Raw genomic sequence first — 57,671 nt, forward strand, 5'->3', positions numbered from 1 at the left:
TCATTTTGCCCTAGGCTTTCGTCGGCAGCGTCAGCTGTGTATAAGGGACGGTTTCAGGAGGAGGTGGCGGTTGATCGGTCATGGACGCCTTCCAGTTTTTCGTTAGCTGGGAACGAGCGTGCTTAATCTACCTGAGAATTTGCTCTACGCAGCGCCTTCGGCAAGGTTCGCCACGGGTGTCTTGCGCAGGCGTTTTAGCTGTAAATGCGGTGATCTGAGCGGCTAGCGCCGGGGCGTGCCGTCGGACAGGAATCCCAGGAGGTCATGGCGGGTCAGCACACCGACCGGCTTGCCTTCCTCCACCACCATGACCGCATCGCAGTCGCGCAGTGCTTTTGCCGCCTGGCTCACCATCTCGCCTGCACCGATCAACGGCAGCGGCGGCAACATGTGCTGAGAAACCGCATCGGCCAGCTTGGCCCGGCCCTCGAACACGGCGGACAGCAGTTCACGCTCGGAGACGCTGCCCGCCACCTCGCCGGCCATCACCGGCGGCTCGGCTCCGACGACCGGCATCTGCGACACCCCGTACTCACGCAGGATGCCGATCGCGTCGCGCACTGTCTCCGACGGGTGCGTGTGCACCAAGTCAGGCAGCGCACCGGACTTGCCCCGCAACACGTCTCCGACGGTCGCCTGCTCCAGCGACCCGTCGAGCCTGCTGCGCAGAAAGCCGTACGAGGACATCCACGCATCGTTGAAAACCTTTGACATGTAACCGCGTCCGCCGTCTGGCAGTAGCACGACGACAAGCGAATCCGGTCCGGCCTTCTGGGCGACCTCGATCGCGGCGACCACGGCCATTCCGCATGACCCGCCGACCAGCAGGGCCTCTTCGCGGGCGAGCCTTCGTGTCATGTCGAAGGAGTCGGCGTCGGAGACGGCGATGATCTCGTCGGGCACGGTCGGGTCGTACGCCGACGGCCAGAAGTCTTCGCCGACGCCTTCGACGAGGTAAGGCCTGCCCGTGCCACCCGAATACACCGAGCCTTCCGGATCGGCACCGACGATGCGCACCTTGCCGCCGGACACCTCTTTGAGATACCGGCCCGCCCCGGTGATGGTGCCGCCGGTGCCAACCCCTGCGACGAAATGGGTGACCGTGCCGTCGGTGTCATTCCAGACCTCGGGACCCGTCGTCTCGTAATGGCTGGCTGGGCCCATCGGGTTGGAGTACTGGTCGGGTTTCCACGCGCCGTCGATCTCCTCGACAAGACGGTTGGAGACGCTGTAGTAGCTGTCGGGGTGATCGGGCGGCACCGCCGTCGGGCACACCACGACCTCAGCTCCGTAGGCGCGCAACACATTCTGCTTGTCCTCGCTGACCTTGTCGGGGCAGACGAAGACACACTTGTAGCCGCGCTGCTGCGCGACCAGAGCCAGACCGACGCCGGTGTTTCCGGATGTGGGTTCGACTATCGTGCCGCCGGGCTTCAGTTCGCCGCTGGCCTCGGCCGCGTCGATCATCTTCACCGCGATGCGGTCCTTGGCGCTGCCGCCCGGGTTGAGGTACTCGATCTTGGCGACCACCCTGCCCGCGCCATTTGCGACAACGGAGTTCAGTTCAACCAGAGGGGTGTTGCCGATGAGCTCACTGACGTGCCGGGCGATCCGCATACGTCCATGGTCTCAGGCCGCCAGAACGCTTACCAGGTCGCCTCTCGGATGTAGTCGCCGATCTGCCGCAGCGACCTGGCGCCCTCCTTCAGCGCGGGCGCGGCGATCTGGAATACATGCATCTGCCCCGGCCATACCCGGACCTCCACCGGCACGCCCGCAGCCGCCAGCATGCGCGCGGCCTTGCGGGCGTCGTTGAGCAGAACCTCGGACCCCGACACGTGGATCAGGGTGCGCGGAAGTCCCGGCTCGATGTGGTCGAGAGGCTCGAAGACCTCTTCGACCCTGCCGTCGACGGCGTTGCGCTCAGCGGCGGCCTCCACCAGCTCCACGAGGGCGTGGAACGCTTTCGGTGGGAACATGGCGTCGGACCGGATGTTCGGATGGTTGGCGCGCCCCTCGTTGTCGATCTCGAACAGCGGCGACAGGGTCACGATGGCCGCGGGGGATTCACCGGCCAGTCCCTCCTGCTGCAGCCGCTCGGCGAGGGCCAGCGAGAGGTAGCCGCCCGCGGAGTCGCCCGCGAGCACGATCTGTTCGGGGTCATAGCCCCTGAGGCGCAGCCACTTGTAGGCGTCGTAGCAGTCGTCGAGCGCCTGGCCGACGGAGTGCTTCGGGATCATCCGGTAGTTCACGACCAACACCGGGCTGTCGGCGAACTTGGACAGCGTCTCGACCAGCCGTCCGTGGCTGTTCACCCCGCAGGTCAAAAAGGCGCCGCCGTGCATGTAGAGCACGACGCGGCGGTTGCCGTCGGCGGGCAGCACACCGGCGGCGCGGACCAGCTGGGCGCTGCAGTTGGGCAGCGAAATCGTGGCCCGGACCGTGCCGGGGGCGGGCTTGAGCACTCGACACACGACGTCCACAACACCGAACGGCCATGGCAGGCGAGGAGCGTAACTTCCGATTGCCAGAGTTGGCTTGATGGTGAGCATTGCGGCCAGTGCGAGCAGCCGTCCCTGCAGGCTTGGGCCGTCCTCGACGACCTCGAGTGGGCCACCGGCGCTGACAGGAAATTTACGCGGTTTATGCCCTCTAGCTGCGCCGATAGCAGCGCGAGGCGTACTGGGGACTTTGCTTGGTGCCGTCATCGCCACCACTTCCTACGACGCTGTAGTGCCCGGGGTGGCTCGTTGCTCGGCCAGTCCGGATAACTTAGCTTGACATCGATAATCGGTACAACAATCAAAGAAACTGATTCGATACCGGACTTGATACCGCACCGTGACCGGCCTGTATGCCTCGCCACGCGGAGAACACCTCATTTCGCCATAAAATGGCGTCGTGAGGATTCGTGCATCGCGTCGGTCCACAGTCGCCATTGCGGCCGCGGCCACGCTCGCATCGACGGGCTCCGCCTATGTCGGCGCCCGCACCTACCTGAGCGGCCAGGCCGAGGCGGCCCGACGCGTCATTCCGAAGTCATGGGACATCCCACCCCGCGCCGACGGCGTGTACTCGCCCGGCGGGGGGCCGGTCGAGCGCTGGCATCGCGGGGTGCCGTTCGACCTGCACTTGATGGTGTTCGGCGATTCGACGGCGACCGGCTACGGCGCCCGCAGCGCCGAAGAGGTGCCCGGGGTGATCGTCGCCCGCAGTCTGGCCGAGGCCTCCGGCAAGCGAATCCGGTTGAGCACCAAGGCCATCGTCGGCGCCACGTCGAAGGGTCTGTCGGGCCAGATCGACGCCATGTTCGTGGCGGGCCCGCCGCCGGACGCGGCGGTCATAATGATCGGCGCAAACGACGTCACCAAGTTGCACGGAATCGGACCGTCGGCGCGGCGGCTGGGTGCGGCAGTCCGCCGACTGCGGGCCAGCGGCGCCATCGTCGTGGTCGGTACATGTCCGGACTTCGGAGTCATCACCGCCATTCCGCAGCCACTGCGTTCTGTTGCCCGCACCATCGGGCTGCGGCTGGCCCGCGCGCAGGCTGCGACGGTGCGGACGTCAGGCGGCGTTCCGGTTCCGCTTGCCGACCTGATGACGTCCGACTTCCGGCAGGCGCCGGAACGGTACTTCTCCGACGACATGTTCCATCCGTCGGGGGCCGGATACGAACTCGCCGCACAGCAGCTGCTACCCGCGCTGTGTAATGCGTTGGGCGACTTCACTACAACGGTCGAACCTGAATCGCCGTTCGAGACCAGGGCCGCCGACGTCAACACTCTGCTGTCGCGGCTCGGCGGAGTCAGCCGACTGTGGAAGCGATCGACTGGGGTCCCTGCACCGATCGTGGTGCCCGCCAGCTAGGTTTTCCCGGTAAGCCACTACTGAGGAGCTGTCATGTCAGAAGCCGTCATTGTCGCTACCGCACGCTCGCCGATCGGCCGGGCGGGCAAGGGGTCGCTGGTCGACATGCGGCCCGACGACCTCGCCGCACAGATGGTGCGCGCCGCGCTGGACAAGGTGCCTTCGCTCGATCCGAAGGACATCGACGACCTGATGATGGGCTGCGGGCAGCCCGGCGGCGAGGCGGGCTTCAACATCGGCAGGGCCGTCGCCGTCGAGCTCGGATACGACTTCCTGCCAGGCACGACGGTGAACCGGTACTGCTCGTCGTCGTTGCAGACCACGCGGATGGCGTTCCACGCGATCAAGGCCGGCGAGGGCAGCGCGTTCATCTCCGCAGGTGTGGAGACGGTTTCGCGGTTCCCGAAGGGCACCTCCGACGGCTGGCCCGACTCGCACAACCCACTGTTCGCCGACGCTGAGGAACGGTCGGTGGCTGCCTCGGCGGGCGCGGACGAGTGGCATGACCCGCGGGCGGACGGCGTGCTTCCCGACGTCTACATCGCGATGGGTCAGACCGCCGAGAACGTCGCGCTGTACACCGGCATCAGCCGCGAGGAGCAGGACCACTGGGGCGTGCGCAGCCAGAACCGCGCCGAGGAGGCCATCAACAGCGGGTTCTTCGCGCGCGAGATCTCGCCGGTGACCCTGCCGGACGGATCTACGGTCAGCGCCGACGACGGGCCGCGGGCAGGCACCACATACGAGAAGATCAGCCAGCTCAAGCCGGTGTTCCGGCCGAACGGCACGGTCACCGCGGGTAACGCATGCCCGCTGAATGACGGTGCGGCAGCGGTGATCGTGACGAGCGACGAGAAGGCCAAGGAGCTCGGCCTCACTCCGCTGGCCCGCATCGTCGCCACCGGCGTGAGCGGTCTGTCACCGGAGATCATGGGGCTCGGGCCGATCGAGGCGACGCGCAAGGCACTCGCCAACGCGGGCATGACGATCGACGACATCGACCTCTACGAGATCAATGAGGCGTTCGCGGTCCAGGTGCTCGGGTCGGCACGCGAATTGGGCATGGATCTCGACAGGCTCAACATCTCCGGCGGCGCGATCGCGTTGGGGCACCCGTTCGGCATGACGGGTGCGCGCATCACGGCCACGCTGCTGAACAACCTGACGACGCAGGACAAGACGTTCGGCCTGGAGACGATGTGTGTCGGTGGCGGCCAGGGCATGGCCATGATCATCGAGCGGCTGTCCTAGCGGCCGTTGCCGGCGTTGACTCTGCGTCTATGGCGGAAAAGGCCGAGAAGGGATGGCCCGCAACGCAGAGTCAACGCGCTCGCGAGTCCCATGCGCGCCTGACGCGGCGAAGAACCTCGGCCGGATGATTGCGTGCGGCCACTCGCACCACCAATCAACCCACCTCGCGGATGTCCTCGGCACGCTCGATTTCATAAGCGAATCGCGTGCGATCAGTTCGATGATGGTCGCCCTCATATTCGACAGCCAACATCAGATCTCGCCCTCGGTGACTCCGCGCCTGCGTCGACGAGGTCGAGCGCCTGCTCAAGCTGTCGGAGACCTCTGGTATGCGGATGGCATGCCGCCACTTTGCCGACATCCCGGATCTCGAAATGGGCGGCTCTCGCCAACGCATCGAGGCGAGCCACTGCCCCGTCGAGCCGCCCGCGACGGCCCAGATCGAACACTGTTCGCTGTGGTGTTGTCACGACCAGGCCGTCCAACCGCTGAATCTCGTCCTCCAGCAATAGTTCTTTGCGCGTGATCACCCCGTCGGGAGGTCGTGCATTGGCCCAGTTTTAGAAGCGCCGCAGCTCATAACGGCTGAGCCAGCCGGCGCCACCGCGTGGTTTCCGATGAATGGCGCCAAATCGTCTCCCATGGCGGCAGGTTGACACCCTGCGCCGACGCACCGGTCTTCACTTTGCGTCCATGGCGCAGAACTGTGGATGACCGAGCACTGTGCGCAGACTCAACAGCGCAAACAGAAAGCCCCCGGCGTGCCGGGGGCTTTCCTAGTGTTGAGCGTCAATCGCTTTGCAAGATGCTGAGCAGACGCAGGATCTCGATGTAGAGCCAGACCAGTGTGACGGTCAGCCCCAGCGCGACACCCCATGCCGCCTTCTCCGGCGCGCCTGCGCGGATCATCTGGTCGGCGGCGTCGAAATCGAGCAGGAAGCTGAACGCCGCGAGGCCGATGCACACCAGCGAGAAGATGATCGCGATCGGGCCGTTGCCACGAAGGCCGAGGCCCTCACCGCCGCCGACACCGAACATCGCCAACACGAAGTTGCCGAGCGCGAGTACAACGACACCGAAGATGCCCGCGATGATCATGCGGGTGAACTTCGGCGTGACGCGGATGGCGCCGGTCTTGTACACGACGAGCATGCCGACGAATACGCCGATGGTGGCGAGGATCGCCTGCCCGATGAGGGCACCGGCGCTGGCGCCGGACACATACATGTTCGCGAGCAGGAACGAGATCGCCCCGAGGAACAGGCCCTCGAGCGCGGCGTAGCTCAGCACGATGGCCGGGTTGTCCTGCTTACGGCCGAACGTGGCGATCAACACCAACGCGAGGCCACCCAGGCCGCCGACCAACACGAACGGCATGGCCAGCGCGAGGTTGCCCGCGACCAGGAAGTACGAGACGACCGCGACGGCGCTCAGCACCGCGAGCGTGACACCGGTCTTGGTGACGACGTCGTCGATGGTCATCGGACGCGAAACCCCGGTCTGCCGCTGGTCGGGGTACTGCGTCACATACGGATCGGCATGTACTGCCGCGGCGCCGGCGGCGGCGCCGGTACCGAACTGCGCATATCCACCTTGCCCCTTGGGCAGGGACCGAAATACCGGGTTGCTGCTCTCGCGCACCGTCGGATCCTCTCCTGTGCTGTCGTTCGCCTACTGACGAATATCTATTCAACGCTCGGTCACCAGTGCGGGTTCCCGAAAAAACCTGCCAGGTCTTTCACAGGAAACCTTACCCGCGGTGCAGCACAGACGGGTCAGGATCTACATTGCATTCCGTGGGCGAAAACAAGGATGTCCTAGTAACCGTCGACGGCGGATTTGGCCTGATCAGGCTGAATCGACCCAAGGCCATCAACTCGTTGACCCATCCCATGGTCTCAGCGATTTCTCAGGCGCTGACCGAATGGCGGGACGACGACGCCGTTACAGCCGTCGTGCTGTCCGGCGAGGGCGAGCGGGGACTGTGCGCGGGCGGCGACATCGTCGAGGTCTACAACAGCGCCCGCGGCGATCACGGCGTCGCCAGCTCGTTCTGGCACGACGAGTACTTGATGAACGCCCAGATCGCCCGCTACCCCAAGCCGTACGTGTCGCTGATGGACGGCATCGTGATGGGCGGCGGCGTCGGCGTCAGCGCGCACGGCAGCGTCCGCGTCGTCACCGACACCACCAAGATGGCCATGCCTGAAGTGGGCATCGGGTTCATTCCCGACGTCGGCGGCACGTACATCTTGTCGCGCGCACCCGGCCTGCTCGGCCTTCACGCAGCGCTGACGGGCGCGCCGTTCGCCGCGGGTGATGCGATCGCCATGGGTTTCGCCGACCACTACGTCCCGCACGACGAACTCGGCAAGTTCTCCGACGCTATCGTCGCCGACGGCATCGACGCCGCCCTCGCGTCATACGCGACGGAATCGCCGACGAGTGAGTTACTGGCGCAGCGGCAATGGATCGACGAGTGCTATGCGGGTGAGACCGTCGCAGACATCGTCGCTGCGCTGCGCGGACACGACGCGGGTCCAGCCGACGACGCGGCCAACCTGATCATGACGCGCTCCCCCATTTCGCTATCGGTCGCGCTTGAAGCGGTGCGCCGCGCCGGCAAGCTTGACACGCTGGAAGACGTGCTGCGCCAGGAGTATCGGACGACGTGCCAGTCGCTGAGTTCGCACGATCTCGTCGAAGGAATCCGCGCGCAGGTCATCGACAAGGACCGCAACCCGAAGTGGTCGCCGCCGTCACTGGCAGCGGTCACAAGGGCCGATATCGACGCGTACTTCGCGCCACGCAACCCCGACCTGACCTTCCCCGAGGAGAGGCAATGACCGAGAAGAGCTACCAGACCATCCTCGTCGACCGCGACGCGCGCGTCGGCACCATCACGCTGAACCGGCCAAAGGCGCTCAACGCACTCAACAGCCAGGTGATGGACGAAGTCACCACCGCGGCAGCGGAATTCGACAGTGATTCGGGGATCGGCGCGATCGTCATCACCGGCAACGAGAAGGCGTTCGCCGCAGGCGCCGACATCAAGGAGATGTCCGAGCTGTCTTTCGGCGACGTGTTCGGCCAGGACTTCTTCGCGCCATGGGCGAAGCTGGCGGCGGTGCGCACGCCGCTGATCGCCGCCGTCGCGGGTTACGCGCTCGGCGGCGGTTGCGAGCTGGCGATGATGTGCGACGTCCTGATCGCCGCCGACACCGCCAAATTCGGCCAGCCGGAGATCAAGCTCGGGGTGCTGCCTGGCATGGGCGGCTCACAACGGCTGACCCGCGCCATCGGCAAGGCCAAGGCGATGGATCTTGTCCTGACCGGGCGCACCATCGACGCCGAGGAAGCCGACCGCAGCGGCCTGGTATCGCGCGTGGTGCCCGCCGACGAGTTGATCCGTGAGGCAAAGGCCGTGGCCACCACCATCTCTGAGATGTCGCTGTCGGCGTCGAGGATGGCCAAGGAGGCCGTCAACCGGGCCTTCGAATCTTCGTTGGCTGAGGGCTTGCTGTACGAACGCAGGCTGTTCCACTCGGCGTTCGCAACGGCCGACCAGACCGAGGGGATGAACGCCTTCAGCGAGAAACGCCCACCGAACTTCACTCACAGCTAATCTGCCCTGGTGACAGACACCGCGGAGGCGACGGAAGAAGCAGCACCGCAACAAGAACCGCCGGCGAAGAAGCCGACCTGGTGGCAGCGGCACTACACGTTCACCGGGACAGTCCTGGCTCTGGTGTTCCTGTGGTTGTCGCTGACGCCGTCGCTGCTGCCCCGCGGACCACTGTTCCAGGGCCTGGTCAGCGGCGCGGCGGGCGCGATCGGCTACGGCATCGGCGTGCTGGCCGTGTGGCTGGTGCAGTACATGCGCTCGAAGGACGCCAGCCCCCACGCACCCGGCTGGGCGTGGCTAGCCGTGGTCGTCGTCGGTGTGATCGGCCAGATTCTGATGATCATCTACTTCCACGTCTGGCAGGACGAGGTGCGCGATCTCAACGGTGTGCCACGGATGTCGTTCTGGGACCACCCACTGACCGCGGTGCTCTCGATTGTCGTGCTTTTCATCTTCGTCGAGATCGGCCAGCTGATCGGTCGGCTCGTGCGCTTTCTGACCCGGCAATTGAATCGCTTTGCACCACCGCGGGTTTCGGCAGTCGTGTCGGTCGTTCTTCTGCTCGCGCTGTCGATCGCATTGCTCAACGGGGTCGTCGTACACGCGGGAATGGGTTTCCTCAACAAGACTTTCGCCGCGGTCAACGACGAGACCGATCCCGACTTTCCCGCACCCGACTCGACGCTGCGCTCTGGCGGGCCGGAGTCGTTGGCCAGCTGGGAGTCGCTGGGCCATCAGGGCCGGGTGTTCGTTTCGGCAGGCCCGACGGTCGAGGAACTCTCGAAGTTCAACGGCAAGCCCGCGATCGAACCGATCAGGGCCTACGCGGGCCTGCATTCCGCCGACGGCATCAAGGCCACCGCGGCGCTGGCCGCCCAGGAACTCCTGCGCACGCGCGGCCTGGATCGCGACGTGGTCGCCGTCGCGACCACAACCGGTACGGGCTGGATCAATGAGGCCGAGGCGGCCGCGCTGGAGTACATGTACAACGGCAACACCGCGATCGTGAGCATGCAGTATTCGTTCCTGCCGAGTTGGCTGTCGTTCCTCGTCGACAAAGAGAACGCGCGGCAGGCCGGCCAGGCGCTGTTCGAGGCCGTCGACGCGCTGATCCGCGAGATGCCGGAGGGCCAGCGGCCCAAACTTGTCGTGTTCGGCGAAAGCCTCGGCTCGTTCGGCGGCGAGGCGCCGTTCCTGTCGCTGAACAATCTCATCGCCCGCACCGACGGCGCCCTCTACTCGGGTCCGACGTTCAACAACACGATCTGGGCCGATCTCACCCGCAACCGCGACAACGGCTCGCCGGAATGGCTGCCGATCTTCGACAAGGGCGAGAACGTCCGCTTCGTCGCGCGCCCGGACAACCTGGGCCGCCCCGACGACCCGTGGAGTGAACCGCGGGTGGTCTACCTCCAGCACGCGTCGGACCCGATCGCGTGGTGGAATCCCGATCTGCTCTTCCAGGAGCCGGACTGGCTGAAAGAGCCCCGCGGCTACGATCTGTCCGGCCGCATGCAGTGGATCCCGGTGGTGACGTTCCTGCAGGTGTCGGCGGACATGGCCGTCGCGGTGGACGTCCCCGACGGGCACGGCCACGTCTACGTCAAGGATGTCGCCAACGGCTGGGCGGCGGTGCTGCAACCACCTGGGTGGACACCGGGGAAGACCGAGCGCCTCCGCCCGCTGCTGAGCAACGACGAGAACGCTTAAACGAGAACCCCTTCGGCCGCCAATGCGTGGTAGCCACCGACCACGTCGGTCGCCTTGTGCAGTCCGAGGTCGACGAGCGACGCCGCGGCAAGGCTGGAGGTGTAGCCCTCCGAGCACAGCACCACCCATTCCACGTCGTCGTCGACGGCCTCCGGAATTCTGGCGTCACTGGTCGGATCGCAGCGCCACTCCAAGACGTTGCGTTCGATCACCAGTGCTGCCGCGACGCTGCCCTCGCGGTCCCGCTGCGCCTGGGGGCGGATGTCGACGAGCACCGCGCCGCGTTCCAGCGCGCCAGGCACGGCGTTTGCGGGTAACCGCTGCAACCGGGCGCGTGCGGCGTCGAGCACCTTGTCGATACGGCTGGCCATCAGTGACTATCCCTCCGGGCCGTCGGTGAGTTCGGTTCGGTTGCGACGCAGGGTGTTCCGATTCGTCACCTCGTAGTATGACATCGCCGTCAGCGGCGGAGCGTACGCGTGCACGCTCAGCGTGGGGGCGGCGACCGTAAGGCTGTGTGTCGGCGCCCACACGACGTCGTGTACCCACCCGAGCGGAAACGCTGCCTGATCGCCCGCGTTGAGCCGACGACGTCGCAACGCCTCACCGTCCCAACGGAATTCGTCGAGTGCACCGGACACCAGCGTAAGCGCACCGAGCGAACCGCCGTGGTCGTGCAGCTCGGTGGCGTGGTCTTTGACCCAGCTGATCAGCCAGATGTCCAGGTCGTCGTCGCCGTGGATGCGGGTGTACCAGCGGTCATCGGTCGGCACCCCGCCGGGCGGTAGAAGGTGGTCGTAACGGCCGCTGAGCACGCCGTCGGCGGCCTGATCGACCGCGTTCAGCAGATCGGGGACGCGCAGGCGGGTAGGGGCGGAGACGGTGGAAACCATGAGGACTCCAGAAGTGACAGACGGGTCAGGGGGCGGCGGCTTACGCCGGACAACACCACCCAGACCAGATCCCTGCCATCACGCTGGCGAGTGTTGCATAGATTGGCAGCATGCGCTCCTTCCCCCTATGGGCCGCAGCCGCGGCGGCGATCGTGGCGATGACAGGTTGTTCGTCGGAGGGCGAGGGCGGTCCGTCGTCGGCAGCACCCGCAACGACGACGGCGTCCAGCTCCGAAACCCACACCCCGGCACCCGGCGCCACCGAGGTCTCACCGGGCGGCGTGACCACGGCGATCGGCGCCGCCGCCGAGTCGACGGAAGAGGAGTATTCGCAGGCCTGCCAGGCCGCTAAGGCCTGGATCGACCAGCAGGGCGGCGACCGGAAGTCGCAGATCGAACCGTTCTTGAAGACGATCCAGGACCCCAACACCCCGCCGGGGCCCGCCACCTACAACACCCCGTGGGCACAGCTCTCCCCGGCCAGGCAGGCCGCCGTCATCGTCGCCGTCCAGGCGGGCGCCGACTCGCTCTGCTGAATTCGAATCACGGCTGCGAGAAAGTCGGCTAGGACGGGCCGGCAGCGGGTCGGTCAGCCCCCGGCGTCCCATGTGTGGCGCCCGAGACTGCGCAAGGCCGCGAATTCTGGTGGCGGATTCAAGCTGTCGCTGCAACGTAAGCGGACGGGTCTGAGAGTAGTCGGTCGAGTTCTTCGACGAACGTCATGGGAGCACGCACGCGCTGCACCGGGGCGCTAACAGGTTCCAGGTCACAAGCCGGGGTTCTGGGCACGAAACCCGACTGTTGGACCCACGCCACGGCGGCGTTTTCCGACACGCCGGCAATCACAGCAGCTTGAGCCGTCGATGACCCGGAATACATCGCCGCCCAGAACGCCTCCCGCATCGCGGCTGAAAACCGGATCCCGCAATGGGCCGGTTGGCCGCAATCCCTGCCGCCTTGGCCCAACCCTGACCCGTCGAGCGATGCACTCCAGCCACCGTGGCCGCCGCCGACTGCGACAATCCCGACCTCAACGCCTCCAGGAAGACCTCACGAGCCAACCCCGGAACCTCTTTGCTGCCACGCGAGCGAAACCCATCGAACAACACCCCTAAACCAATCAGGTGTTGCAGCGACCGATTGAGTCTGCCGGTCAAATCGCGATCCGTCAGCAGGCTCGGGGCGGTTGACGACAGGGTACGGCGCAGAATGGCGGTATGGCTGGCAATCGGGTCGCGCTGGCGCTCGGCAGCGGGGGCGCACGGGGATACGCCCACATCGGGGTGATCGCGGAGCTGCATGACCGGGGCTATGAGATCGTCGGGATCGCCGGGTCGTCCATGGGCGCGCTCGTCGGCGGCCTGCAGGCGGCGGGCAAGCTCGACGAATTCGCCGAGTGGGCAATGTCGTTGACGCAGCGCGCGGTGCTGCGGCTGCTGGATCCGTCGATCACGGCGGCCGGGGTGCTGCGCGCGGCGAAGATCCTCGACGCGGTGCGCGACATCCTCGGCGAGGTCACCATTGAGCAGCTTCCGATCCCCTACACCGCCGTGACCACCGACCTGATCGCAGGCAAGTCGGTGTGGCTGCAGAGGGGTCCGGTCGACGAGGCGATCAGGGCGTCCATCGCCATACCCGGCGTCATCACCCCGCACATCCTCGACGGCCGCCTGCTCGCCGACGGCGGCATCCTCGACCCGCTGCCGATGGCGCCGATCGCGGCCGTCAACGCCGACCTCACCATCGCCGTCAGCCTCAGCGGCAGCGAGGCGGGCGGCCGCTACGAGCCGACGGACGCCGAACCGCGGGCGACGACGGAATGGCTGAACAGGATGTGGCGCAGCACCTCTTCGCTGCTCGACACCAACGCCGCCCGGTCGGTGCTCGACACGCAGACAGGGCGCGCCATGTTGAGCAGGTTCAGCAGTGCCGCCGACGAGGACGACCCCGATGCGGTGCCCGACGGCGGACCAGTACCCAAGATGGGCAGCTTCGAGGTGATGAATCGCACCATCGACATCGCCCAGGCCGCTCTGGCGCGTCACACATTGGCCGCCTACCCGCCCGACCTCCTGATCGAGGTGCCCCGAACCGCTTGCCGCAGCCTGGAATTCCATCGCGCTGCGGAAGTCATCGACATCGGCCGCGAACTGGCCGCGCAGGCCATCAAGGCGCTGGAGTGCTGAGAACGCGCTTCAGCCCAGGCCTGGGAGAGGGCCTGGGCTGAAGCTTCGAAATGGCTTGTGCGGTTATTTGTTTCCGCACGCACAACCGCCGAACTCGAGCAACGGGTCCACATCGGTGCCGCCGATCTTGGTCCCGGTCGTGGTGTCGGCGGGCTTGGTGTCCGCCGGCTTGGTGTCGGCAGGCTTGGTGTCCGCCGGCTTGGTGTCCGCAGGCTTGGTGTCTGCGGGCTTGGTGTCCGCAGGCTTGGTGTCGGCAGGCTTGGTGTCGGCAGGCTTGGTGTCCGCCGGCTTGGTGTCCGCCGGCTTGGTGTCCGCCGGCTTGGTGTCCGCCGGCTTGGTGTCCGCCGGCTTGGTGTCCGCCGGCTTGGTGTCGGCGGGTTTGGTCGTGTTCGCCGGGGTCTGGCTTTGCGCCGGAGCCTGGCCCTGAACCGGGGCCGGTCCGGCGATCTGACGGGGAGCGGAGGGTGTGAAAACCCGCACCGACGGTGCCGGGTTGTTGACGACGACCGGGGAGGCCGGGTCGTCGTTGGTGTTCAGCCCGGGGATGTTGATCTCAGAGGGGATGTTGAACACCGTCGAGGGCTGTGAGGCCGCGGTCTGCTCGGGCTGGCTCGAGTTCATCAGGTAGATGCCGCCGAAGGCTGCGGCGCCGACGACCGCAATGCCCGCGACCATCAGCAGGCCCTTGCTCGCCGCGGCGGACTGTGCGACCGGCGCGGCCATCGGCATCGGCTGCTGCATCGGGGCGTAGCCGTTGTAGTAGTTCTGATTGCTGTTCTGGGGGTAGTAGCCGTTCATGATTTCTCCTGTGGTCTGAAGCTGCCTTTGTGCCGCTTTCACAGGTAGGAGCGTTGGGCCCAGATCAGTCGCACAATTTTTCAGAAGAAATTCGACGAAAATTTTCGCCAACCTGTTTGCGCAGGTCAGCGCCGTTCAGACGTGATCAGCCCGCCAGGAACTCGGCGATTTCACCGGCGATCCGGCGGCCCTGCGCACGCCCGGCGCGTGCCGACGGTTCCCGGCATGCGGGGTCAAGAGGGTTGGGGCCGAACGCCGCCAACGAGTCGTCGTCGGCGAACACCCCCATACAGCGGCCGCTGAAGGCGTCGACCTCGACGGCCGGGTCGGGACCGAACGGTGACGGCGCTCCCTTACCCGACGGCACAAGCACGACGGCCGCGTCGCAGTCTGCGGCCAGTTTCAAGTTCATCGTGCTGCCGACACCACCATCCATGTATCGCCGTTCGCCGATGGTGACGGGTGGCCATGCGCCAGGCACCGCGCAGCTCGCGGCGACAGCGTCGATCAGCTCGACGCCCGATTTCCTGTCGAAGGCGACCAGCTCGCCTGTCCCGATGTCGATCGCGGTGATGCGCATATCGCGGTCCGGCCAGTCGTGTGACGGCAACCGCTGGGCGATCACATCGCGTCGGACCGCCTCCGAAACGGTGGGCGTGGTGTTCGCGACGGCGCCGATGCGCTGCAGCTTCTGCTCCTTGCTGGCATCTGGGTCCGACAGCGCATTGAGGAACAGCTCGGTGATGTCGTCGATGTCGACGCTGGGGCTGATCTCCTTGGACGTGCCTTTGATCTGCCGCTCGTACAGCTCGTCGAGGCTCAGACCGCTGCCGAGCTGCGCGGCGACCGCCGACCCGGCAGAGGTGCCGATGAGAACGTCGGAATCCAGCAGGGCGCGCGCCGTCGCGGCCGCTTCGTCTTCGATGCCCCGCAGAATGCCGATCTCCCAGGCGATACCTGCCAGTCCCCCGCCTGCCAGCACCAGACCACGTTTCGATGTCACGCACGAAAGTCTGCCAGGCTGGCGATAATCAACCTGAACGCCAACCCTGGAGGAGCACACGTCGATGAAGACGAAGGCCGCCGTGCTGTGGGGACTACACCAGAAGTGGGAGGTCGAGGAGATCGACCTGGACGGCCCCGGGCACGCCGAGGTGATGGTCAAGATGGCCGCAAGCGGCATGTGTCACTCCGACGAACATCTCGTCACCGGCGACCTGAAAATGACGATGCCGGTGGTCGGCGGACACGAAGGCGCGGGCGTCGTGGTGGAGGTGGGCGAAGGCGTCGCCGACGTGGCCGAAGGCGATCCGGTGGTGCTGAGCTTCATCCCCGCATGCGGTCGGTGCGGGCCGTGTGTGCGCGGCATCAGCAACCTGTGCGAACTCGGGATGCATCTGCTGCGGGGCCCGCAGCTTGACGGCACCCACCGCTTCCACGCCCGCGGCCACGACGTCGGCCAAATGTGCTTGCTCGGAACGTTTTCCGAGTACACCGTGGTGCCGACGGCGTCGGTGGTCAAGGTCGACGAAAGCGTCCCGCTTGACAAGGCGGCACTGGTCGGATGCGGTGTCACCACCGGATACGGCAGCACGGTCAACACCGGCGAGGCCACTGCCGGCGACACGGTGGTGGTGATGGGCGTCGGCGGCGTCGGCATCAACGCGGTTCAGGCGGCCCGCATCGTCGGGGCCCGGCACGTGGTTGCACTCGACCCGGTCGAGTACAAGCGCACTCGAGCAACCGAATTCGGTGCCACCCACACCGCGGCGACCCTCGAGGAGGCCGCCTCGCTGGTGATCGGGCTGACCCACGGCCAGAAGGCCGACGTCTGCGTCGTCACCACCGATGTCGCCGAAGGCGCCTACGTCGCACAGGCGCTGAGCCTGGTCGGCAAGCGCGGCCGCGTGGTGATGACGGCGATGGCGCACCCGGACGAGAAACAGGTGAACCTGTCGCTGGTCGACCTGACGCTATTCGAAAAGCAGGTTCGCGGTTCACTTTTCGGTTCGTCGAATCCACGTGTCGATATCTTCAAGATGCTCGACCTTTATGACTCCGGTCAGCTCAAGCTCGACGAGTTGATCACCCGGGAATACGAACTGTCCGACATCAATGCCGGATACGACGACCTGCGCAATGGCCGTAATCTGCGCGGGCTGATCCGGTTCTGATGGTCCACGCTCGCATCACCGTCGTCGTGGTGGCCGCATTGCTGGTCTGCGCGCCGACGGCCGTCGCCGAACCGCCAGCGCCTCCGTCGCCGATCGTCCCGGCCCCGGTTCAGCCGGCCAACATCGGCGACCTGAAGACCGAGGCGACGCGGTATTACGACAACGGCGCCTATCTGACCGATCTGCAGCTGGCCGCGTGGCCCGCCATCCCGTGGATCGACGAGCGGGCCGCGGCCGTCAACCGGCCCGCGGTGGTCTTCGACATCGACGAGACCGTGCTGTCGAACTGGGAAGCCATCAAGGCCAACGACTTCGGCCGGGTCTACGGTGGCCCGTGCAACGCGCTGCCCCACGGTCCCTGCGGTTTGCAGGCATGGGATCTGAGCGCGCGGTCCGCCGTTATCCCGCCGACGATGGACGTCTACAACACCGCGAAGGACCGCGGCGCAGCGATCTTCTTCATCACCGGCCGCCAGGAGTCACAGCGGGCGGCGACCGAACGCAACCTCGCCGACGTCGGATACACCGGCTACTCCCGGCTGATCATGGAACCCGATGGTGCCCATTATGTTTCGGCTGCCGATTTCAAGGCCCCGCAACGGCAGGCCATCGAGGGTGAGGGCTACACCATCATCGTCAACATGGGCGACCAGCCGTCGGATCTCGACGGCGGGTTCGCCGAACGCACGTTCCTGCTGCCGAACCCGTTCTACCGCATCCCGTGACGATTCAGTGCACGAGCTGCCTGGACAGCTCATCCAGCGACTGGCGGGCGTAGCCCTTCCACAGCTTGCCGAATATCGGCAGCAAGGGCGCGGTGAGCCCGCTGCGCGGGTGGATGGTCCACCGCCACGTCACGTTGGTGCCTGCGCCGATCGGCTCGAAGATCCACTCACCGTCGACGTGGGCGACCAGCGGCGACAGCGGGCCCTTGACGTCGGTCAGCGTGTAGCCGAATGAATGGGGCGGATCGAACTGGGTGAGCTGCTCGTGCATGCTGCCGCCGCCGACCAGCACAACGGTGCGGGACTGCCCGACGGCGTCCCAATCACCGGTCTGGTCCCGGGTTTCCTTGATCGGCGGGATCGGGCCGTACCAACGTCGGAACAGGGACGGCAACGGCATCGGGACCATGTCGCGGAAGACATCGTCGCGGCCCATTGAGATGGTGCGGGACTGCTCGACAACCAACGGCTCAGCCATCACACGAGACTAGCTCGGCAACTCCACCTCGCAGCGGTCTCGGAACTCCAGCGAAGGCGCGCGTATCGCCCTGACCTCCGCTTCCACCTGCGGGTTGGCGTCGAGGTACTCCTGCAAGTGCTGACGCTGCTGGTCTCGAGGAAGGCCCTTGAGGTCGGTGAAGAAGACGTTCACGTCCGGGTGGGTGAAGAGATAGGCCGACATGGCGGCGGACACGCCGGTCAGCACACCGGCCAGGTCCGCGGCGGTGCAGTTCGGGGGTGGGGGATCGTCCGCGGCTGCCGGTGCCGCGGTCGCCACCAGAATCGCGGCGACAAGCGCCGAAACTCCGCACATCAAGCGTCGTTGCTTAATCACCATTCGTTGTGCTCCTTACGGGAACTAGCTGGGTCTGACGTGACGCGCGCTGCTCAGATGCAACCGCTGACGCTGATCCGGCGCCCGAAGTTGGCGCACACGTTGACATTCGGCGGCGGAGGCGGTGGCGGAGGAGGCGGTGGGGCCATGTCATAGTCCTCGGGCAACGGCGCATAGACCGCGGGCGGCGGCACGTAGGGCGCGACCGCGTCGGCGATGCTCCCGCACCCGCTCACCGAGACGTGGCGTCCGCCCACCGACCCGCAGACATCGGCGTTGGCCGACACCGGCTCTGACAGGACGGCGAGTCCGATCACTACGGCGCACAGCCCAAGCGGTGCAGTTGTCTTGAATGCGATCACAGCGTGTACCTCGAGTCGATGGAGATGCTTATCACGATGTCGGCAATTCTGCGCCGGCCCAAGGGCAGAAAGTCCCTATTCGCAAGGGAAATCAGCCGAGCCGCGGAGCCGCCTTCCCGCTGATCAGCGGGAGGTCGAGCATGGTGAGGATGCCCGGCGCGGCCGCGCAGACCGCGGGTACCGAGTTCACGCAGTGCGCCGCCGTGCCGACAATGCCGTACTCCGGGCCCTCGCCGCCGATCTCGGAGTGGAAACCCTTGACGGCGACGGTGATGTCGGGGTTGCCGCGGACCTCCATCTCGTAGCGCTGCCCGGCGGGGCCGAAAGTCCACGCGGGATCGAGGTTCTCCTCCCCCATCAACCAGTTCACCGTCACGCGCACAACGGGCTCGCCGTCGACGAGCGCCTCCCAGTGGAACCTGCGGCCCGCGACCTGGCCGGGCTCGATTACGCCAAGCGGGGATTCGATCGGCGCGGACGCCAGGGCGACCTCCTGCGTGGCCCGTACCTTCGGGTCTGCTTTGAAGCCCATCTGGTCGACGACCATCTTCACGGCCTGGATGAAACCGCTGTCGAGCATCTTCTGCATCGGCCCGGTCAGCGCCTTCTCGGGTACCTCGCCGAAGCCCATCACGTGGCGCAGCACGTCGGGTGCGTCGTAGCTTCGCAGATCGGAGAACTCCTCCGCGCGAACGAATGTCACGCCGGTGGAGAACGCCGAGAACAGCAGTGGGAACTTCTCGCTTATGCCGCCCGGCGCCATGCCTGTGCCATGCAGCGTCGCGTTACCTTCCAGCGCCGCTTCACGTATCGGCGCGGCGCTTCGCTCACTCGGGTACAGCCAGCCGACCGGGGTGACCACGTTCTTGCCGGACCGCAGCAGTGCAGCAACCTCGTCGGGATCGGCCATCAGCGGCGCGTAGATCACCGCGTCCGCGTCGAGGGCGAGGATGTCGTCGATGCTGTTCGTCGTGGTGACACCGAGCGGTTCGCTGCCGATCAGTTCGCCGACGTCGCGCCCCGCCTTGTCCGGCGAGTGCACCCAGCATCCGACGAGCTCGAGGTCCGGGTGCTCCAGCACCCCCTTGATCGCCGCGACACCGACGCCGCCGGTGGCCCACTGCACGACCCGAAGGCCCATGTCATACCTCCCGAAATCGCGAAACTAGAACACGTTCTACCCAGGTCTACACCACGACGCGCATGGGCAGGTCACAATTGCCGTGATGACCGACAACGGTGCCGAGTTCGGCGTGCTGGGACCGCTGCAGATCCGCGTCGACGGCGAGTCGGTGGCGTTGGGCACGCCCAAGCAGCGGGCGGTACTTGCCATGCTGGTGATCAACCGCAACCGCCCCGTCGCGACCGATTCGTTGATCGAGGCGGCGTGGGAGCAGTTCCCGCCACCTGATCCGCGGGCCAGCCTGCATTCCTACGTGTCCAACCTCCGCAAGCTGCTGGCGGGCATCGGCGTCGACTCCCGCACGGCATTGGCGAGCGCACCACCTGGCTACCGGTTGACAGTGCCCGAAAGCGATTGCGATATCGGACGATTCGCGCTCGGTAAAAACGCGGGTGTGCAGGCTGCGGCCACCGGAAAGTTCGAGCAGGCCAGCCAGCACCTGTCCGCGGCGCTCGCGGAATGGCGCGGGCCGGTCCTCGAGGACCTGCGCGACTTCCAGTTCGTCGACGCATTTGCCACCGCACTGGTCGAGGACAAGATGCTCGCGCATACCGCGCTCGCCGAGGCCGAGATCGCATGCGGGCGTAGCTATGCCGTGATCGGTGAATTGGAGTCGCTGACCGCCGAGCATCCCTACCGCGAGCCGCTGTGGACTCAGCTGATCACCGCCTACTACCTGGCCGAACGCCAATCCGACGCGCTGCAGGCCTACCGGCGGCTGAAGACCACGCTCGCAGAGGATCTCGGTATCGATCCCGGCCCGACCGTGAAGGCACTCTACGAGCGGGTCCTGCGCCAGGAGCCTCTTGACGTCAAGCGGGTGGCGAGGACCACCGCCATCCATACCGCCACTTCGCTCGACCAGCGCACCGCGATCAGCGGAGCATCCTCGGTCGCCCTTCTTCGCGACGCGTCGGGCCGGGAGTATCCGCTGGTGGCGGCGGCTACCCGGATCGGCCGACTGCCCGACAACGACATCGTTCTCGACGACCCGAACGTCAGCCGCCACCATGCCGTCGTCATCGACACCGGCACCAGCTTCGTGGTTTCGGATCTGCGGTCGGCCAACGGCGTCGACGTGCGAGGGGAACGAATCCGCGCCGGCGTCGCCCTCGCCAACGGAGACCGCATTCGGATCTGCGACCACGAGTTCGTGTTCGAGATGCAGGGCCTGTGAGGCGTAGTGCGGTTTGCTGTGTGACGCCCGCGCTGCGGCATTAGGGTGTTGTCGCCGGCAATGCACGGCAACACACATAGAGGAGCGATCGATGAGCGGCACCGAAGGGGACTCCCGTGTGGGCACCCAGTTCGGCCGCTATCGGCTGCGTCGCCTGCTCGGTAAGGGCGGAATGGGCGAGGTCTACGAGGCCGAGGACACCGAGAAGGACCGCATCGTCGCGCTGAAGCTGTTGCCGGAGGGGGTCTCCCACGATCCGGTGTTCCGCAAGCGGCTGCGGCGCGAGGCGCACTCCGCGGGCCGGCTGCTGGAACCCCACGTCGTCCCGATCCACGACTACGGCGAGATCGACGGCGTGATGTACGTCGACATGCGCATGATCGACGGCACCGACCTGCGCAAGGTACTGAAGAACTACGGCCCGATGACACCCGCACGGTCGGTGGCCGTCGTGCGCCAGATCGCGTCGGCGCTCGATGCCGCCCACGAGTCCGGCATCATGCACCGCGACGTCAAGCCAGAGAACATTCTGCTCACCCGCGACGATTTCGCATACCTCGTCGACTTCGGTATCGCCAACGCCGCCACCGACGAGAAGCTGACCGAATTGGGCACCGCCGTAGGGACATACGCCTACATGGCGCCGGAGCGGTTCACCAACGACGAGGTGACCTACCGCGCCGACATCTACGCCCTTTCGTGCGTTCTGCACGAGTGCCTGACCGGATCGCAGCCGTTCCCCGCGGACAGCGTCAGCGTGGTGATCACCTCGCATCTCATGCAACCGATACCGAGGCCGAGCGTGATGCGGCCCGGGATTCCGGTCGCCTTCGATCAGGTGATCGCGCGCGGCATGGCCAAGAATCCCGCCGAACGCTACGCCAGCGCAGGCGATTTCGCCGCGGCCGCCAACGATGCGCTCACACAACGCGACCAGGATCAGGCCGCCACCATCCTGCAACGCAGCCAGGATGCGACGCTGCCGGGCTTCCCTGGTGCGATCGGAACGGCATTGGCTCCACCACCTGCAGGCGTGACCCCGTCGCCGTATCCGACTCCACCGCCGCCACCGCAGCACACGCCGCCGCCCACCCCACCGCCGTTTCCCGCTTCAGGCCCTGCCGCGTTCGGTGGGCAGTGGAACACGCCGCCGCCGGGAGCGTCTGCGCCGAAGAAGGGCAGCGCCTGGATTGCGCTGGCCGCCGCAGGGGCGGTGTTCGTCCTGGTCCTCGGCGGCCTCGGCGCGTGGTGGGCGCTCAGCAAGGACGACTCGTCGACTCGGAGCGTCGCCACCAGCACCACGACGACCAAGCGGCAGACCACGACATCGAGAACGCCGAGGACCACTACGCCGTCGGTTGACCCGGAATCCTTCGATTCCAAGCTGCTCGCCGCGCTGCCCCCCAGCTACGACGACGGTGCCTGCGAACCGGCGCACCCGCCGGTCACCGGGGCCCTAGCCACGGTGGATTGCACCGAGACGAATGTGCCGACCGGACCCAAGGCCGCGCGGTATTCGCTCTTCGCCGATCAGGCGACGCTGGACCAGCACTTCAGCGACGCCATCGCGCAGAACTCCGAACTGGTCAAGTGCCCGGGCAGCGACATCGACTCACCCACCGCGTGGCACTACAACGCGAACCCCGACGAGGTCGCCGGCCAGGTCGCCTGCGGCACCTACGACGGCAACCCCGACGTCACGTGGACGAAGGACGTCGACCTGCTGCTGGCCGACGCACAGGGCCCAAACCTCGAAGAGCTGCACAAATGGTGGAACGACTTCGGCTGAGCACCAGCTGACCAAGCGCTGATCGGCGGCTCCAAGAATCCTCCAAGAATCCTTCAAGAGGTCCATCGGAGGCTGATGTCACACCGGCACAGAGCCGGAGAAAACGACATCAAGGAGTCCACATGTTCGCCACGCCTCGGGTCACCAAGTTCGCCGCCACCGCGATCGCCGTGTCTGGACTCGCACTGGCCGCGTTCGCAGGCGCGGGCACCGCCAACGCCTTCAGCTCGGTCGACGACGAGTTCCTCAGCGCGATCAGCGACGAAGGCATCTCCTACGACTCGGCCCGCACCGCCGTGTCGAACGCCCACTATGTGTGCGGCTCGATCGACGACGGCGCCGACCCGCTGGACCTCGGTGACGAGATCCTGGCAAACACCGACCTCACCACCCATCAGGCGGCCGTGTTCGTTGTCGAGTCGGTGTTCAACTACTGCCCCGAGCACACGGGCCTGCTGCCGTAGCCCGCGTCGCGGATAGCGCATCTAGACAGTTCGCTCGCCATGTGTTTCTGTCGATTGCAGAAACTGCGAAGGGATGCATCAGATGCCAAACAAAGTGTTCGTCGTCGGGGTCGGGATGACGAAGTTCGAGAAGCCCGGCCGCCGCGAGGGCTGGGATTACCCCGACATGGCACGCGAATCGGGCACGAAAGCGCTCGAGGACGCGGGCATTCACTACTCCGAGGTGGAGCAGGGCTTCGTCGGCTACGTCGCCGGTGACTCCACCTCCGGTAACCGGGCATTGTACGAGCTCGGTATGACTGGCATCCCGATCGCCAACGTCAACAACAACTGCTCGACGGGCTCGACTGCGCTGTTTCTGGCGGCGCAGACGGTCCGCGGCGGGCTGGTCGACTGCGCGATCGCGCTGGGGTTCGAGAAGATGCAGCCCGGCCCGCTTCAGGGCGGCGCCGACGATCGCGAATCGCCGATGGGCAAGCACGTCAAGGCGATGGCTGAGATCGACGAGTTCGCATTCCCGGTGGCGCCGTGGATGTTCGGGGCCGCAGGCCGGGAACACATGCGCACACACGGCACGACCGCTGAGCATTTCGCCAAGATCGGTTACAAGAACCACAAGCATTCGGTCAACAACCCGTATGCGCAGTTCCAGGATGAGTACACCCTCGACGACATCCTGGCGGCGAAGATGATCTCCGATCCGCTGACGAAGCTGCAGTGCTCGCCCACGTCCGACGGGTCGGGCGCGGCGATCGTGGCCAGTGAGGCGTTCGTCGACAAGCACGGCCTTGCCGGCCAGGCGGTGGAGATCGTCGGGCAGGCGATGACCACCGACTTCGAAAGCACCTTCGACGGCAGCGCCAAGAACCTGATCGGCTCCGACATGAATGTCCAAGCCGCACAGAAGGTTTACGACCAGTCGGGTCTCGGGCCTTCCGATTTCCAGGTGATCGAGCTGCACGACTGCTTCTCGGCCAACGAGCTGCTGCTGTATGAGGCGCTTGGTCTGTGCGCCGAGGGCGAGGCCCCGAAGCTGATCGACAACGGCGACACCACCTACGGCGGCCGCTGGGTGGTCAACCCGTCCGGCGGCCTGATCTCAAAGGGGCATCCGCTCGGGGCGACGGGGCTTGCGCAATGCGCGGAGCTGAGCTGGCAGCTGCGGGGAACCGCGGACAAGCGTCAGGTCGACAACGTCACCGCGGCGCTGCAGCACAACATCGGTCTCGGCGGCGCCGCCGTGGTGACGGCCTACCAGCGAGCCGAGCGCTAGCCCGGGGAGACCTTCCACCGCGAGCTGGGCCCACACCGCGAGCTGAGCCCCCATCGCCGAGCTGGGCCCACATCGCCGAGCAGACGCAAAAGGCCCGAAATCCTCGGCGTGTCGGGTACTTTTGCGACTGCTCGCCGGAGAAAAGTCTCGCCGCAGAAAAGTCAGTCGCGGTGCTCGATGACGTCGTAGGCGTCCTCGGCGTAGCGCGCCCTGATGGTCTTCTTGTCGAACTTGCCGACGCTGGTCAGCGGCACCTCTTCGATGAAGGCCCACCGTTCGGGGAGCCACCAGCGAACGACCTTGTCGCCCAGGAACTCCCGCAGCTCCTTCGCGCACACCTCGGCGCCCTCGCTGACGACGATGACGGCCAGCGGCCGCTCCTGCCAGCGCTCGTCGGGCACGGCCACCACGGCGGCCTCGGACACCGCCGGGTGGCCCATAAGGTGGTTCTCCAACTCCACCGAAGAGATCCATTCGCCACCGGACTTGATGACGTCCTTGGCTCTGTCGGTCAGCGTCACGTAGCCCAGTGAATCGATGCGACCGACGTCGCCGGTGTGCAACCAGCCGTCGACGAACTTCGACTGATCGTGGTTGCGGTAGTACCCGCCGGTGATCCACGGGCCGCGCACCTGCACCTCGCCGACCGCCTCGCCGTCGTGCGGCAGCGGATTGCCGTCGTCGTCGACGATCCGCGCCTCCACTCCGCAGACCACCCGGCCCTGCGTGCCGCGCTGCGCCCAGTACTGTTCGTCATCCGCGTTGGGCAGCGGTCGCGCGATCGTCGCAAGCGGCGAGGTCTCGGTCATGCCCCACGCCTGCACGATCTGGACGTCGTGCTCCTTCTGGAACGCCTTCATCATCGACATCGGCACCGCCGACCCGCCACAGGTCACCAGTCGCAGCGACGAGATGTCGTGTCCTGGTTCGTTTTCCAGGCAGTGCAGGACGTCGTTCCAGATCGTCGGAACCGCCGCGGCCACCGTCGGCCGCTGCGTCTCGATCAGGCCGATCAACGATTTCGAGTCGAGGAACCGGTCGGTCATCACGATCTCGGCGCCCGCCATCAACGCGCCGTACGGCATCCCCCACGCGTTGGCGTGGAACATCGGCACGATGGGCAGCACCTTGTCGCTGAACCCGACACCGACGGCGTTGGCGGTGTTCGTCATCATCGCGTGCAGATAGCTCGAACGATGGCTGTAGACAACACCTTTCGGGTTCCCCGTAGTCCCGCTGGTGTAGCACATCGCGGCGGCGGACCTCTCGTCGACGTCTGGCCAGTCGAAGTCAGGGGCCTCGGCCGCCAGGATGTCGTCGTAGCGCAGCACGGTCTTGCCGGACTCGGTCAGCGCGTCGATATCACCGTCACCGACCATGATCACGGTGTGCACCGTCTCCAGAAACGGCAGCACTGGGGCAAGCACAGCGGTCAGCGACTGGTCGGCGATGATCACCTGGTCTTCGGCCTCGTTGGCGATGAAGGCGATCTGTTCGGCCGACAGCCGGATGTTGAGCGTGTGCAGCACCGCACCCATCGACGGAATGGACATGTAAGCCGTGAGGTGCTCGGCGTTGTTCCACATGAAGGTCGCCACGCGCTGGTCGCCGGTGATACCGATGCGTCGCAACGCGTTAGCCAACCGGCCCGCCTGCTGCCCGATCTCCCGAATTGTCGTATGCCGGTATCCGTCACCGGTCGCCGTCGTCACCGTGCGGTCGCCGTGCAGATCGCACGCGTGCCGCATGATCGCGGTGATCGTCAGCTGAACGTCCTGCATCGTGCTGTCCATCGGTTCCCCTCCGACTTCGGGTGCCATGCCCGGCGCGGTCAGATGAACGCGATGTTAATGCGCTGACTACGCGATGTCGGCGGTTCCGGCCGATGCCGTCTGCTCACGTCTGCGGCGCCACCCGTCGAACCAGCGCAAACGCCGCGCCGTCCTGCGGTTCGGCGCGCGACAGGCACTGCGCAGCCGGTCCATGTCGACGTGTTCGGGCGGCTCGACGCCGACGACCTCGAGGGGCCGGTCCTCCAACGAATGCAGCGGTGAGTCGGTGGTCAGAAGCGCGTACTGCCAGCCACCGGGCACGCCCACGATCCCCAGCGCCCGAGCCGCCTCGCGCAGGACATCGCCCAATTCTGCGGCCAGCAACTGGCGCACCATATCGGCACCGTGGCGAGGGTTGGCCAGCATCCACGAGTGGTAGGCGCCGGGCACCCGATAGAGGGTGCCGTCGGCGCGCTCGGCCATGTCTTCGGCGCTCTCGAACGGAACCACCAGATCGTTCTCGCCGTGCACGACGATGGTGGGCACGCTGTGCCGGCGCATCGCGTCCAACATCGGCGTGTAATCGCCGGACGTGACGATGGCCTGTATGGCACCCGGCAGTCCGAGCGGGGTCCGCACATTGCGGGCCAGCGCGGCTGCCATCTGCCGCATGTAGCGCCTGCGTTCGCGCGCAGGCAGCCGGCGCGGATCGGCTGGGGCGTCGTAGGCCGCGTTCAGCACCGCCTTCGCCGCCCTGCGGGGCGACCGGACCGGCGTGCGGATGGACTCGTCGAAGGGTGCGCCGGCGGCGGCGTTCAGCAGCACCGCCGCCAGCACCCGTTCTGGCGCGAGCGCCGCCAGCGCGACGAGCATCCGGCCGCCCATCGAATGGCCCATGAAGACGGCCTTGCCTATGCCGAGGGCATCAAGCGTGCGCAGCGTCAGGTCCACCCGATGGCTCAGGTCGGCCGCGTTGCGGGGCAGGTTGGGGGTGACGCCGTGGCCCGCCGCGTCGAGGGCCACGACCAGGAATCCCATTCCCGCCAACCGGCTCAGCAGTCGCACGTAGGCCCGCCCACTGAGGGCGATCCCGTGCAGAAACACCAGCGGCACACCCTTGCCGCCGATGGTCACGCCCACCTTGTGCCCGTCGTCGAGCGTGATGACCTCCTGCGACAGCCTGACCCGGGTAGCCGTGGCCGGTTGGCGGGCTACCGATGTCTGACTCACACAGTCATGGTTCCCCAACCGCGCACCCGTTGACCAACTCCGCAAATGTGGGCTTCATTACGGTCGGCTTTGCCGACGGCGCACCTCACCGGGCGGAGACCTGCGTGACGCCTGGGAACTATTTGTGTGTCCGAAACGATGTATATGGGGGATCATTGATCCAACACACGAGGAGAGGTGCGGTTATGCGCAAAAAGTGGACGCTCGCAGCTGCGATGGTGGGTGTGTTCGCCGCCATGACCGTGCCCGCAGGCATCGCGTCGGCCGAAGAGGACGCACAGGCAACCATCAAGCGGCTGCAGGACGAGGGCTACACGGTCAACATCGATCGAAGCGGATCCGCGCCGATGAGCGAATGCGTGGTGACCAACGTGCGCAACCCCAAGTCGGTGCAGCAGTGGGTGCCCTACATCGGCCCCGGCCGCAACGGCTTCGGCGGCGACCGCGCGCTGGTGCTGGAAACTGTCAGCCAGTCGATTTCGGTGACGCTGGACTGCAATCGCCGCTGACGCGGTTCTCTTTTCAACGACGGGAGAAGGCCCGGCCGGTGGCGGTACCGGCCGGGCCTTCTTTATGTGCGCGCCCTACGCCGGGGCAGGGACACGCTCCTGCGCCGGCTCTTCGGCACGCGACGAGTGGTCGTCGTCGACCATGGTCAGCTCGTCGAACGGATCCTCGCCCCGCAGCACGGTGTTGACCTTGGCCTTGTCGACGGTCTTGGTCCACGACCCGACGAGCAGGGTGGCGACGGCGTTGCCGGAGAAGTTCGTGACCGCGCGGGCCTCGGACATGAACCGGTCGATGCCGACGATCAGGCCGACGCCGTCCAGCAGATCGGGGCGGTGGCTCTGCAGACCGCCCGCCAAGGTGGCCAGGCCGGCACCGGTCACACCCGCGGCACCCTTGGAGGCGACGATCATGAACACCAGCAGGCCAATCTGCTCGCCGACCGACATCGGGCTGCCCATCGCATCGGCGATGAACAGGGACGCCATCGTCAGGTAGATCGCGGTGCCGTCCAGGTTGAACGAGTAGCCGGTCGGGACGACGACGCCGACGGTGCTGCGGTCCACACCCAGGTGCTCCATCTTGGCGATCAGCCTCGGCAGCGCGGACTCCGACGACGACGTCGAGAAGATCAACAGGTACTCGCGGGCCAGGTAGCGCACCAGCTTGAAGATTGACACCCCGGACACCACCCGCAGGATCGTGCCGAGCACACCGAAGACGAACAAGAGGCACGTGACGTAGAAGCCGAGCATCAGTGTCAGCAGTTGGGTGACCGCGGTCCAGCCGGTCTGTCCGACGACGTTGGCGATAGCGCCGAACGCGCCGATCGGCGCCAGCCACAGGATCATGACGAGGACCTTGAACACGAGCTTCTGCAGATGCTCGATGCCGCGCAGGATCGGCTCCCCCGCGCTGCCCATCGCCTGCAATGCGAATCCGACCAGAAGTGCGACGAAGAGCGCCTGCAGCACGCTGCCCGCCGTCAGCGCCGAGAACAGTGTGTCGGGAATGATGCCCTGGACGAAGTCCATCAGCCCGCCCGACTCGTGGGCTTTCTCGGCCAGCTCGGCGCCCTTGCCCGCGGCGGTCTCTGTGAGGTGCATGCCGCTGCCGGGGTGGATGATGTTGCCGACGACGAGGCCGATCGCGAGCGCGAACGTCGACATCACCAGGAAGTAGACGAAGGCCAGGCCGCCGACCTTGCCGACGGTGGCGGCTTTGCGCACCGATCCGATGCCGAGCACGATCGTGCAGAAGATCACCGGCGCGATCATCATCTTGATCAGCGCGACGAACATCGTGCCGAGAACGCCGACGCTCTTGCCGACCTCGGGAGCGAGGATGCCGACCGCGATGCCGACGAGCACCGCAACGATCACGGCGATGTAGAGCCAGTGCGTGCGGTCCTTTTTGCGGCGCGGCGGATCCGGGGGCTCGGATACCGGCGGTTGGCGGTCGATGACTGTCATGTGCGGGATACCTCCAGGTCGACATCGAATGTGATGTGCAAGTAGGTTCGCCCAGTACGTGAGCCAGGTCACGCTTAAGTTCATTACGTTCAGGGAGGGGGCGGACGGCATGGCTGAGGTGGTGACGACCCCCGACGGTCGTCACCTCGCGTACCTCGAGGTCGGAGATCCGCACGGCCCGCTCGTTCTGCACAATCACGGCGGCCCGAGCAGCCGGCTCGAGGCGCGCCTGCTCGCCGGCTCAGCGTTGAAGAACGGCTTGCGCCTCGTCTGCGTGGACCGGCCGGGGATGGGACAGTCCAGTGCCAAGAAGGCTCACTCGTACGCGGGCTGGGCCGACGATCTGGTGACGGTCGCCGACGCGTTGGGGCAGCGGGAGTTCGGTGTAACGGGCTGGTCGGAGGGCGGGCCGTGGGCGCTGGCCGCGGCCGCCTACATCGATCCCGCGCGGCTACGCCACGTCAGCAGCATCGCACCGGGCAGCTATGGCGCATTCGGGGACAACTCTGCTGCGCTTTACCTTTCGAAGGTCGACGCGCTCGGGGGCACCCTCGCCCTGCACTTCACACTTGGCTTTCGGCTCATGTACGCCGCCCTTGGGTTGGCCGCGAAACGGTTCCGCACCAGCTTCTCCAAGCAGATTCGGCAGAGCGTCAACGATTACGACCGCGAGCTTCTGCTTCGGCCCGAGATCGGCGAGGGGTTCGCCGACTCATGTGCCGAATGCTTCGCCCACGGTTCCGGCGGCCTGGTGCGCGACGCCGAACTCCTTTACCGCCGTTGGGCTTTCGACGTCAAGCAGATAGAGCGGCCGGTCCATGTGTGGCAGGGGCTGGACGACCTTCTCGTCCCGGACCCGATCAATAAGGCCGTGGCCGACGCGATGCCGGGCGCGGTGTGGAATCCCGTCGAGGGCGCAGGCCATTTCCTGGCCGTGGGCGCAGGGGACGAGATATTCGCTCTCGCAGCCGAGGAATTGGGCGCGCCGTGACCAGGTGGTGGCGCCGTCGTTCGGGCCGCTCGCGGCCGTGGCCACTGGCGACGCAGGCGATCGCGCTGCAGATCCTGGTGATCGCGGTCGTAGTGGCGGCAGGCAGCGGGTTGGCGCTGTTGGATGCCCGCCGAGACGGTGATGCCGCCGCACGCCAACAGGTGGTCGCGATCGCGACGGCGCTGGCCGACTCGCCGTCGACTGCCGCGGCGATCGAATCCGGAAGGGCCACCGAGATTTTGCAGCCCGTCACCGAGGCGGTGCGCTCCCACACCGACATCGCCTTCATCACGATCATGTCGCCGGACGGGACCCGCTTCACCCACACCGACCCCAAGCAGATCGGCGGCCACTACCTCGGAACCATCGAGCCTGCTCTTCGCGGTGAGACATTCACCGAGGTGTACACGGGCACACTCGGCCCGTCCATCCGCACCATCGTGCCGGTGCGCGACGGCTCAGGCGGGATCGTCGGCCTGGTGGCGGCGGGCATCACACAGCAGACCCTCGCGCAGCGCTGGCGATCGCAATGGCTGACGATCGCCGCGGTCAGCGTTGGGGCACTGGCGATTTCGTTGCTCGGCGTGTGGGCGATCCGACGACGGCTGCTGCGCCAGACCCACGGGCTGCGGCCCGACGAGCTGCGGGTGATGTACGAGCACCACGACGCGATCCTGCATTCGGTGTCCGAGGGCCTGATCGTGCTCGACCGCAGCGGGGTGGCACTGGTCAATGACGAGGCACGACGGCTGCTCGGCCTGCATCCGGGCCCCGTCTCCCGGGCGGATCTACCCGAGTTCCTGCAGACCTACAACCCTGGCGCCCGCGACGAGGTCCACGTCACCGACGAACGGGTGCTGGTGGTCAACCGCTCCCAGGTGGACAACCGGTCTCATGACTCGGAGGTCGTCACCATCCGCGATCGCACCGAACTGCAAGGGGCACTGGGCGAGCTCAGCTCGCTGCAGGTGCTGACGGACTCTCTGCGCTCGCAGGCACACGAGGCCGCCAACAAACTGCATACGGTGATCACCATGGTCGAGATGGGCCGTGACGACGAAGCGGTCAAGTTCGCGACCAATGAGCTCGAACTGTCGCAGCGCCTAGTGGACCGGCTCTCCAACGACGTCGGCGAACCCACGCTGGTCGCACTGCTTCTCGGCAAGACCGCGCAGGCCGATGAGCGCGGAATCGAATTGTCGGTCACCGAGGACACCCATCTGCCGTCGAACAGCGACGGCGTACCACTGTCGGGTCAGGAGATGGTCACCGTGCTGGGCAACCTGATTGACAACGCCATGGACGCGTGCGATCGCGAAGACCCGTGGGTCGAGGTCACCGTCAGCCAGGACGACCACACTCTGCTCATCCGGGTGGCAGACAGCGGCCCCGGCATGGACGCCGCCACCTTCGAGAAGGCCATGCAGCGCGGCTACTCGACCAAGTCCGGCACCGACGCCGAACAACACGGCCTCGGGCTGGCGCTCGTCGCGCAGGTCGTCAAGCGCCACAACGGAACCCTTTCCGCCGACGTGACGTACGGGTCGGTTGTGACGGTGACGGTGAGCGGCTCGTGATCAGCGTGTTGATCGTCGAGGACGAACCGTTGATCGCCGAGGCGCATCAGGCGTACCTGCAACGGCTGGAAGGCTTCACGGTGACGGCCGTCGCCCACACCGCCCGCGAGGCGATGCGTGCGGCCGGTGAAGCGGCGGCGAACGAGATCCCGATCGACCTGGTGCTGCTCGATATCGGACTCCCCGACGCCAGCGGTATCGCGCTGGCATCTGGTCTGTCGGGTCTGCGGCCCGCACCGGACATCATCGCCATCACGTCGGAGCGCGACCTGGAGATGGTCCGCGCCGCGGTCGGCCACGGCGCGCTGGCGTATCTGCTCAAGCCCTTCACGTTCGCGGCGTTCCGCGACCGACTGGAGCGCTACCAACGCTACCGGGAGGCCCTGCCCGCGGGCACCGACGCCGCCAGCCAGGCCGAGGTTGACCGTGCGCTTGCCGAATTACGGGTGACCGGCGGTCGATCCGCAGCCCCGAAGGGTGCGGCCGCCGGCACCAACGACGAGATCGCCCGTGCGGTAAGGGATTCCGCCGATGGGATCACCGCCGACGCGGTCGCCAAGCAGGTCGGCGTTTCCCGGGTGACGGCGTGGCGCTACCTCGAGCGCCTCGCCGACGAAGGGACCGTGACCCGGCACACCGACTACGGCAAGGCAGGCAGGCCGAAGACCCGATACCAGTGGCGCTGAGGACTGACTAGACGCCTGCCGGCTCGAGCTTGCGAAGCCCGGGGATCGTGCTCAGGTTCATCGCCATCAACTCGGCCTCGAGTTCGGCGGAGTCGACGGCGACGGACATCACCGTGATGGCACCCGCGTGGTCAGCGATGTACAGCCGACGGCTGTCCGGGCTGACCGCGACGCATGACGGTTCCTCGGTCACGGTCAGCGTGTCGACGACCGAATTGGTCTCGGTGCACAGCACGGCGACGTGCTCGTAGTCGGCGATGTAGAGGCGGTTCCCGTCGGAGCTCAGCGCCATCTGCATGGGTGCGCCGCCGATACCGACCTTGGCGGTGACCTCGTTGATCGCGGTGTCGATGATGTCGACCGAGCCGCCCCAGTGGGTGTCGAAGCCTGCGACGTAGACCAGAGCGCCGTCATGGCTCAGCGCGACGTCCCTGATCGGTGCCGCAACGGGGACCTCCCGGATGACGCGACCCTTGGCCGCATCGACGACCAGCAGCTTGCCGCTGTCGGCGTCGGAGGTGCCGACGTAGACGAAGCGGCCGTTGGGGCTGACCCGCACGGCGTCCACCGTGCGGCCGACACCGTAGGCGATGTCGATGGTCTGGATTCGGCCGAAGGTGTTGATCACGGCGAGGCCGATGACGTCCTCTCCGGCCTGGCCGACGAAGATCCGAGTGCCGTCCGGGCTGACCGCTACATTCGTCGCGGTGCCCGCTACGGGGTGGTTGGCGATGACTCGCTTGTGCTCGGTGTCGATGACTGCGACCGAGTCGTATTTGTGCCCCGAGATCGTCACGTAGGCGCGCCGATCGCCTGCGACCACCATGTGCGGCTCAACGACGGGCATGTCGATGTCGGCCTCGACGGTCATGGCGTACGCGTCGATGACAGAGACGCTGCCGTCGCCGTAGTGGGTCGCGACGATCGTGGTGCCGTCGGGGCTGACGGCGAGGTCAGCGATCGGGCCGCGGTCGACGTCGACCGTGCCGAGAACGACGAAGTCCTGCTCGACGGCCGTCGCCTCGGTCGCGTTCGCGTTCGTGCTGACAGTGTTCTTATGCATGACGGTATTTGCCCTGTTCATCGGTGCTTGTGCCGGTTGTGGCTACGTCCGGCGATGACATATGTCTTACTGCGCTTGGTCAGCGCAGGTCTTGTTCGAGTGTAGCGACGAAAATTCGCCCACCGAGAAACGTTGTCGGCATATTGTCGCCGACTCCTTATCTGTCTCAGGCGACGCTTAGAAATCTATTCGTTATGAATTCGTTATCCCGCTCTGGCAAGCAGAGAAGCATTGTTTGAAGTGCTGATACGCGTGACGGGCAACCGCCAAATACCAATGTGACGAATGAGGTCCAACAGCCGATTCTTACTTTTTATCGGAAAAGTGAGATACAGAACACACCGCGACACTTCAGCAAACTCGTGTCGGGCCTCGCCGCAGGCGTCGGGGGGTCCCCCGGCGGTCCCGTCGGCGACCCTCCAGCCGTCGGTGGGGCCGGTCGGGCGTTCGCTGGAGACGCACGGATGCGACAAATGAATCTCCTGATTCGGGGCACGGGCGCGCGTCCGGCAGTGAAGTATCGAACCCGCGGACCGCAACGCCACCCGAGAGGAACACATGAATCGCCGTCTCGGCATTCTCATCATCGCGATCCTGGCCTTGGCCGGCTGTAGCCGCGATGCGTCGCCGCCCGCCGCACAGTCCACCCCGCCGACAGAAGCCACGTCATCTGCCGTCGCGCAGAGTCCGACCGGTGAGGGCGGTCCGACGGGTGAGGGCGGCAACATCCCCGATCCCTGCGCCTTGCTGAGTGAAGCCGACGTCACCACCCTCACCGGTCGCGACGTCACCCAGATCGACAAGGACGGCGCAGACGCGACCGCATCGACCCGTTACTGCCAGTGGCAACAGCCCTCGGGGCAACTCGCGGTATTCCTGTCACGCGCGACGAGCGACGACTTCGCGGTCGCCCGGGCGGACTCGCCGTCGATTCCGGGAATCGGCGACGACGCCTACTGGCGGGACGGCCACCTGTATGTACTCATCGGCGGCGCCCAACTTGACGTGTATGCGCGCGGAGGCGACGATCAGCAGAGCCAGGCCGAGGCGGAAAAGGTTGCGGGAGCGCTCATTCCGAGAGTGCCTGCCTTCTCCTGATCTGCCGTCCACTCAGAACGGCAGCCGGATGCCCCCGAGGATCCCGGCGATGTTCGGCAGGGGTGGTGGTGGCGGCAGCGCAGGCATCACAGGCGGTGGCGGCAATGCGGGCAACTGTGGAGGCGGAGCCGCGGGCAGAGCGGGCAACTCCGGTAATACCGGCGCCTGCACGGGCGGAGCCACCGGCGCCGCCGGGATCTCGGGTGCGACGAACGCCGGGGCCGGTATGGCGTCAGGTTTCGGCATGTTCAGGATCGGTGCCTGTGCGGGCGGATCGATCTTCGGCGGCACGATCTTCGGCAGGATGTCAGTCCGCGGCAGGTCGGCTTTGGGCATGTCAGCCGGCTTGGGCAGGTCGACGGGAGCCGGCTTCGGCAGGTCCAGCGGTGCCGGCTTGGGCAGGTCCAGCGGTGCGGGCGTCGGCACGTCCACCGGTGCGGGTTTCGGCGAATCGGCCGTTACTGGATTCGCCAGCGGGGCCGGCTTCCACCATCCCGGTGTCATTCCGGCAACCGGAGTGGCCGGAGCCGCCTTGTCCATCGCGGGCGCCGGTGCGGTGATCGACGGTGTGGTTGCTGCAGGCACCGGCGGCGGCAACGGTCCCGGTCCTGCCGCCGGTTGCGCGGGTAGCGCCGGGCCCTGTTGTGGTGCGGCGAGGGTCTGTGCGTTCGGCACGGAGGCCGCCGGTTGCGGGGTGGCCAGCGGCGCGCCGGTGGAGTCGAACGAACCGGCGTTGACCGGCGGGCCGCCGACGCCGTACGGGCTGCGCTGGTCTATCGGAGCCGTGCCGAATGGCCGGATGTTGGCGGCCTCTTGGGCGCCGTCGTCCATGCCGGTCGGGATCGCGACAATGAAGTTCATCCCGGTCTGCACCGGGTTCGGGAAGTACAAGATGCTCGCCTGGGTCGGCGCGCCAGGGCTGATCGTCCGGTCGTAACCGGCTTCCACCAGCACCCGCGTCGGCGCATCCAGCATCGTCACCACCGGACTCGGCACCCCCGCCTGGTCGAGCGGCATCAGCAGGGGCAGGTGACGACTGGGAATCAAGTAGTAGTCGGTGTCCCCGTACGAGCCCTGGTAGAGCGCGTCGCCAAGGCCGACGCTCTGATAGTCGCCGTGCACATAGTGGATGCCCGCGATGGCATTCGCGGTGGAGAGCGGGTTGAGCGGGTTGTTGGGGAAATCGGAGTAGCCGTCGTACTGCCGGGTGATGTCGACGGTCTTGAAATCGGTGTCGGTGGGGGTGGCGCCGTCGAAGGTGACCCCGAGGATGGGGATGTTGAGGCCTTCGAAGCGCTCGAGGATGCCGCCGTTTGGCCGGTTCGGGTTGCCGATCAAGACGAACGACACCGGCAGCGTCGAGCCTGCGGCGGCGAGATTGCCCTTCTGAATCGACGCGATTCGCGCGCTTTGCGAATAGCCGAACACGACGAGCGCCTCGCCCGCGGGTTGTGCGTTGATCGCCTGATCGAGGTTGGTCACGCCCTGCCCGACCGACTGATCGAATGGCATCGCGCCTGACACCGGCATGAATTGCTCGGGTGTGCTGACCGCAGTTGGTGTGCACGAGCCGGCGCCGCAGAATCCGGTCAGCACGATGTAGTCGTTGTTGGCGTCGGCGGTGTAGCCGTTGATGAACTCCTGGCTGTCCTGCGGCGTGCTCAGCGGATGCCCGGTGCCACCCATGATCAACGCGGTCGCGGTGAGCGCGACCAGCGCCGTCATGGTCTGCACGCCCGCAAGCACGACCGTGGACGCGATCGACAGCACGACGACACCAACGGAATAGAAGACACGGCGCACGGCAAGCCCCCAGAGCCAGTTATTGCGTTTGGACGTCCCCGTAGCGCCGAGCCACCCGCATGTGGCTCAAGTGAATTCTGCGACTCATTTGGTTTGCTCGCAACCATTTGCCCAAATTCACCGGTCGGCACATCGACCCGTGGATGCCCCGAACGGCAGTGCCTCTCGCCGGCTTTCGCTAGTTTCGGCGTCGTGGCCGACCTCATGAACCGCCAGATCCTGCTCCGCCGCCGCCCCGATGGGCTGGTCAAGCCCGACGACACCGAGCTGGTGACCGGGCAGGTACCCGAGCCGAAGGACGGTGAGGCCCTGCTCCGCACCACGTATGTCGGCATAGACGCGGCCGCCCGAACCTGGCTCGACGACCAGCCGGGCTACCTTCCGCCGGTGCAACTCGGAGAGGTCATCCGCGCGGCAGGCATCGGGGAAGTGGTGGCATCGCGGTGTGACGCCTACGCCGTCGGCGACGTCGTCACGACACTGACCGGTTTCCAGGATTACGTGATCATTCGCGACGACATATTCGCCACCCCGGTGGTCGGGTACACCGACCAGCTGGCGGTCATGTCGGTATACGGACCGACCGGCGCCACAGCGTATTTCGGCATGACCGGTGTCGGTCGACCACAGCCAGGGGACACGGTCGTGGTGTCGGCGGCGGCGGGGGCCACCGGCTCGGTGGCCGGGCAGATCGCGAAGATCGCAGGCGCGCGGGTGGTCGGCATCGCCGGCGGTCCGGATAAGTGCCGCGCGGTGGTCGTCGACTTCGGTTTCGACGCGTGCATCGACTACAAGAGCGACGACGTGCGGGCTGCGCTCAAAGCGCACTGCCCGCGAGGCGTCAACGTCTACTTCGACAACGTCGGCGGACCGATCCTGGACGCGGTGTTGGGCAGGCTGGCACCGAAGGCGCGGGTTGTGCTGTGCGGTGTCATTTCGAGTTATCTCACCGGCGAACACCCCGGCCCGGCGAACTACGTGAACCTGTTGTCGAAGACGGCGACCATGCAGGGGTTCAATGCGCTCGATGAATGGGGCCGCTTCGAAGAAGCCTTCGCCGCACTGAGCGGCTGGGAGCGAGACGGCCTGCTCGCCCATCGCGAGACGGTTTTCGACGGTCTCGAGTCGTGCGTGGACGCACTCAACGGGCTCTTCACCGGCGCGAACATCGGCAAAATGCTGGTGAAGGTCAGCGAACCAACGCCGGCCTAGCCGCGAGCAGTCGCATATGTACCCGAAAAGCGGCCGAAAAGGGGACTTTTGCGTCTGCTGGACGGAGAACTAGCGGAGCCCACGACGCCTCGTCGTGGGCCCGCCAGGTCATGCGCTGGGCTGCAACACCGTCAGTCGCAGTGCGGCCGCGGTCGCAGGCCCGACGATCCCGTCCACCTTCAGGCCCGGAGTGCGACGCTGGAACGCCCTCACCGCCGCTTCGGTCTGGGGCCCGAAGTCGCCGTCCACGGTCACCCCCAGCTGGCGTTGAAGCGCAGCGACCTGCGCACCCTCCGAACCACGGAAGAGCAGGACGTCGGCATAGACACCGACCGGAACGGGTGGCCGCGGCGTCGGGGCAGTGCCGGACTCGGTGCCGATTCGAGCCTGGATGTCAGCGCGCAAGATGTCCATGTCGATCGCACCGGGGTCCCATTTCCCTTGTGCCCGACCGGCATACTCCTTGTGGCCGATGGTGCGCGCCGAGGTTTGTGACAGTCGGCGGTTGATTGCCGCGCAGCAGTTCACCAGTGCGAAGTACTGCGCGTCGGGCCAATGCGTGCGATGTCGGGCCGTCGGACTGGTACCGCTGTTGGCGCATTCGATACCGATCATGTGCCAGTTGCCCATATTGGTCGGAAGCCACGGATACATGCCGACACCCGCGTGCCACGCGACGCCGACCGCTACCACGGTCACCGTGCCGTCGCGGGCGATGTGCAGCTGCGACAGCGGGCCTGCCAGATCGGGACGACCGTTCGCTATCGACGCAGCGGTGGCATTGTCGGATCCGGTGTGGTGCACCATCACACCGCGGATGTCTTTGAAGTCGCCGTGGCCGCGGTTCTGCCAGCCGGGGTATTCGACCAAGTTGACACCCTCGGCGCGCAGTACGTCGGCGATCCACACCGGGTCGCCGGTCCAGATCTTCGTCTGTGCCATAACCGGATGGTACGGCGGCACGCCGACAGCTGCGTGCGCGCACGAGCATCGCCAAATCGACTATCTTGCAACCAGTTTGCCGGAAGCTGAGTCAGCTGACTTCGATCCGATGAACAGACCGTGACGGGCTGCGACGGGCGCGTCTGCTCAGCGCGCAAGCAATCGAAACACCCTTAGCCATCGCCGCCACGGGCTGCTTCGCTCACGCCTGTTGTTGAATGCCAAGCACCCGCAACAGGTCCGGCTTCATCTCCTGCAGCTGGGCTCCCCAATAGCCCCAGCTGTGGGTGCCGTTCTCGGGGAACTTGAAGACCGCGTTGCGTCCGCCTGCGGCGATGTACTTCTGCTCGAACAGCTTGTTCGTGTCCAGCGTGATGGTCTCCAGATACTGCGCGCTGAACTGGGTGCCGAAGTTCCCGTCGTTGGCATCGAGGTCAGAGATTGCCCCGTTACCGCAGTAGACCCAGACGGCCGTTCGGTTGGCCACCAGCGTGTTGATGTTGACCATTGGGTCGTTGCGGCGCCAGGCCGGATCGCTGGTGGGTCCCCACATGTTCATCGCGTTGTACCCACCGGCGTCCTTCATCGAAAGACCGATGAGCGTCGGCCACAAGCCCTGCGAAGGGTTGAGAAAGCCCGACAATGAGCTGGCGAAGATGAACTGCGCCGGATGCCAGATGGCCAGCGTCAGTGCCGCACCGCCCGACATCGACAGGCCGACAACGGCATTGTTGTACGGATCCTGCCCCTTGTTGGCCTGCAGGTACGTCGGCAGTTCCTGGGTCAGGAACGTCTCCCACTTGTAGGTCTGCGTGCCTGAGCTTCCCACTGCCGGTTGGTACCAGTCGGAGTAGAAGCTGGACTGGCCGCCAACGGGCATGACGACCGAGATCCCCGACTGGAAGAACCATTCGAACGCTGTGGTGTTGATGTCCCAGCCGCTCGCATCGTCCTGGGCGCGCAGACCGTCCAACAGATACACCGCGTGCGGGCCACCGCCCTGGAACTGAACCTTGATGTCGCGGCCCATGGCGGCCGACGGAACCTCGAGGTATTCGACAGGCAGCCCCTCACGGGAGTAGGCCGAAGCATTCTGAGCCGAGATCATTCCGACAGCCAGGGTCAGCAGCACCACCGACGCCACTCCGACCGCATACGACCACGCCCGGAAGGACCTGCTGACCACGCGTTCCGCCACCATCACCGCCACACCTCATCCGTCTCGGGCTTGCCTTCGCGCAAGGTAGCAACGGGCGCGAGGAATCGAACGGCGCAGCGCGGCACGTGATCGGCTTGTTATCAACAAGTTCCGAGATCGTGAGGTCGGTCAGCGCGAACAATCCAGCGACACGGTGACGGTCCGCTTCACAACGACCGGGATGAAATCGCGGTCACCGCGCCCACCGACGCGCACGAGTTCCGTCCGCTCACGGGGATTGCGGACGTCGGTGACCTCGCACTGGTTCAGCGGCGCGCTGCCGACGCGGTCGAGCTTGACGTCGAACCCCTGCGCCTCGAGCTGACCGATGGTGATGGCAGCCGATTCGGCGTGCGCCGGGATGGCCAATGACAGGGCCGCGGCCGCGAGGCCAGTGCCGATGAGCGCGGAACCGATGATCGTCTTCATGGGAAACCTTTGTTCGGGCGACCCAAGGGCCGCTCTTGTTTGACGACCTCATGCTGCTGCGAACGGGCAGGTCGGCGCTTGGAGGCCAGGTGGAGATTCCGTGGAGATTGCAGGTAGACGTCAAACTTGCAGGTCGAGAGCTAGCCCGACGCCACTACCGAGCTCGCGCTCCACGGCGCGAGCGGAGCCCCACTGTCGCCCCGGAATTCCTCGGGCAGCTCCTCGACGACATGCCACGTCGCGGCGAGCCTGCCCAGACCCACACACATCGCGCAGTGAAGCCCCAGCGCGACGATCTGGTCTTCGGTGAAATACCCACGGAGACCGTCGTATACGGAATCGTCGATCGACAGATGGTTGGTGGCGAAGAGGTCGGCGAACCGCAGCGCCTCGCGTTCGGCATCCGTCAGGTCGGGCGCCTCTGCCGGCCGCTCCAGCGAGCACACCGCATCTTCGGTGAGCCCATCGTCGATGGCGCTCTGGTAGCGGATCGACATACAGCTGCGGCACTGGTTGTGGAATGCGATCCGCAGCCTGACCAGCTCCATCAACCGAGGCGCCAGCCCACCCGACTCGCGAATAGCCGCGGTGACCCCGCCGACGGCGGCCGCGACATCGGGAAGGCGAGACATGATGCCCGCGACGCCCAGGTTGATGCGATCGCCCCGGCCGAGGTCGGTGGTCGGTATCGCAGCGAAAGCGTCCGAAGATTCGAGGCGGGCCATGGGTCCTCCGATCACCTAGGTCGCAGTGAGCGTAATCCTTTCGTCATCGGTCGACGCGGCGCTGCTGGGTATCCATCCGCTATGCCAACTGTTTCTCGAACCTTCTCCGTGAGCCCGCCACCGGCCAAGGTCGTCGACTATCTCAAGGATTTCGCTAACGCCGAAGACTGGGACCCCGGTACACAGACATGCACCCGCACCGGTGGCGGCGCGCTCGCCGAGGGCGCGTCGTGGCACAACGTGTCCAACATCTTCGGGGTGACGGCGGAGCTGACCTATGTGCTGTGCGAACTGACCGACAGCAAGCTGGTGTTCGTCGGCACCAACAAGTCGTCGACGTCGATCGACACGATCACGGTTGTGCCCGACGGCCCAGGCTCAAAACTCACCTACCGTGCCGACCTGGAGATGAACGGGGCAGCCAAACTGCTGAATCCGGTCATGAAGCTGGTTTTCGAGAAGCTGGCCACCGACATCGAGAAGCAGATGGTCACCGTCCTCAACCAACTGAACTGATCGGGCCATCCAGACGGTGCCCGACACCGAATACCGGCCATGGGGGTCGACGTGCCTGAAAGCGGCTGTGTGCTGGTACTGCCGGGGGGCAAGATGCGCAGCGACCGGTCGTCGCGGAGTTGGCAGCTCGCGAATCTCCGGATGGCGATCTTCGCCGCTGCGCTTCGTCGCCGACTCAGCCCGAACATCGAGGTACGACGGGTGCGATACCGGCTGCGCGGGTGGAACAGTCCGCGGCTCGACGCGCTCCACGACGCCCAGGCAGTTCTCGACCGGGCTCGCGACCGATTCGAGCCGGCACAGATCGCTGTGGTCGGCCACTCCATGGGTGGCCGGGTGGCCGCGCACCTGGCGGCCCGCGCAGACGTCGGCTCCGTCGTCGCGTTGGCCCCCTGGTGGGTCGGAGACGACGCGAATCTCATTCCCGTCACCACCCGGCTGCTCGTCGTGCACGGCACCACGGACACCTGGACCGATCCGCGGGCGTCACTCGCTCAAACGCGCCGCGCGCAGCAGCGCGGGGTCGACGCGGAATGGGTCGGCTTGGACGGCGCCGGTCACTACATGGTTCGCCGGTGCCGCGAATGGCACCGCCTCACCGCCGAGTTCGTCGCAGAACAGCTCGACATGGCGAGCCCGCCGCCGATCAGCTGAACTGAGTCTTCGGCCGCGCCAACGCAACACCGTCGACGACGACGTCGAGCTTCTCGTTGTAGAACGCCACCATGCCCGCGATCGGCGCCACCGCCGGAAGCGGATAGTGATACGTCCAGGCCAGGTCCTGGTGCAGCGTATCGCCGATCAGCACCGACCAGTAGCCCGACGTCGTCCCCTTGTAGGGGCAGAGCGTCTCCGTCGCGCTTGGCTCGAGATGCTCGAACGCTACGTCGGTCGGATCGATGTAATACCTTGTCGGCAAGCCGGTTTCGAACAGCAGCACCGGGGCGGCGGTGTCGGCGAGCACGACGCCGTCGAGCTGCACCCGGATGCTGCGGTGTGACCGCAGTGCGTCGACACGCGCGTACGGATTGCGCGGGTGGCCGTAGATCGGCTCGTCCTCCTCGAACCACCGCAGCCGATCCCAAACGAATCGCACCGTGCCCGCGACGGGTCCGTCGTCGAAGACCCGCGCCGCCTTCTCGTGTGTCTGGCCTGCGCCTGCCAGCGAATGCAGCCGTGACGAACCGAGCTGCACCTTTTGTGGATGGTTCTCGTCGCGCAGGAATTCCGTGCGCACATCGGCGAGTGGGATGTAGTACTGCGGGTAGTACGGCACTTCCCATACGTAGCGGGCCGCGGTGGTGTCGAAAACCAGCTCATGTCCCAGATATCCGCGCACGCGCCGCGGCGCGGGCTCGATCCGTCCGCGGGCTGCGGCCATCTCCGGGTAATCGCGCTCATCGCTCATAAGGCCATGATGTCTCGGGAATGCGGCGCGCACATCCGGTGTCGTTGTTATCGACCAAGAGGATGAGGCATATGCGAGTCGGAGTGACATTCCCGCAGACCGAGCTCGGCGGCGATCCCGGCGCGGTGCGCGCATATGGCGAACGGGTGGAGGAGCTCGGCTTCGACCACATCCTGGTCTATGACCACGTCGTCGGCGCCGACCCGGCGGTGCACGAGGGGTGGAACGGCCCCTACGACGTGCACACCACGTTCCACGAGCCGTTTGTCATGTTCGGCTACCTGGCCGCCGTCACCCGATCGGTCGAGCTCGTCACCGGGGTCATCATCCTGCCGCAGCGCCAGACGACGTTGGTCGCCAAGCAGGCGGCAGAGGTCGACCTGCTCAGCGGCGGGCGGTTGCGGCTCGGTATCGGGGTGGGCTGGAACGCCGTCGAGTACGAGGCGCTCGGTGAGGATTTCGGTAACCGCGGTAAGCGCTCTGTCGAGCAGATCGAGCTGCTACGGCGGCTGTGGACCGAGCAGTCGGCGACGTTCGACGGCGAGTTCCACAACGTGACCGGTGCCGGTATCGCACCGCTGCCGGTACAGCGTCCGATTCCGGTGTGGGTCGGGACGGCGTCTGCACCGGGCTACAAACGCGCGGGCCGACTGGCCGACGGGTGGTTTCCGATGATGGCACCCGGGCCCGCGCTCGACGACGCCCGCGCCGTCGTCGAAAGCGCAGCCGCAGAATCGGGGCGGGACCCGTCGGCGATCGGAATGGAAGGCCGCGTCGATTGGCGTGGCGATGCCGACTCCGTGGCCGATCGACTCGCCGAGTGGGCAAAGGCGGGCGCCACCCACGCCTCGGTGAACACGATGGGCGCCGAGCTGAAAACCGTCGACGATCATCTGGCAGCACTCGCCCAAGTCGCCGAATCGCTGCCCCCGGCCTCGGGTGATTAGTTGCGCGTCGCCGACCCATCCGACTGCCTCGAGACTGTGGGGAGATCGCGATGCCGTAGGTTTTCGCGATCTGTGAGCAGGCTCGGCGTCGCTGCCAGCGCTTCGAAGCCCGCGGCGGCCGCCTTCGCGCGATAGCGCTCAACGAAACTCCGGCAGCTCCTGTCGTCGCTTTGGGCCCGCGCCAGCAGCGCCCGCGACCGCAGCAGAGGGAATTCGTGCAGAACGAAGCCGGGATCCGTAGGTACGGCGGCAAGTCGGTCGGTCACCGCCTGCGCTTCCCGTAGGTCACCGGCGGATCCGCGACGAACCAGCAGGTCCACCAGAACGGCGGTGGCCCGTCCGCGCCAAATCATGTCGCCGCTTTCGTATGCGCCGTCCACGACGGCGCGCGCCAACTCGATGGCGCCATCGAGATCACCGGTGCGGGCCTTCTCGATCGCGAACTCGGGGTCGACGATCGTCAACGCGCTCAACGAGAACCGCTCCGTCATGGCGGCTTCGCGGGCTTGACTGAACAGGTCGAGGCCCGCCGCGCGTTCCTGGCCGTCACGACTCACCAGGGCCAGGCCTCGGCTGAGTCGGCCCATGCCCAATATGAAATCGTCACTGGTCTGCTCGGCGATCCGCAGTGCTTCGGCGGTTTCGCGCATGGCGGTCGAATCCGGCGGCAGGGCCCCGAACGGGATTGCGGCAACGTATTTCCACAGCAAGGCGAAAACGTAGCTTGTGGGGTCGAGCGGAGCGGCCATCGCGATCGACTCGGCGGCGTCGTCCAGCCAGTCCGGCTTTCCCAGGCACATCTTGACGTGCCCGCGCATGGCGATCGCCGTGCTGAGTGGCGAGCCCACTATCAGGTTGCCTTTGGTGGGATCGCCGTCCGCCAGGTCAACGAGGCGATCTGCCAATCGCAGGGCCTCGATCATCTCGCCGGCCTGATTCTTGGCGTAGATGGACGCGAACAGCAGAGCGACGGTCAGCGTCGAGTCGCCGATTGATTCCAATAGTTCGCTGAGCTCCGAGGCCACTTGGGCCGCCTCGGGGAACCGATTGCAAAGCGTCAACACCATGATGTAGCCGGCCATCGAGATCGCCAGCGATACCTTGTCGTCGGCCGCGGTGCACAGTTCCCGCAGTTCGTCGAAGCCGGTGTCGGCGACGCTGCCGCCGGCACGCCATACGGTGCCGCACAGCAACGTTCGTGACGCGATCTGCATCGATGCCCGATCCGGGGCGTCGGCGGGCAGCAGGTCGGCGACCTGGCGAGCCCTCTGCCAGCTGGCCCTGGCCGCACGCACGTCTCGAGCGACCAGCCAGCCGCCTGCGCGCATATGCCAGCTGAAGGCGGCAGTCAGATCCCCTGCTGCCTCCAAGTGCTCGGCGATCAGAGCGGCGTTCTCGTCGACCGAGCCCGGCTCGTTCTGTTCGATCGCGTCTGCCAACCGACGGTGGAGCTTGGCACGCCCGGACTTCAACTGCGACTCGTATGCCACGGCGCGGATCAGCGGGTGCCGAAACGCATACTCGACGCGCGCAGTCGACGTCACCCGGTCGATGAGCTCCGCCTGCAACAACTCGTCGATGGCATCCGATCGGTGGTTCGCGTCGATCAAGGACGAAAGCAGGTCGGCCCGAAACCGCGCACCGATGACGGCAGCGGCATACAGGTACTGCTTGGCCGGCGTGCTCAGCCGGTCGATACGGGCGGCGATGGTGGCCTGCAGCGTGCCGGGAACACCGATGTCTGCGGCGTCGTCACGACAGAGATATGCGCCGCGCTCGCCGTTGAGCACACCGCGTTCAGCCAGATCCCGCACCATCTCCTGGGCGAAGAACGGGTTCCCGGCAGCCCGCTCGGAGATTCTGGTGGCGAGCGCCTGCACCGACGGGTGAGGGCCGAGCAGCTCGGCCGTCAATGCCGATGTGTCCGAAGGGTTCAGCGGCGCAAGGGAAATCGTCTGACAGCCCGGTATCCGGGAAAGCGCGCCACGGTATTCGGGGCGGTAGGTGACCATGACCAGTGAACGGCTCTGCGGTACGACCGTGACGAAGTCGGCAAGCATCGCTTCGCTCACCTCGTCGATCCAGTGCACGTCCTCGATCACATACAGCACCGATGCGGTCTGGCGCAGCGTGGCCGCATTCAGCAGAGCCGCCAGCCGACGCCGGCGAGCATCTGCGGTGATCGCCGGTGGTGCGACATCGGGATCGCCGATTCCGAGTAGATCGTCCAGCAGCAGCAGGTCCTCCGGGTTGGCGTCGGGGATGGTTGCCCGCACCCGCGCGCGACCCTCACGCTCGTCGACGTTGCCGAGTCCGAAAACCGTCCGCAGCAGCCGGGCGACAACGTGGAAGGGGACCTCGCGAGTATGGGATTCACACGACACGGTGAAGACCATCACCCCGCGACCGGTGGCCAGCGTCTTGGCCTCGCGCACGATACGGCTCTTGCCGATCCCGGGTAAGCCGACCACCCCGGCTGTGCACCCGGCACCGTCGATCGCCCGATCGAGGATGGCGGTGACGTTGTTCATCTCCTGGGTGCGCCCGACGAGGGTCGGTTCGCGGCGACCGATCCGCTCGGGTGCGGCGGCGGTGCCAAACAGCCGACGCGCGGGTAACGGTTCCTCGGCCCCTTTCACATAGACGCGCTCGGGCGGACCAAGCACGGTGGCGTGTTCGACCAGCCGCGCGGTGGACTCACCAAGCATCACCCCGCCGGGTGGGGCGACCGACTCCATCCGCTGGGCGAACACCACCTGTTCCCCTACCGCGGTGTACCCCGTTGCGCCAGAGCCGATTTCGCCTGCGATCACCCGTCCAGAATTCAGCCCGACCCGGAGCAGCAGATCGACGCCGTCGCGGCGCTGCACTTCGCCGGCGAGCTGCGCGATCTGTTCCTGGATGTCCAGGGCCGTCAGGCACGCTCGAAAGGCGTGATCCTCCATCGCGACCGGTGCCCCGAAAAGGGCCATGATCCCATCGCCAGTGAACTTGTCCACCGTGCCGCCGTAGCACCGGGTGGTGTTTGCCGCAAGGCCGAAGACGTCGGCCATCATCTCGCGCAGGCGCTCGGTGCCTACCGCCGAAGCGATGGCCAACGAACCGACGACGTCGGCGAACAACACTGTGACTTCCTTGAACTCCGCCGGTTCTCCAGGTTCCGGCGCAGGCGCCCCACAGCCGTCGCAGAATCGGGCGCGGTGGCGCAGCTCTGTGCCGCATGTCCGGCACATCGCGCCCACCAGCCCCATTTCTCCTCCAACCGTGATCAGCGGCGCCGACCACTCTTTTGGCAACCCTAAAGCTCACCCGCCGCCAAAGCGCGCTTTTTTACACCGTCGCCGATTCCGCCACCTGGGCAGAAGGACGTGCGATTGTTCGAATTCGAGTAGTCGACTACCTGCGCTGACTGTGGTCGCGGCGCGAACAATCAGGGCAATCGTCGACCTGAGCCGACGTGTTGGGTCACCATCTGCCAGACGGAGGTACCGAGATGAACAGCGAGGCGTTGGCTGCCTTGGACCGGCGTGAGTTTGCCCAGGCGCTGAAGTTGCTGGAAGACGATCTCGCCGTGCAGCCCGAGGCCGAACTGCACGCACTTGCGGGCCTCGCGAACTTCCAGCTCGAGCGTTACGAGGAGGCGGCGCGGCACTACACGGCGGCGCTTCAAATCGATGGGGCGCACAGCGCCTGGCGTTCCATGCTCACGGTCGCACAGGCGAACGCGACGGCAGGCGTCAACGTGCATGTGCCTGCGCTGCAGTACTTCGACGCCGATGAGCTTCTGGCACCCGCCTCGGTAAGCGAAGGTGCGCTGCCGTCGCCCCTGCCGCCTGCGCGCAGAGCCGGCGGCTTCAAGCGGCTGTGGCTGTGGCTGGGCTGGTTGATCGGGGCCGTCGGGACACTCGTGCTCAATGGCCTCACCTACCTGGTGGGACGGATCAGCGGGTACCGCGACAAGATCTGGACCAACTGGTACCGCAAGAAGATGGTGATCGGCGTTTTGACGTTGGCATACATGCGGGAGCGGCTCAACAAGCACAACCTGTCCAGCAGCTACCCGAAGGGTTCCCTTGTCGGCTTTCAACCTGCAGGTCAGAAGCCGCCCCCCGGCGTGACGCATTTCCGCACCGCCGACGGAACCTGGAACAACCTCGCCGACCCGAAGGAGGGTGCGGCAGGCACACGCTTCCTGCGCAACGTCGAGCCATCGGCCATCGTGACCGAGACGCAGGAGCAACTGCTCACGCCGAACCCGCGTGAGATCAGCCACCGGTTGTTGACGCGCGATCGCGATTCCGATGGCCTGCCGACGATGAAGGAAGTGCCATTCCTCAACCTTCTCGCCGCAACATGGATCCAATTCATGAACGGCGACTGGATCAACCACGGCGAGATCGTGTTCGACGACGTGATCGAGGTGCCACTGCCCGATGACGATCCGGCGCGCAATCGCTACCGGCAGAGCGCGATGTTCGTCGGCAGAACACAGCCCGACCCGACGCGCCGTGACGGTGAGCCCGCCGTCACGAGTTCGATCAACGAGGTCACGCATTGGTGGGACGGGTCGCAAATCTACGGCAGCGACCAGGCCACGCAGGACCGGCTACGCAGCGGTGTGCTCGGCAAGATGCGAATCCAGCGCAACGGCACGCTCCCGGTGGACGAATCGGGCGTGGAGGACACCGGATTCAGGCGCAACTGGTGGGTCGGCCTTTCGATGATGCACGCCCTTTTTGTCGCCGAACACAACGCCATCTGCGACATGCTGCACGCCGCTCACCCGGAATGGGACGGCGATGACAATCGCCTCTTCAACGTCGCGCGTCTCATCAACGCCGCCGTGATGGCCAAGATCCACTCGGTCGAATGGACGCCGGCCATTCTGCCCAACAAGATCCTCGACCTCGGACTGAACGTCAACTGGTACGGCTTGGCGACCTACATGTTCCGAAAGGGCAAGAAGCGAAGGACGTTGTCCGAGATCAACATCCGCAATGCCGAGCTCGGCGGCATCGTCGGCAACCCGTCCGACAAGCACGGCCAACCGTTCGGCCTGACCGAAGAGTTCGTCGAGGTCTACCGGCTGCACTCGATGCTGCCGGAGACACTGCGGTTGCGCCGTCGCGGCGACGACGACGTCGTCGAGGAGTTGCCGTTCCCCGAGACGCGCCAGAGCGGCTCAACGGGGGTGACGGCGCGTCACCCGATGTCCGACCTGTTCTACTCGTTCGGCAATCAGCTGCCGGGTGCACTGCAGCTCAACAACTTTCCGCGTTTCCTGCAGGATTTGAGCATCCCGGGCAATCCGTTCTTCGACGTCGGAACGGTGGATGTCTTGCGCGCGCGCGAACGCGGCGTGCCGCGTTACAACGAGTTCCGACGCCAGCTCGGGCTGAATCCGATCGAGAGCTTCGACGACCTCGCCGATGATCCCCATATCCGGTCTGAGCTGAAGGCGATCTACGGCGACAAGCCAGAAGACGTCGAGCAGCTCGACCTACTGATCGGCACGCTTGCGGAGGGCCATCGGCCCAGCGGCTTCGGCTTCGGCGAGACCATGTTCCAGATCTTCATCCTCAACGCCAGTCGCCGATTGCAGGCCGATCGTTTCTACACCGACTGTTACCGCGAGGAGTACTACACCGCGGAGGGCATGCGCTGGATCGACCAGACCGACTTCAAGGCGGTGATACTGCGCCACCACCCCGAACTTGCCGACACCGGGCTGGCGAACGTCAAGAACGCCTTCGAGCCGTGGGACGAAACGCCCATCCTGGATCCCACGCGCCATCCCTTGCGCGCCAGCGACTCCGAAACCAAAGACAACCCGTGGCTCGGCGACGGATACCGCCGCGCGTCAGCTTAGGAGGGAGTGCGAAATGCTGAGATGGTATCTGCGGCGCGGATTCTGGAACGTGATCGGATGGGGGAAATTCAAGATGAACAAGCCGCTTGAAATCCCACTGCCGCCGGTGGAACGACACCTCATCGAGCCGAAGCCGATGATCGAGGTGATTCCCGAGGTGCCGTTGAAAAACGTGATGGTCTGCGCGCGCGCCGACATCCCGCGCGAGGAACGGGTACCGCGCAATACTGCGTTCTACCGGCTGCAGGTCTGGCTGTACACCAGCTTTTTGTCGCCGATGCAGCCCGGCCTGCCACAGATCGACGCCGACCCGCAGGCCGCAGTGGACCAAGCCTTCACGCGACTGCATCGCAAGCAGTTCCGGCCGCCCGAACTGCCCGCCGAGTATCTCGGCATTGCCGACCTCGGCTCGCTGGCAGTGCGCGGGCCCTTCGCCTGCTACACCACCCGCGTCGACGACGACACCTGGGAGTGGGACCTACGCATTCTCGACGACTACGAGTACCACCCCGGGCTGCTGACTCTAGGTTCGCGGGTGTTCTTCGGCGTCGACCCACTGCGTCGTTCGCTGGAAGCCCGGCGCATCGAATGCGTGCTCGGCTCGATAGAACCAACCGACTCGGAGTGGGAGCAGGCGGTCAAGATCGCGTTGTGCGCTGCCTCCACACATGTCTCACTCGTACGTCACTTCAACTGGGTGCACCTGGCGGGAGGGGCACAATTGGCGATCGCGACGCGGAACGCCTTCTCGCCCAATCACCCGCTGTGCCGGCTGCTGTGGCCCTACATCTTTGCTACCCAACAAAGTAACGACATCGTCACCCGCGGCCAGATGGCCCGCGGCGGTGATTTCGAAAGCATCTTCAGCTTCACCTTCAAGGGAATGTGCCAGTTGTTCGACGAAAGTCATCTCGCCTATCCGCATCTCGTCAACGACCCCGAGGTCGACGGTGATGCGCGCGGTGTGCGCGACGCCGGCTTCGACACGCCGACACAGGACAACTTGGAGGCGCTGTTCGACGTGTTCCACCGCTTCGTGTGCAACTACCTGGAGATCTACTATCCCCGGAATTCCGCGATCGAAGACGCAGAGACGCTGGGCTGGCTCGCGCAACTCAACACCCTCGTTCCCAACGGCGTTGGCGTCACCCCAGACAATGTCACGTGGACCGGTTTGGCGCGGCTGCTGGCGCGTCAGCTGTATCTGGTGACCGTCCAGCACGAGATCCTCGGCAGTTACATGTGGGACTACCAGCTTTGGACACACCGTCAGCCCGCGCGCGTATACAGCGATTTGCGGCGCGAGCCGTTGGACGTCTATCAACGTCTGGTCAACGCCAACTTCAACTTGAACGTGCACCGGCGCGAGCTGATGTCCGACTTCACCTACCTCGCGCTCGACGACTCCGCGAAGGCGGCGATGGAGCGATTCCAGGCCGAGCTGGGCGAGCTGCAGGCAGAGATGGACAGCAAGCCGCGACCGGTATGGCGGCTCGACCCACGTGCTTTAGAGGTCAACATCAACGCATAGGCGGGGCGAATGGTCAACGACGATCTGTTGGAGCTGCGGGTACACGGCGTCAACAACACGCCACCGACGAGCCTGCTCTACGCGATTGGCGAAGAGTACGGCGATTCGCTGGTCGGCGTGTACGGGCAGAGATCGAACACCGGATTGGTGAGGGCGTTCTCCTGGGGAGGCCTTGCCCGCGTGTCGCCGATACCTCGAATCCGGTTCGCCGGCTGGCTGCAATCGGTGGGCTCGGCGGCATGGTTTCTTGTGCTGCCGTTCGGTTTGGCCAACGTCGCTTACTGGTCACGACGCCTCACCATGCCCGGCGAGAAGTACAGGGGCGCTCGCGTCACGGCCGGCCTGGCTCGGGTCTTCTCCCTTGGCCTCACGCTGCTACTGGCGTCATCGGTATGCTCCGTCGCCCTTGACATGGCCGACGGCCGGGTCCGCTTGGAGGAATCTCCGCTGCCGTCCTGGCTGCGGTGGCTTGGAAACCTCGAACCCGGGTGCCGACTGGCGATGCTCTCGGCGGCGCCCCTGCTCGCGATGCTCCTACTGTTCCTGCTGGCCCGCCGCAGCCGCGTTCGGTATGACTGGGGAAGTCAGATCCCGCTATCGGCGCCCAATTTGAGCGCTCCAGGGACTGCGCAGGCCGACGTGTGGAAGTTCGGCAGCCGAGATTTCTGGGACAACGCAGACCTGTCCACGCACAACTCCGCTGTCCACACCGCGGCCGGTGTTGCGCTCACCTCGATCTGGACCGGGCAGATCTGGTTCACGCAGCACCACCGTGCGGGTGTCACAGTGGTCGTCGTCTCGCTGACCATTGTCGCGGTGTGCGTTGCGTTGATCGCTTACATGCCTCTGGTCACCGAGGGCAAAGCGATCGGCAAGAAGCGAAAGGCACTGACGTGGTTGGTGCTTTCAGCGAGTTTCGCACTATTCGCAGCGCAATTCTTTGCGCTCCTCTTCAGCTATTCGCCGACGCAGGAACTGAGGCCGCTGGCCGGGCTGTCGTTCGTTCCTGGCGCGCTGGTGTTCATGCTTCTGGTGCTCGCCGTGTCAGCGCTCGGCTGGCGGTGGCGGCGAAGGTTGTCATACGTCGTGGCTGCGGTGCCGTTGGTACTAGGCACCGCCGTCCTTGTCGTGCACCAATGGAAGTTGGTGGCAGATCACGAATTGGCGTTTGTCGACCGCCTTCTCGCCGTGGCGCTCATCGTGCTCGCAGCGGGCTGGCTGGTGTATCTGTATCACCCGGGTACACGCCACTCCGAGGACGCATGGCACGGTACGGCTCCCGGTGTGCTGATGATTCTCGCGCTGTTCGCGGCCGTGCTGTTCTCGACGGTGTTCGTCATGGCCGCCGCGGCGCTGTTGGGCGACGGCAACATCAGGATCAACAACAACGAGCTGTTGACCGCTCCCCCGATCTACCTCAGTTTCGCGTCGATGCTCACGCCCGCAGTCATCGCGCTGTTGCTCCTCGTCATCGTCGTCGTCGGACGCACCATGCTGTTCTGCCGCAACCCAATTGAGCCGCAGCTGGACAGGACCACGCAGCCCGACGCGCAGGAATTGGCTCGTCGAGCGGAGGTCTTCGACGACTCCCCTCATGTGCCCTGGTTGGGAAAGCTGTTTCGATTGCGCAGCCGATGGAACTTGGCACCCACGCGCTGTCGGAAACGCAGACTCGCCGCGGCCGCCCACCGCGCCGAACCGATGGCCGCCGTGCTCGCCGCCGTCGCCGGCCTGGCGATTTGCAGCGGCCTCATCCTCAGCCTCATGCTGCACAACGGTTCTCTGGCGCAGGACGCACCCATCGTGGATTTTTCCCGGAAATGGGGGGTATGGATTGCAGTTCTAGCCGGCGGCTTCATCGCCGGTCTTGGCACTTCGCGGGGTCGACCGTTGGGCATCGTGTGGGATCTCATCTGCTTCCTGCCCCGTGCCGCACATCCATTCGGCCCCCCGTGTTACGCGCAGCGAGCGGTGCCGGAGCTGCTCAACTACTGCCGGGCATGGCTCGACACACCGGGTAGGGGCGAGAATCCACCGCCGCGCAAGCTGATCCTGTCGGCCCACAGCCTCGGCGGCGTGCTGGCGGTCGCGATCGTTCTCCTGCTTGCCGAGAAGTACAGGGCCCGTATCGCCCTGGTGACCTACGGATGCCAACTGCGGGCTTACTTCGCGCGCATCTTCCCCGAGCTGCTCGGGCCGCGCATCCTCGGCGTGACGACCTCGCGTCCTGCGCGGCTCTTGAGATGTCCAACGTTCGACGACGGGGACTCCGCCGTTCCCGACGGTGGCGGCTATCCCGCCTCTGTTCGCAAGACATTGACCGAAGCGAACCGCGTGCGGTGGATAAACCTTTGGCGCCCAACGGATTATCTCGGCTTTCCGGTCGACTCGCGCGCACCGTGCAACCACATAGATTGGCCTGCCGACGAGGTGACTGCAGAAGTCTCGGCGGACGGCAAGATCGTCGCACCGAAGCCGAATCCCGCCGAACAGTCGGCGGCGAAAGAGCCGGCGGACAACCAAACCCCGATCCAGATGTCGGTTGACATCCACAAGATGGAAGTCCCCGCGCCGATGGAGACCCCGGTGCGTTTCGAGTCGACGACAACTGTCCGGGTCGACACTCATAGCGACTACTTCCGCGCGAGCCAGTACCCCGACGCGATCAAGAGGCTCAGGGAACGCCTTGGCGCGGCACCGTCGCCATGAGCGTTGGCAGTTGCGTGCTGGGGTTCAGAGCCGCATCACCTTCTCGGCGTTCTGGTAGGCGATCGCGCTGCGCTCGTCGGCTGTGAGGTCCGCCTCCTCGAGAAAGCTCGACACGTTGTCGCGTACGACGTAGGGGAAGTCCTCGGCGTAGATGATGCGCCCCGCACCCATCTCGGCAAGAAAGAATTTCAGCTGATTCTGGCTGTACATCCCCGACGGGGTGATCCAGACATGCTCGCGGTAGTAGTCGCTGACGGGGCGGGCCAGATAGTCGGCCCAGCCGACCGTCTCGTCCAGCCGGTCAAGCCAACCGGCGACCAGCTCGCCCCAGTGACCGCTGAGAAGCTTCAGGCCGGGATGACGGTCGAGCGCGCCGGAAAGGATGAGCCGCAGCACGTGAATGCCCGCCTCCGCGTGCCAGCCGAAAGCCGGTGACGAGAACAGGAACTGGACCGCCGTCGGCCAGTCTCCCGCGTAGTAGGCGGTCGACACCGAGTTCGGCGGGACACCTGGATGAACGTAGATTGGCAGATCCACTTCCTCGGCTGCGCGCAGCACCGGGTCGAAGCGCTCGTCATCGAGGAACAACCCGCCGCAGGTTCCCGCCACCAGGGTGCCGACGAAGCCCAATTCGTTGACGCATCTGCGCATCTCGTCGGCGGCGGCAACCGGGTCGTGCAGCGGAATGGTGGCAAATCCCCGGAAACGGGTGGGATGCTGCGAGATCTGCTCTGCGAGAGAGTCGTTGACCATGCGACACAGCTCCACCGCCTCTGGGTGGTCCAGCGCACTTGGGCTATTGCCGCCGTGCGATACCACCTGTACGTCGATGCCGACCCGGTCCATGTGCGCCAACCGCTTGCCCGCCAGCCGCTCCGCCAAGTCCCTGTCCGGGGTGAGTTCCTGCAGGAATCCCGCGAAACCGGCGTCCGGCTTCCCCGGCGCCGGGCCGGACAGTTCGAGCACTCGGGCGACGGCCTGCGGATGCTGAAAATGTTCCTCAACAGTGATGATGCGCACGTGAACTTCCTCATCTCTCGAACATCTGGCCGGTGTCGCGGCCAGATGGCACCTCAATTCCTTGGTACGCCGCCGAGCTGTCAAAGCGGTGTGGGCCCGGACTGCCCCGTCAAGGAAAACTTGACGGATCGCGGTCGTCAAGGTTTCCTTGACGCATGAGCACCGTCCTCTCGCCTGTGGCGCCTCCGCCACTGCCCGCAGCCGACAGCCACTGGCGGGAGTGGGTCACCTACGGGTTGCGCTGGGCCGCCGCCCCGCCGTTCGCCGACTCAGCCCTCGGGGTCGACGGCGGTCGCTTGATGACGGTGCACGCCTATCGAGAAACCGAACCCGGGCCGCGCTGGCGGGCGTTGTTCGACGCGACCTGGCCGGCCTACCGCAGCTGGTACACCCGGGACGGGGTGGCCGCCCTGCCTTCGCTACCGGAATGTCGGGATGCGCTGGCCCGCTACATGCCTGAATTGATCCCGACCTGGGAGCGACTGTGTCGTCTCAGCGGCGACGACTCCGTTGCCGCGCGGATGCTGTCGATGTGGCGCCTTCCCGCGTTCGCCGTCGGCTGCTCCCAAGCGGTTCTGCCGGGCGAACAGCCCACTCTGGTCCGCAACTACGACTACGACCAGGCGCTCTTCGAAGCAGTGATCGCGTCCACCGACTACTCCGGGCGGCGGCGGGTGCTCGGCACCAGTGACATGCTCTGGGGACTGCTGGACGGCATGAACGAAGACGGGCTGGCGGTTTCGCTCACGTTCGGTGGTCGTTCCGATGTGGGCGACGGTTTCGGCATCCCGATTGTGCTGCGCTACGTCCTGGAGAGCTGCGCGACCGTCGAACAGGCGGTCAACGCACTTCGGCGGATCCCTGTCTCGCAGTCTTACAACGTCGCCCTGGTTGACGGCGCGGGTGAGCACGCGACCGTTTTCGTCGCGCCGGGACAACCCGCCGAGGTGAGCGAGCTGCGCGCGACCACCAACCACCGACTCGATGAGGTCGAGAATCCTTCTCACGCCGCGCGATTCAACAGCGTCGGACGGCTGTCGGAGTTGAACGAATTGCTCAGCGGCACAACATCAAGCGGGCAATTGGTCGCGGCGATGTTGGCGCCCCCGATACGCAATGCTCAGTTCGACGTCGGCTTCGGCACGCTGTACACAGCCGAATACCGGCCCGCGGCAGGCGTCGCCACGTGGCACTGGCCCGAGATGTCGTGGACGCGGGGCTTCGACGACCCGGATGACGTCCGCGAGGCCCGGTTGGCATGAACCGGGACCCGCGCGACATCGAGGCGGACGTGCGGACGCTGGTCGACGCGCTGACCGCCAGCAGCGACCCGGCGGCCTTCCAGGCGCTGCTCGGGCTCAGCCAGTACCTCGGCGAGTGCTTGGGCCGGTCAGCGCGCACCCTGGCCGAATCCCGGTCATGGGGTGACGTCGCCGGTGTTGCGGGCACCACCAAGCAGGCGGCGTGGTCGAGGTGGCACCACTAGTCGCCGAACGGGCCGACAAACGGGTCGAAGTGGGCAAAAACCCATGTCAAACCACATGAAAAGTCTGTTCCGTCGGTCATGACATCTGAGTAACGTGACCCAGATCACAGTCCACGCGAGGCTGTGCTCTTCTCAGCGGACACGAGGTACCGGCCATGACCACGACTGAGCATGCGGATCAGCCCGCCGACGCGCCCGCCGACGCGGCGAAAGGGGGGCTGGTCTATCCGGGGATGGGGCTGCTGTTCGTCGTCCTCATCAGCTGCTTCACCGCATGGGGCGTCGCCGCCGACCTCACCACGCCGATGGTCGCGGGCTTCAAGCGCATCTTCGAGATGAACACCTTCCAGGCCTCGCTCGTGCAGTTGGCGTACTTCGGTGCGTACTTCTTGCTGGCCATCCCCGCGGCGCTCATCAATCAGCGGTTCGGCTACAAGGCCGGGCTTCTTTCCGGTGTGCTTCTCGCTGCGGCAGGCGCGATCGCGTTCTATCCGGCGAGCAAGATCATGACTTACGAGGCGTTCCTGGTCGCTCTGTTCGCGATAGCCGCCGGATGCTCGATTCTCGAGACGTCCGCCAATCCCTACGTGCTTTCGCTCGGCCCAGAAGAAACCGCGACCCGGCGGCTCAACTTCGCGCAGGCGTTCAACCCTGTCGGCACGAACATCGGTGTGCTCTTGGCCGCCACCCTCATCCTGCCGAAATTGGACGAGCCGGTGAACATGGCCAACGTGACTCCGGCCCAGGAGGCGGCGGTACGCGCGGGCCAGTTGGGCGCGGTGATGGGTCCGTATCTCGGCCTCGGCTTCGTGCTCATCGCGATCGGGCTGGTGATCGCGATCAAGAAATCCCCGCCCATCGTCGAGGAGTTCCCCGACGCCGACATGGAGGGCCAGTCACCGCTGAAGATCCTGATGTCGAACAAGCGTTACGTGTTTGGGGTCATCGCGCAGTTCTTCAACGTCGCGGCGCAGGTGTGCACGTGGACCTTCCTGATCCAGTACTCGCAGCAGGCGCTGAACGGGTCACTCCAGTTGGGCGGCTATCTCCTGCAGGTGAGCCTGATTGTGTTCCTCATCTCCCGGTTCTTCATGACGTGGCTGATCGGGAAGATCCGCGCAACGAAGGTCCTCACGGTCCTAGCCGTGCTGGCTGTCGCGCTGTGCGT

The 57,671-nt window shown here is 65.9% G+C and carries 51 protein-coding genes (1 of these 51 running past the window's edge); 28 read left to right on the top strand and 23 right to left on the bottom strand.

What is annotated here, in order from left to right:
- Positions 1-222: 222 nt before the first annotated feature.
- Together D6M19_RS00005 and D6M19_RS00010 are read right to left on the bottom strand one after the other, a co-directional pair.
- Positions 223-1,617 carry a cystathionine beta-synthase gene (locus D6M19_RS00005; RefSeq protein ID WP_123023131.1) on the bottom strand — a complete coding sequence of 465 codons (1,395 nt, stop codon included), beginning with the start codon at positions 1,615-1,617 and terminating at the stop codon, positions 223-225.
- Positions 1,618-1,646: 29 nt separating this feature from the next.
- Positions 1,647-2,708: an alpha/beta hydrolase gene (locus D6M19_RS00010; RefSeq protein ID WP_123023590.1), complete on the bottom strand. Its 1,062-nt coding sequence runs from the start codon at positions 2,706-2,708 to the stop codon at positions 1,647-1,649.
- Positions 2,709-2,901: 193 nt separating this feature from the next.
- Here D6M19_RS00010 and D6M19_RS00015 point away from each other — a divergent pair, with 193 nt between their 5' ends.
- Positions 2,902-3,867, top strand: a complete 966-nt coding sequence (locus D6M19_RS00015) for an SGNH/GDSL hydrolase family protein (RefSeq protein WP_123023132.1) — start codon at positions 2,902-2,904, stop codon at positions 3,865-3,867.
- A gap of 33 nt (positions 3,868-3,900) precedes the next feature.
- Positions 3,901-5,118: an acetyl-CoA C-acetyltransferase gene (locus tag D6M19_RS00020; RefSeq protein ID WP_123023133.1), complete on the top strand. Its 1,218-nt coding sequence runs from the start codon at positions 3,901-3,903 to the stop codon at positions 5,116-5,118.
- A gap of 789 nt (positions 5,119-5,907) precedes the next feature.
- Here D6M19_RS00020 and D6M19_RS00030 read toward each other — a convergent pair.
- The gene (locus D6M19_RS00030; RefSeq protein ID WP_123023135.1) at positions 5,908-6,759 is read right to left on the bottom strand and encodes a Bax inhibitor-1/YccA family protein; all 852 of its coding nucleotides are present in this window, start codon (positions 6,757-6,759) and stop codon (positions 5,908-5,910) included.
- 155 nt (positions 6,760-6,914) lie between these two features.
- Between D6M19_RS00030 and D6M19_RS00035 the strand changes: the two genes are divergently transcribed.
- From D6M19_RS00035 to D6M19_RS00045, 3 genes are read left to right on the top strand one after another with little or no spacing between them, the layout of a single operon-like run.
- Complete coding sequence (locus D6M19_RS00035; RefSeq protein WP_123023136.1) at positions 6,915-7,964, top strand: enoyl-CoA hydratase/isomerase family protein; 1,050 nt, start codon at positions 6,915-6,917, stop codon at positions 7,962-7,964.
- Positions 7,961-8,743, top strand: coding sequence for an enoyl-CoA hydratase (locus tag D6M19_RS00040; protein WP_123023137.1), 783 nt, complete (start codon positions 7,961-7,963; stop codon positions 8,741-8,743). The genes D6M19_RS00035 and D6M19_RS00040 overlap by 4 nt, the downstream gene beginning before the upstream one ends.
- A gap of 9 nt (positions 8,744-8,752) precedes the next feature.
- Positions 8,753-10,453, top strand: coding sequence for an alpha/beta hydrolase (locus D6M19_RS00045; protein WP_123023138.1), 1,701 nt, complete (start codon positions 8,753-8,755; stop codon positions 10,451-10,453).
- Here the strand turns inward: D6M19_RS00045 and D6M19_RS00050 are convergent.
- Positions 10,450-10,824 (bottom strand): rhodanese-like domain-containing protein, encoded by a 375-nt coding sequence (locus tag D6M19_RS00050; protein ID WP_123023139.1) that lies wholly within the window; start codon positions 10,822-10,824, stop codon positions 10,450-10,452. The genes D6M19_RS00045 and D6M19_RS00050 overlap by 4 nt on opposite strands.
- 6 nt (positions 10,825-10,830) lie before the next feature.
- Entirely contained in the window at positions 10,831-11,346 is a 516-nt protein-coding gene (locus D6M19_RS00055) for a cysteine dioxygenase (protein ID WP_123023140.1), read from the bottom strand.
- Between the two features lie 110 nt (positions 11,347-11,456).
- Here D6M19_RS00055 and lpqV point away from each other — a divergent pair, with 110 nt between their 5' ends.
- Positions 11,457-11,882: a lipoprotein LpqV gene (gene lpqV, locus D6M19_RS00060; protein ID WP_123023141.1), complete on the top strand. Its 426-nt coding sequence runs from the start codon at positions 11,457-11,459 to the stop codon at positions 11,880-11,882.
- Positions 11,883-12,563: 681 nt separating this feature from the next.
- Positions 12,564-13,532, top strand: a complete 969-nt coding sequence (locus D6M19_RS00065; protein WP_123023142.1) for a patatin-like phospholipase family protein — start codon at positions 12,564-12,566, stop codon at positions 13,530-13,532.
- Between the two features lie 63 nt (positions 13,533-13,595).
- Here D6M19_RS00065 and D6M19_RS34640 read toward each other — a convergent pair whose 3' ends face one another.
- Both D6M19_RS34640 and D6M19_RS00075 read right to left on the bottom strand, forming a co-directional pair.
- On the bottom strand, positions 13,596-14,330 hold the full coding sequence (locus D6M19_RS34640) for a hypothetical protein (protein ID WP_234834630.1): 735 nt from the start codon (positions 14,328-14,330) through the stop codon (positions 13,596-13,598).
- Between the two features lie 145 nt (positions 14,331-14,475).
- On the bottom strand, positions 14,476-15,333 hold the full coding sequence (locus D6M19_RS00075; protein ID WP_123023143.1) for a patatin-like phospholipase family protein: 858 nt from the start codon (positions 15,331-15,333) through the stop codon (positions 14,476-14,478).
- Positions 15,334-15,397: 64 nt separating this feature from the next.
- On the opposite strand from D6M19_RS00075, the gene D6M19_RS00080 reads away from it, so the two are divergent.
- Positions 15,398-16,504, top strand: coding sequence for an NDMA-dependent alcohol dehydrogenase (locus tag D6M19_RS00080; RefSeq protein WP_123023144.1), 1,107 nt, complete (start codon positions 15,398-15,400; stop codon positions 16,502-16,504).
- Positions 16,504-17,229: an HAD family acid phosphatase gene (locus tag D6M19_RS00085; RefSeq protein WP_123023145.1), complete on the top strand. Its 726-nt coding sequence runs from the start codon at positions 16,504-16,506 to the stop codon at positions 17,227-17,229. Before D6M19_RS00080 ends, D6M19_RS00085 begins: the two co-directional genes overlap by 1 nt.
- 4 nt (positions 17,230-17,233) lie before the next feature.
- Here D6M19_RS00085 and D6M19_RS00090 read toward each other — a convergent pair whose 3' ends face one another.
- The 4 genes from D6M19_RS00090 to D6M19_RS00105 all read right to left on the bottom strand — a co-directional run bounded on the left by D6M19_RS00090 (position 17,234) and on the right by D6M19_RS00105 (position 19,567).
- Complete coding sequence (locus D6M19_RS00090) at positions 17,234-17,707, bottom strand: SRPBCC family protein (RefSeq protein ID WP_123023146.1); 474 nt, start codon at positions 17,705-17,707, stop codon at positions 17,234-17,236.
- Between the two features lie 9 nt (positions 17,708-17,716).
- On the bottom strand, positions 17,717-18,067 hold the full coding sequence (locus D6M19_RS00095) for a heme-binding protein (protein WP_123023147.1): 351 nt from the start codon (positions 18,065-18,067) through the stop codon (positions 17,717-17,719).
- Between the two features lie 50 nt (positions 18,068-18,117).
- Positions 18,118-18,393, bottom strand: coding sequence for a hypothetical protein (locus tag D6M19_RS00100; protein WP_206428423.1), 276 nt, complete (start codon positions 18,391-18,393; stop codon positions 18,118-18,120).
- A gap of 124 nt (positions 18,394-18,517) precedes the next feature.
- Complete coding sequence (locus D6M19_RS00105; protein ID WP_123023149.1) at positions 18,518-19,567, bottom strand: NAD(P)H-dependent amine dehydrogenase family protein; 1,050 nt, start codon at positions 19,565-19,567, stop codon at positions 18,518-18,520.
- Between the two features lie 85 nt (positions 19,568-19,652).
- On the opposite strand from D6M19_RS00105, the gene D6M19_RS00110 reads away from it, so the two are divergent.
- The 4 genes from D6M19_RS00110 (at position 19,653) to D6M19_RS00125 (ending at position 24,312) form a co-directional block, all read left to right on the top strand.
- Positions 19,653-20,786, top strand: coding sequence for a BTAD domain-containing putative transcriptional regulator (locus tag D6M19_RS00110; RefSeq protein ID WP_123023150.1), 1,134 nt, complete (start codon positions 19,653-19,655; stop codon positions 20,784-20,786).
- Between the two features lie 91 nt (positions 20,787-20,877).
- Entirely contained in the window at positions 20,878-22,575 is a 1,698-nt protein-coding gene (locus D6M19_RS00115; protein ID WP_123023151.1) for a serine/threonine-protein kinase, read from the top strand.
- A gap of 122 nt (positions 22,576-22,697) precedes the next feature.
- Positions 22,698-23,039: a DUF732 domain-containing protein gene (locus tag D6M19_RS00120; RefSeq protein WP_123023152.1), complete on the top strand. Its 342-nt coding sequence runs from the start codon at positions 22,698-22,700 to the stop codon at positions 23,037-23,039.
- A gap of 82 nt (positions 23,040-23,121) precedes the next feature.
- A complete protein-coding gene (locus D6M19_RS00125) occupies positions 23,122-24,312 on the top strand; it encodes a lipid-transfer protein (protein WP_123023592.1) in 1,191 nt (396 codons plus the stop codon).
- 161 nt (positions 24,313-24,473) lie between these two features.
- On the opposite strand, the gene D6M19_RS00130 is transcribed toward D6M19_RS00125, so the two are convergent.
- Both D6M19_RS00130 and D6M19_RS00135 read right to left on the bottom strand, forming a co-directional pair.
- A complete protein-coding gene (locus D6M19_RS00130; protein ID WP_123023593.1) occupies positions 24,474-26,105 on the bottom strand; it encodes a long-chain fatty acid--CoA ligase in 1,632 nt (543 codons plus the stop codon).
- 66 nt (positions 26,106-26,171) lie between these two features.
- Positions 26,172-27,314, bottom strand: coding sequence for an alpha/beta fold hydrolase (locus tag D6M19_RS00135; RefSeq protein ID WP_164478262.1), 1,143 nt, complete (start codon positions 27,312-27,314; stop codon positions 26,172-26,174).
- 185 nt (positions 27,315-27,499) lie between these two features.
- On the opposite strand from D6M19_RS00135, the gene D6M19_RS00140 reads away from it, so the two are divergent.
- Entirely contained in the window at positions 27,500-27,823 is a 324-nt protein-coding gene (locus D6M19_RS00140; protein ID WP_123023154.1) for a hypothetical protein, read from the top strand.
- 75 nt (positions 27,824-27,898) lie between these two features.
- Here D6M19_RS00140 and D6M19_RS00145 read toward each other — a convergent pair whose 3' ends face one another.
- Entirely contained in the window at positions 27,899-29,293 is a 1,395-nt protein-coding gene (locus D6M19_RS00145) for a cation:dicarboxylate symporter family transporter (RefSeq protein ID WP_123023155.1), read from the bottom strand.
- A gap of 109 nt (positions 29,294-29,402) precedes the next feature.
- Between D6M19_RS00145 and D6M19_RS00150 the strand changes: the two genes are divergently transcribed.
- The 3 genes from D6M19_RS00150 to D6M19_RS00160 are packed head-to-tail and all read left to right on the top strand — an operon-like array spanning position 29,403 to position 32,547.
- Positions 29,403-30,284 (top strand): alpha/beta fold hydrolase, encoded by an 882-nt coding sequence (locus D6M19_RS00150; protein ID WP_123023594.1) that lies wholly within the window; start codon positions 29,403-29,405, stop codon positions 30,282-30,284.
- Positions 30,281-31,861 (top strand): sensor histidine kinase, encoded by a 1,581-nt coding sequence (locus D6M19_RS00155; protein WP_123023156.1) that lies wholly within the window; start codon positions 30,281-30,283, stop codon positions 31,859-31,861. Before D6M19_RS00150 ends, D6M19_RS00155 begins: the two co-directional genes overlap by 4 nt.
- Positions 31,858-32,547 (top strand): response regulator, encoded by a 690-nt coding sequence (locus D6M19_RS00160; RefSeq protein ID WP_123023157.1) that lies wholly within the window; start codon positions 31,858-31,860, stop codon positions 32,545-32,547. Before D6M19_RS00155 ends, D6M19_RS00160 begins: the two co-directional genes overlap by 4 nt.
- A gap of 7 nt (positions 32,548-32,554) precedes the next feature.
- On the opposite strand, the gene D6M19_RS00165 is transcribed toward D6M19_RS00160, so the two are convergent.
- Positions 32,555-33,610 carry an MmpL3/TtfA transport complex stabilizer gene (locus D6M19_RS00165; protein ID WP_164478263.1) on the bottom strand — a complete coding sequence of 352 codons (1,056 nt, stop codon included), beginning with the start codon at positions 33,608-33,610 and terminating at the stop codon, positions 32,555-32,557.
- A 558-nt stretch (positions 33,611-34,168) separates the two neighbouring features.
- Between D6M19_RS00165 and D6M19_RS00170 the strand changes: the two genes are divergently transcribed.
- A complete protein-coding gene (locus D6M19_RS00170) occupies positions 34,169-34,708 on the top strand; it encodes a DUF3558 family protein (protein WP_123023159.1) in 540 nt (179 codons plus the stop codon).
- A gap of 12 nt (positions 34,709-34,720) precedes the next feature.
- Here D6M19_RS00170 and D6M19_RS00175 read toward each other — a convergent pair whose 3' ends face one another.
- Positions 34,721-36,511: a PE-PPE domain-containing protein gene (locus D6M19_RS00175; protein ID WP_123023160.1), complete on the bottom strand. Its 1,791-nt coding sequence runs from the start codon at positions 36,509-36,511 to the stop codon at positions 34,721-34,723.
- 192 nt (positions 36,512-36,703) lie between these two features.
- Between D6M19_RS00175 and D6M19_RS00180 the strand changes: the two genes are divergently transcribed.
- Positions 36,704-37,723 carry an NADP-dependent oxidoreductase gene (locus tag D6M19_RS00180; RefSeq protein WP_123023161.1) on the top strand — a complete coding sequence of 340 codons (1,020 nt, stop codon included), beginning with the start codon at positions 36,704-36,706 and terminating at the stop codon, positions 37,721-37,723.
- 108 nt (positions 37,724-37,831) lie between these two features.
- On the opposite strand, the gene D6M19_RS00185 is transcribed toward D6M19_RS00180, so the two are convergent.
- From D6M19_RS00185 to D6M19_RS00200, 4 genes are all read right to left on the bottom strand, one after another.
- The gene (locus tag D6M19_RS00185; RefSeq protein WP_123023162.1) at positions 37,832-38,665 is read right to left on the bottom strand and encodes a peptidoglycan recognition protein family protein; all 834 of its coding nucleotides are present in this window, start codon (positions 38,663-38,665) and stop codon (positions 37,832-37,834) included.
- 202 nt (positions 38,666-38,867) lie between these two features.
- Entirely contained in the window at positions 38,868-39,773 is a 906-nt protein-coding gene (locus tag D6M19_RS00190; RefSeq protein ID WP_123023595.1) for an esterase family protein, read from the bottom strand.
- Positions 39,774-39,992: 219 nt separating this feature from the next.
- Positions 39,993-40,292, bottom strand: coding sequence for a hypothetical protein (locus D6M19_RS00195; protein WP_123023163.1), 300 nt, complete (start codon positions 40,290-40,292; stop codon positions 39,993-39,995).
- A 140-nt stretch (positions 40,293-40,432) separates the two neighbouring features.
- Positions 40,433-41,017, bottom strand: a complete 585-nt coding sequence (locus D6M19_RS00200) for a carboxymuconolactone decarboxylase family protein (RefSeq protein WP_123023596.1) — start codon at positions 41,015-41,017, stop codon at positions 40,433-40,435.
- Between the two features lie 81 nt (positions 41,018-41,098).
- On the opposite strand from D6M19_RS00200, the gene D6M19_RS00205 reads away from it, so the two are divergent.
- Together D6M19_RS00205 and D6M19_RS00210 are read left to right on the top strand one after the other, a co-directional pair.
- Entirely contained in the window at positions 41,099-41,533 is a 435-nt protein-coding gene (locus D6M19_RS00205; protein ID WP_123023164.1) for an SRPBCC family protein, read from the top strand.
- 39 nt (positions 41,534-41,572) lie between these two features.
- On the top strand, positions 41,573-42,187 hold the full coding sequence (locus D6M19_RS00210; RefSeq protein WP_123023165.1) for a dienelactone hydrolase family protein: 615 nt from the start codon (positions 41,573-41,575) through the stop codon (positions 42,185-42,187).
- Here the strand turns inward: D6M19_RS00210 and D6M19_RS00215 are convergent.
- Entirely contained in the window at positions 42,180-42,941 is a 762-nt protein-coding gene (locus D6M19_RS00215) for a DUF427 domain-containing protein (protein WP_123023166.1), read from the bottom strand. The genes D6M19_RS00210 and D6M19_RS00215 overlap by 8 nt on opposite strands.
- Before the next feature lie 71 nt (positions 42,942-43,012).
- Here D6M19_RS00215 and D6M19_RS00220 point away from each other — a divergent pair, with 71 nt between their 5' ends.
- Positions 43,013-43,888, top strand: coding sequence for an LLM class F420-dependent oxidoreductase (locus D6M19_RS00220; protein ID WP_123023167.1), 876 nt, complete (start codon positions 43,013-43,015; stop codon positions 43,886-43,888).
- Here the strand turns inward: D6M19_RS00220 and D6M19_RS00225 are convergent.
- Entirely contained in the window at positions 43,885-47,139 is a 3,255-nt protein-coding gene (locus tag D6M19_RS00225) for an ATP-binding protein (protein WP_123023168.1), read from the bottom strand. The two genes, D6M19_RS00220 and D6M19_RS00225, sit on opposite strands and share 4 nt — an antisense overlap.
- Positions 47,140-47,381: 242 nt before the next feature.
- On the opposite strand from D6M19_RS00225, the gene D6M19_RS00230 reads away from it, so the two are divergent.
- Genes D6M19_RS00230 through D6M19_RS00240 form a run of 3 tightly spaced genes read left to right on the top strand, consistent with a single transcriptional unit; the run spans position 47,382 to position 53,997 of the window.
- On the top strand, positions 47,382-49,757 hold the full coding sequence (locus D6M19_RS00230; protein ID WP_164478264.1) for a peroxidase family protein: 2,376 nt from the start codon (positions 47,382-47,384) through the stop codon (positions 49,755-49,757).
- A gap of 13 nt (positions 49,758-49,770) precedes the next feature.
- The gene (locus D6M19_RS00235; protein ID WP_123023170.1) at positions 49,771-51,288 is read left to right on the top strand and encodes a hypothetical protein; all 1,518 of its coding nucleotides are present in this window, start codon (positions 49,771-49,773) and stop codon (positions 51,286-51,288) included.
- A gap of 9 nt (positions 51,289-51,297) precedes the next feature.
- Positions 51,298-53,997, top strand: a complete 2,700-nt coding sequence (locus D6M19_RS00240) for a hypothetical protein (RefSeq protein WP_123023171.1) — start codon at positions 51,298-51,300, stop codon at positions 53,995-53,997.
- 24 nt (positions 53,998-54,021) lie between these two features.
- Here D6M19_RS00240 and D6M19_RS00245 read toward each other — a convergent pair whose 3' ends face one another.
- Positions 54,022-55,017: an amidohydrolase family protein gene (locus D6M19_RS00245; protein ID WP_123023172.1), complete on the bottom strand. Its 996-nt coding sequence runs from the start codon at positions 55,015-55,017 to the stop codon at positions 54,022-54,024.
- 155 nt (positions 55,018-55,172) lie between these two features.
- Between D6M19_RS00245 and D6M19_RS00250 the strand changes: the two genes are divergently transcribed.
- The 3 genes from D6M19_RS00250 to fucP all read left to right on the top strand — a co-directional run.
- The gene (locus D6M19_RS00250) at positions 55,173-56,279 is read left to right on the top strand and encodes a C45 family autoproteolytic acyltransferase/hydrolase (RefSeq protein WP_123023173.1); all 1,107 of its coding nucleotides are present in this window, start codon (positions 55,173-55,175) and stop codon (positions 56,277-56,279) included.
- Complete coding sequence (locus D6M19_RS00255; RefSeq protein WP_123023174.1) at positions 56,276-56,503, top strand: hypothetical protein; 228 nt, start codon at positions 56,276-56,278, stop codon at positions 56,501-56,503. The genes D6M19_RS00250 and D6M19_RS00255 overlap by 4 nt, the downstream gene beginning before the upstream one ends.
- Before the next feature lie 155 nt (positions 56,504-56,658).
- Positions 56,659-57,671 carry the 5' portion of an L-fucose:H+ symporter permease gene (fucP, locus tag D6M19_RS00260; RefSeq protein ID WP_123023175.1) on the top strand. It continues 316 nt past the right edge of the window, so 1,013 of the gene's 1,329 nt are visible here — the first part of the coding sequence; it begins with the start codon at positions 56,659-56,661; its stop codon lies beyond the right edge, outside the window.

Source organism: Mycolicibacterium stellerae, assembly GCF_003719305.1.
GTDB classification, from domain to species: Bacteria; Actinomycetota; Actinomycetes; order Mycobacteriales; family Mycobacteriaceae; genus Mycobacterium; species Mycobacterium stellerae.

Bases quoted from the DNA above. Each gene is read 5' to 3' on its own strand.
- D6M19_RS00215 (WP_123023166.1), bottom strand. From the start codon at position 42,941: ATGAGCGATGAGCGCGATTACCCGGAGATGGCCGCAGCCCGCGGACGG.
- D6M19_RS00080 (WP_123023144.1), top strand. From the start codon at position 15,398: ATGAAGACGAAGGCCGCCGTGCTGTGGGGACTACACCAGAAGTGGGAG.
- D6M19_RS00190 (WP_123023595.1), bottom strand. From the start codon at position 39,773: ATGATCTCGGCTCAGAATGCTTCGGCCTACTCCCGTGAGGGGCTGCCT.
- D6M19_RS00240 (WP_123023171.1), top strand. From the start codon at position 51,298: ATGGTCAACGACGATCTGTTGGAGCTGCGGGTACACGGCGTCAACAAC.
- D6M19_RS00140 (WP_123023154.1), top strand. From the start codon at position 27,500: ATGCGCAAAAAGTGGACGCTCGCAGCTGCGATGGTGGGTGTGTTCGCC.
- D6M19_RS00085 (WP_123023145.1), top strand. From the start codon at position 16,504: ATGGTCCACGCTCGCATCACCGTCGTCGTGGTGGCCGCATTGCTGGTC.
- D6M19_RS00220 (WP_123023167.1), top strand. From the start codon at position 43,013: ATGCGAGTCGGAGTGACATTCCCGCAGACCGAGCTCGGCGGCGATCCC.
- D6M19_RS00185 (WP_123023162.1), bottom strand. From the start codon at position 38,665: ATGGCACAGACGAAGATCTGGACCGGCGACCCGGTGTGGATCGCCGAC.
- D6M19_RS00255 (WP_123023174.1), top strand. From the start codon at position 56,276: ATGAACCGGGACCCGCGCGACATCGAGGCGGACGTGCGGACGCTGGTC.
- D6M19_RS00145 (WP_123023155.1), bottom strand. From the start codon at position 29,293: ATGACAGTCATCGACCGCCAACCGCCGGTATCCGAGCCCCCGGATCCG.
- D6M19_RS00150 (WP_123023594.1), top strand. From the start codon at position 29,403: ATGGCTGAGGTGGTGACGACCCCCGACGGTCGTCACCTCGCGTACCTC.
- D6M19_RS00170 (WP_123023159.1), top strand. From the start codon at position 34,169: ATGAATCGCCGTCTCGGCATTCTCATCATCGCGATCCTGGCCTTGGCC.
- D6M19_RS00210 (WP_123023165.1), top strand. From the start codon at position 41,573: ATGGGGGTCGACGTGCCTGAAAGCGGCTGTGTGCTGGTACTGCCGGGG.
- D6M19_RS00200 (WP_123023596.1), bottom strand. From the start codon at position 41,017: ATGGCCCGCCTCGAATCTTCGGACGCTTTCGCTGCGATACCGACCACC.
- D6M19_RS00130 (WP_123023593.1), bottom strand. From the start codon at position 26,105: ATGGACAGCACGATGCAGGACGTTCAGCTGACGATCACCGCGATCATG.
- D6M19_RS00225 (WP_123023168.1), bottom strand. From the start codon at position 47,139: ATGGGGCTGGTGGGCGCGATGTGCCGGACATGCGGCACAGAGCTGCGC.
- D6M19_RS00020 (WP_123023133.1), top strand. From the start codon at position 3,901: ATGTCAGAAGCCGTCATTGTCGCTACCGCACGCTCGCCGATCGGCCGG.
- D6M19_RS00165 (WP_164478263.1), bottom strand. From the start codon at position 33,610: ATGCATAAGAACACTGTCAGCACGAACGCGAACGCGACCGAGGCGACG.
- D6M19_RS00065 (WP_123023142.1), top strand. From the start codon at position 12,564: ATGGCTGGCAATCGGGTCGCGCTGGCGCTCGGCAGCGGGGGCGCACGG.
- lpqV (WP_123023141.1), top strand. From the start codon at position 11,457: ATGCGCTCCTTCCCCCTATGGGCCGCAGCCGCGGCGGCGATCGTGGCG.
- D6M19_RS00110 (WP_123023150.1), top strand. From the start codon at position 19,653: ATGACCGACAACGGTGCCGAGTTCGGCGTGCTGGGACCGCTGCAGATC.
- D6M19_RS00250 (WP_123023173.1), top strand. From the start codon at position 55,173: ATGAGCACCGTCCTCTCGCCTGTGGCGCCTCCGCCACTGCCCGCAGCC.
- D6M19_RS00040 (WP_123023137.1), top strand. From the start codon at position 7,961: ATGACCGAGAAGAGCTACCAGACCATCCTCGTCGACCGCGACGCGCGC.
- D6M19_RS00125 (WP_123023592.1), top strand. From the start codon at position 23,122: ATGCCAAACAAAGTGTTCGTCGTCGGGGTCGGGATGACGAAGTTCGAG.
- D6M19_RS00105 (WP_123023149.1), bottom strand. From the start codon at position 19,567: ATGGGCCTTCGGGTCGTGCAGTGGGCCACCGGCGGCGTCGGTGTCGCG.
- D6M19_RS00115 (WP_123023151.1), top strand. From the start codon at position 20,878: ATGAGCGGCACCGAAGGGGACTCCCGTGTGGGCACCCAGTTCGGCCGC.
- D6M19_RS00090 (WP_123023146.1), bottom strand. From the start codon at position 17,707: ATGGCTGAGCCGTTGGTTGTCGAGCAGTCCCGCACCATCTCAATGGGC.
- D6M19_RS00010 (WP_123023590.1), bottom strand. From the start codon at position 2,708: ATGACGGCACCAAGCAAAGTCCCCAGTACGCCTCGCGCTGCTATCGGC.
- D6M19_RS00050 (WP_123023139.1), bottom strand. From the start codon at position 10,824: ATGGCCAGCCGTATCGACAAGGTGCTCGACGCCGCACGCGCCCGGTTG.
- D6M19_RS00055 (WP_123023140.1), bottom strand. From the start codon at position 11,346: ATGGTTTCCACCGTCTCCGCCCCTACCCGCCTGCGCGTCCCCGATCTG.
- D6M19_RS00095 (WP_123023147.1), bottom strand. From the start codon at position 18,067: ATGGTGATTAAGCAACGACGCTTGATGTGCGGAGTTTCGGCGCTTGTC.
- D6M19_RS34640 (WP_234834630.1), bottom strand. From the start codon at position 14,330: ATGAACGGCTACTACCCCCAGAACAGCAATCAGAACTACTACAACGGC.
- D6M19_RS00120 (WP_123023152.1), top strand. From the start codon at position 22,698: ATGTTCGCCACGCCTCGGGTCACCAAGTTCGCCGCCACCGCGATCGCC.
- D6M19_RS00195 (WP_123023163.1), bottom strand. From the start codon at position 40,292: ATGAAGACGATCATCGGTTCCGCGCTCATCGGCACTGGCCTCGCGGCC.
- D6M19_RS00205 (WP_123023164.1), top strand. From the start codon at position 41,099: ATGCCAACTGTTTCTCGAACCTTCTCCGTGAGCCCGCCACCGGCCAAG.
- D6M19_RS00235 (WP_123023170.1), top strand. From the start codon at position 49,771: ATGCTGAGATGGTATCTGCGGCGCGGATTCTGGAACGTGATCGGATGG.
- D6M19_RS00005 (WP_123023131.1), bottom strand. From the start codon at position 1,617: ATGCGGATCGCCCGGCACGTCAGTGAGCTCATCGGCAACACCCCTCTG.
- D6M19_RS00230 (WP_164478264.1), top strand. From the start codon at position 47,382: ATGAACAGCGAGGCGTTGGCTGCCTTGGACCGGCGTGAGTTTGCCCAG.